This window comes from Acrocarpospora macrocephala (assembly GCF_009687865.1).
Taxonomy (GTDB): Bacteria; Actinomycetota; Actinomycetes; order Streptosporangiales; family Streptosporangiaceae; genus Acrocarpospora; species Acrocarpospora macrocephala.
Genome location: NZ_BLAE01000087.1, coordinates 1 through 48,030 on the forward strand (window position 1 = coordinate 1; position 48,030 = coordinate 48,030).

General features: G+C 68.2%; 45 protein-coding genes. 32 read left to right on the top strand and 13 right to left on the bottom strand.

Annotated features, from left to right (window positions below):
• Window positions 1-90 precede the first annotated feature (90 nt).
• From Amac_RS54585 to Amac_RS47310, 3 genes are all read left to right on the top strand, one after another.
• Window positions 91-3,357 carry a hypothetical protein gene (locus tag Amac_RS54585; protein ID WP_174900314.1) on the top strand — a complete coding sequence of 1,089 codons (3,267 nt, stop codon included), beginning with the start codon at window positions 91-93 and terminating at the stop codon, window positions 3,355-3,357.
• A 92-nt stretch (window positions 3,358-3,449) separates the two neighbouring features.
• Window positions 3,450-4,058, top strand: a complete 609-nt coding sequence (locus Amac_RS47305; RefSeq protein WP_155361004.1) for a hypothetical protein — start codon at window positions 3,450-3,452, stop codon at window positions 4,056-4,058.
• Window positions 4,055-4,981 carry a hypothetical protein gene (locus Amac_RS47310; protein ID WP_246269155.1) on the top strand — a complete coding sequence of 309 codons (927 nt, stop codon included), beginning with the start codon at window positions 4,055-4,057 and terminating at the stop codon, window positions 4,979-4,981. Before Amac_RS47305 ends, Amac_RS47310 begins: the two co-directional genes overlap by 4 nt.
• Here Amac_RS47310 and Amac_RS47315 read toward each other — a convergent pair.
• From Amac_RS47315 to Amac_RS47335, 5 genes are all read right to left on the bottom strand, one after another.
• Window positions 4,971-5,474, bottom strand: coding sequence for a methylated-DNA--[protein]-cysteine S-methyltransferase (locus Amac_RS47315; RefSeq protein WP_155361006.1), 504 nt, complete (start codon window positions 5,472-5,474; stop codon window positions 4,971-4,973). The two genes, Amac_RS47310 and Amac_RS47315, sit on opposite strands and share 11 nt — an antisense overlap.
• 10 nt (window positions 5,475-5,484) lie before the next feature.
• Window positions 5,485-6,870 (bottom strand): AlkA N-terminal domain-containing protein, encoded by a 1,386-nt coding sequence (locus Amac_RS47320; RefSeq protein WP_155361007.1) that lies wholly within the window; start codon window positions 6,868-6,870, stop codon window positions 5,485-5,487.
• A gap of 69 nt (window positions 6,871-6,939) precedes the next feature.
• Window positions 6,940-7,887 carry an NYN domain-containing protein gene (locus tag Amac_RS47325; RefSeq protein WP_155361008.1) on the bottom strand — a complete coding sequence of 316 codons (948 nt, stop codon included), beginning with the start codon at window positions 7,885-7,887 and terminating at the stop codon, window positions 6,940-6,942.
• A gap of 111 nt (window positions 7,888-7,998) precedes the next feature.
• Window positions 7,999-8,211 (bottom strand): acyl-CoA carboxylase subunit epsilon, encoded by a 213-nt coding sequence (locus tag Amac_RS47330; RefSeq protein WP_155361009.1) that lies wholly within the window; start codon window positions 8,209-8,211, stop codon window positions 7,999-8,001.
• Window positions 8,208-9,794 carry an acyl-CoA carboxylase subunit beta gene (locus Amac_RS47335; RefSeq protein ID WP_155361010.1) on the bottom strand — a complete coding sequence of 529 codons (1,587 nt, stop codon included), beginning with the start codon at window positions 9,792-9,794 and terminating at the stop codon, window positions 8,208-8,210. The genes Amac_RS47330 and Amac_RS47335 overlap by 4 nt, the downstream gene beginning before the upstream one ends.
• A 437-nt stretch (window positions 9,795-10,231) precedes the next feature.
• Between Amac_RS47335 and Amac_RS47340 the strand changes: the two genes are divergently transcribed.
• The 4 genes from Amac_RS47340 (at window position 10,232) to Amac_RS47355 (ending at window position 16,889) form a co-directional block, all read left to right on the top strand.
• Window positions 10,232-11,566, top strand: coding sequence for an APC family permease (locus Amac_RS47340; protein WP_155361011.1), 1,335 nt, complete (start codon window positions 10,232-10,234; stop codon window positions 11,564-11,566).
• A gap of 125 nt (window positions 11,567-11,691) precedes the next feature.
• Complete coding sequence (locus Amac_RS47345) at window positions 11,692-12,453, top strand: ABC transporter ATP-binding protein (RefSeq protein WP_155361012.1); 762 nt, start codon at window positions 11,692-11,694, stop codon at window positions 12,451-12,453.
• 257 nt (window positions 12,454-12,710) lie between these two features.
• Complete coding sequence (locus Amac_RS47350) at window positions 12,711-14,159, top strand: hypothetical protein (protein ID WP_246269156.1); 1,449 nt, start codon at window positions 12,711-12,713, stop codon at window positions 14,157-14,159.
• A 90-nt stretch (window positions 14,160-14,249) separates the two neighbouring features.
• Window positions 14,250-16,889, top strand: a complete 2,640-nt coding sequence (locus tag Amac_RS47355; protein ID WP_155361014.1) for a phosphoenolpyruvate carboxylase — start codon at window positions 14,250-14,252, stop codon at window positions 16,887-16,889.
• A gap of 26 nt (window positions 16,890-16,915) precedes the next feature.
• Here Amac_RS47355 and fdhD read toward each other — a convergent pair whose 3' ends face one another.
• Entirely contained in the window at window positions 16,916-17,743 is an 828-nt protein-coding gene (fdhD, locus tag Amac_RS47360) for a formate dehydrogenase accessory sulfurtransferase FdhD (RefSeq protein ID WP_155361015.1), read from the bottom strand.
• Window positions 17,740-19,929 (bottom strand): FdhF/YdeP family oxidoreductase, encoded by a 2,190-nt coding sequence (locus Amac_RS47365; protein ID WP_155361016.1) that lies wholly within the window; start codon window positions 19,927-19,929, stop codon window positions 17,740-17,742. Before Amac_RS47365 ends, fdhD begins: the two co-directional genes overlap by 4 nt.
• A gap of 180 nt (window positions 19,930-20,109) precedes the next feature.
• Between Amac_RS47365 and Amac_RS47370 the strand changes: the two genes are divergently transcribed.
• From Amac_RS47370 to Amac_RS47410, 9 genes are all read left to right on the top strand, one after another.
• Window positions 20,110-20,895: a biotin--[acetyl-CoA-carboxylase] ligase gene (locus tag Amac_RS47370; protein WP_246269157.1), complete on the top strand. Its 786-nt coding sequence runs from the start codon at window positions 20,110-20,112 to the stop codon at window positions 20,893-20,895.
• 58 nt (window positions 20,896-20,953) lie between these two features.
• On the top strand, window positions 20,954-21,466 hold the full coding sequence (locus Amac_RS47375) for a PH domain-containing protein (protein ID WP_155361018.1): 513 nt from the start codon (window positions 20,954-20,956) through the stop codon (window positions 21,464-21,466).
• Entirely contained in the window at window positions 21,463-22,446 is a 984-nt protein-coding gene (locus Amac_RS47380; protein WP_174900315.1) for an adenylate/guanylate cyclase domain-containing protein, read from the top strand. The genes Amac_RS47375 and Amac_RS47380 overlap by 4 nt, the downstream gene beginning before the upstream one ends.
• Before the next feature lie 48 nt (window positions 22,447-22,494).
• Window positions 22,495-23,580, top strand: a complete 1,086-nt coding sequence (locus Amac_RS47385; protein ID WP_155361019.1) for an S-(hydroxymethyl)mycothiol dehydrogenase — start codon at window positions 22,495-22,497, stop codon at window positions 23,578-23,580.
• Window positions 23,581-23,582: 2 nt separating this feature from the next.
• On the top strand, window positions 23,583-24,200 hold the full coding sequence (locus Amac_RS47390) for an MBL fold metallo-hydrolase (RefSeq protein WP_155361039.1): 618 nt from the start codon (window positions 23,583-23,585) through the stop codon (window positions 24,198-24,200).
• 87 nt (window positions 24,201-24,287) lie between these two features.
• Complete coding sequence (locus tag Amac_RS47395; protein ID WP_155361020.1) at window positions 24,288-24,467, top strand: (2Fe-2S)-binding protein; 180 nt, start codon at window positions 24,288-24,290, stop codon at window positions 24,465-24,467.
• Window positions 24,468-24,483: 16 nt separating this feature from the next.
• Entirely contained in the window at window positions 24,484-24,966 is a 483-nt protein-coding gene (gene bfr, locus Amac_RS47400) for a bacterioferritin (protein WP_155361021.1), read from the top strand.
• Between the two features lie 186 nt (window positions 24,967-25,152).
• Window positions 25,153-25,821 (top strand): response regulator transcription factor, encoded by a 669-nt coding sequence (locus Amac_RS47405; RefSeq protein ID WP_030451323.1) that lies wholly within the window; start codon window positions 25,153-25,155, stop codon window positions 25,819-25,821.
• 6 nt (window positions 25,822-25,827) lie between these two features.
• On the top strand, window positions 25,828-27,099 hold the full coding sequence (locus Amac_RS47410; protein ID WP_155361022.1) for an ATP-binding protein: 1,272 nt from the start codon (window positions 25,828-25,830) through the stop codon (window positions 27,097-27,099).
• On the opposite strand, the gene Amac_RS47415 is transcribed toward Amac_RS47410, so the two are convergent.
• Window positions 27,072-27,554 (bottom strand): GtrA family protein, encoded by a 483-nt coding sequence (locus Amac_RS47415; protein WP_155361023.1) that lies wholly within the window; start codon window positions 27,552-27,554, stop codon window positions 27,072-27,074. The genes Amac_RS47410 and Amac_RS47415 overlap by 28 nt on opposite strands.
• Before the next feature lie 209 nt (window positions 27,555-27,763).
• Here Amac_RS47415 and Amac_RS47420 point away from each other — a divergent pair, with 209 nt between their 5' ends.
• The 3 genes from Amac_RS47420 to purE all read left to right on the top strand — a co-directional run bounded on the left by Amac_RS47420 (window position 27,764) and on the right by purE (window position 30,484).
• On the top strand, window positions 27,764-28,690 hold the full coding sequence (locus Amac_RS47420) for a hypothetical protein (protein WP_155361024.1): 927 nt from the start codon (window positions 27,764-27,766) through the stop codon (window positions 28,688-28,690).
• A gap of 11 nt (window positions 28,691-28,701) precedes the next feature.
• Window positions 28,702-29,841, top strand: coding sequence for a 5-(carboxyamino)imidazole ribonucleotide synthase (locus tag Amac_RS47425; RefSeq protein WP_155361025.1), 1,140 nt, complete (start codon window positions 28,702-28,704; stop codon window positions 29,839-29,841).
• Between the two features lie 115 nt (window positions 29,842-29,956).
• Window positions 29,957-30,484 (top strand): 5-(carboxyamino)imidazole ribonucleotide mutase, encoded by a 528-nt coding sequence (gene purE / locus Amac_RS47430; protein WP_155361026.1) that lies wholly within the window; start codon window positions 29,957-29,959, stop codon window positions 30,482-30,484.
• Between the two features lie 233 nt (window positions 30,485-30,717).
• On the opposite strand, the gene Amac_RS47435 is transcribed toward purE, so the two are convergent.
• Complete coding sequence (locus tag Amac_RS47435; protein WP_155361040.1) at window positions 30,718-32,025, bottom strand: UDP-glucose dehydrogenase family protein; 1,308 nt, start codon at window positions 32,023-32,025, stop codon at window positions 30,718-30,720.
• 225 nt (window positions 32,026-32,250) lie between these two features.
• Here Amac_RS47435 and Amac_RS47440 point away from each other — a divergent pair, with 225 nt between their 5' ends.
• From Amac_RS47440 to Amac_RS47450, 3 genes are all read left to right on the top strand, one after another.
• Window positions 32,251-33,414: an acyl-CoA dehydrogenase family protein gene (locus Amac_RS47440; RefSeq protein ID WP_155361027.1), complete on the top strand. Its 1,164-nt coding sequence runs from the start codon at window positions 32,251-32,253 to the stop codon at window positions 33,412-33,414.
• Between the two features lie 331 nt (window positions 33,415-33,745).
• Window positions 33,746-33,952, top strand: coding sequence for a CopG family transcriptional regulator (locus Amac_RS47445; protein ID WP_246269158.1), 207 nt, complete (start codon window positions 33,746-33,748; stop codon window positions 33,950-33,952).
• Window positions 33,937-34,386 carry a type II toxin-antitoxin system VapC family toxin gene (locus Amac_RS47450; protein ID WP_155361029.1) on the top strand — a complete coding sequence of 150 codons (450 nt, stop codon included), beginning with the start codon at window positions 33,937-33,939 and terminating at the stop codon, window positions 34,384-34,386. The genes Amac_RS47445 and Amac_RS47450 overlap by 16 nt, the downstream gene beginning before the upstream one ends.
• 485 nt (window positions 34,387-34,871) lie before the next feature.
• Here the strand turns inward: Amac_RS47450 and Amac_RS47455 are convergent, their stop codons facing one another.
• Window positions 34,872-36,023: a sensor histidine kinase gene (locus Amac_RS47455; protein ID WP_155361030.1), complete on the bottom strand. Its 1,152-nt coding sequence runs from the start codon at window positions 36,021-36,023 to the stop codon at window positions 34,872-34,874.
• Window positions 36,020-36,676, bottom strand: coding sequence for a response regulator transcription factor (locus Amac_RS47460; RefSeq protein ID WP_155361031.1), 657 nt, complete (start codon window positions 36,674-36,676; stop codon window positions 36,020-36,022). The genes Amac_RS47455 and Amac_RS47460 overlap by 4 nt, the downstream gene beginning before the upstream one ends.
• 86 nt (window positions 36,677-36,762) lie before the next feature.
• Between Amac_RS47460 and Amac_RS47465 the strand changes: the two genes are divergently transcribed.
• From Amac_RS47465 to Amac_RS47495, 7 genes are all read left to right on the top strand, one after another.
• A complete protein-coding gene (locus Amac_RS47465; protein ID WP_246269159.1) occupies window positions 36,763-38,247 on the top strand; it encodes an MBOAT family O-acyltransferase in 1,485 nt (494 codons plus the stop codon).
• 13 nt (window positions 38,248-38,260) lie between these two features.
• Window positions 38,261-39,385 carry an alginate O-acetyltransferase AlgX-related protein gene (locus Amac_RS47470; protein ID WP_155361032.1) on the top strand — a complete coding sequence of 375 codons (1,125 nt, stop codon included), beginning with the start codon at window positions 38,261-38,263 and terminating at the stop codon, window positions 39,383-39,385.
• A gap of 74 nt (window positions 39,386-39,459) precedes the next feature.
• The gene (locus Amac_RS47475; protein ID WP_155361033.1) at window positions 39,460-40,383 is read left to right on the top strand and encodes an STM4015 family protein; all 924 of its coding nucleotides are present in this window, start codon (window positions 39,460-39,462) and stop codon (window positions 40,381-40,383) included.
• Entirely contained in the window at window positions 40,380-41,504 is a 1,125-nt protein-coding gene (locus Amac_RS47480) for an STM4014 family protein (protein WP_155361034.1), read from the top strand. Before Amac_RS47475 ends, Amac_RS47480 begins: the two co-directional genes overlap by 4 nt.
• Window positions 41,501-42,307 (top strand): STM4013/SEN3800 family hydrolase, encoded by an 807-nt coding sequence (locus Amac_RS47485; RefSeq protein WP_425544330.1) that lies wholly within the window; start codon window positions 41,501-41,503, stop codon window positions 42,305-42,307. The genes Amac_RS47480 and Amac_RS47485 overlap by 4 nt, the downstream gene beginning before the upstream one ends.
• Window positions 42,304-43,590, top strand: coding sequence for an STM4012 family radical SAM protein (locus Amac_RS47490; RefSeq protein ID WP_246269160.1), 1,287 nt, complete (start codon window positions 42,304-42,306; stop codon window positions 43,588-43,590). Before Amac_RS47485 ends, Amac_RS47490 begins: the two co-directional genes overlap by 4 nt.
• The gene (locus Amac_RS47495) at window positions 43,577-44,536 is read left to right on the top strand and encodes an STM4011 family radical SAM protein (RefSeq protein ID WP_170323019.1); all 960 of its coding nucleotides are present in this window, start codon (window positions 43,577-43,579) and stop codon (window positions 44,534-44,536) included. The genes Amac_RS47490 and Amac_RS47495 overlap by 14 nt, the downstream gene beginning before the upstream one ends.
• Here the strand turns inward: Amac_RS47495 and Amac_RS47500 are convergent, their stop codons facing one another.
• Both Amac_RS47500 and Amac_RS47505 read right to left on the bottom strand, forming a co-directional pair.
• Window positions 44,537-45,745: a DUF6745 domain-containing protein gene (locus tag Amac_RS47500; protein WP_246269161.1), complete on the bottom strand. Its 1,209-nt coding sequence runs from the start codon at window positions 45,743-45,745 to the stop codon at window positions 44,537-44,539.
• 45 nt (window positions 45,746-45,790) lie between these two features.
• Window positions 45,791-46,111: a DUF8820 family protein gene (locus Amac_RS47505; RefSeq protein ID WP_155361036.1), complete on the bottom strand. Its 321-nt coding sequence runs from the start codon at window positions 46,109-46,111 to the stop codon at window positions 45,791-45,793.
• A 285-nt stretch (window positions 46,112-46,396) separates the two neighbouring features.
• Between Amac_RS47505 and Amac_RS54190 the strand changes: the two genes are divergently transcribed.
• The 3 genes from Amac_RS54190 to Amac_RS47515 all read left to right on the top strand — a co-directional run.
• Window positions 46,397-46,582 (top strand): hypothetical protein, encoded by a 186-nt coding sequence (locus Amac_RS54190; protein ID WP_170323018.1) that lies wholly within the window; start codon window positions 46,397-46,399, stop codon window positions 46,580-46,582.
• A gap of 121 nt (window positions 46,583-46,703) precedes the next feature.
• Window positions 46,704-46,895: a hypothetical protein gene (locus Amac_RS58240; protein WP_373869947.1), complete on the top strand. Its 192-nt coding sequence runs from the start codon at window positions 46,704-46,706 to the stop codon at window positions 46,893-46,895.
• Between the two features lie 95 nt (window positions 46,896-46,990).
• On the top strand, window positions 46,991-48,030 hold a 1,040-nt coding region (locus Amac_RS47515), incomplete at its 3' end, for a CHAP domain-containing protein (RefSeq protein ID WP_155361037.1).

A 48,030-nucleotide genomic window follows, 5' to 3' on the forward strand; every position in this document is an offset into this window, starting at 1 on the left:
GTTCGGGGGGAGCGGGCGGTGGGGGCGCAGCGGCTTGCTGTGCAAGGGGGGACTGGGCAAGGGGGGACTGTGCGACGGCGAGGGGAGCCGGTGCGGATTTCGCGGCGGCGGACGGTGGGGGATGTGTTCGCGGGGCTGGCCGCGATGGTGGCTCTGGCGGGGTTGGTCGGTGGGGTGCCTTTCGCGTTGATCCGGCTGGCTGGGCCGCCGGTGCCGGAAGGGCTCTTCGATCTGGATGTGTTCACCAGCCAGGTCGGTCCGGAAACGATCATCGCGGTGCTGGTGCTGCTGGTCTGGCTGGCGTGGCTGCAACTGGTCGTTTGCGTAATCGTCGAGGTGTATGCCGGGATCCGGCGGATTGGCATGCCCGCCAGGGTGCCGCTCGCCGGTGGCACTCAAGTGCTGGCCAATCGCCTGGTGGGCGCGGTTTTGGTGCTGTTCACCGCGACTGCGGTGGCGGTTCCGTTCGCCAGGGTCGCGGCGCCGCCGCCGATTCCGTCGCACCTCACCGCGCAGACCACACCGGTGCTCGCCCCGACCGCTGAAGATCGGCCCGCCCTGCAGCCGCGCGAGGTCAAAAAGGTGTACGTGGTGCAGCCCCCCCACGGGCGCCATCACGAAAGCTTGTGGGAGATAGCCGAGAAATGCCTCGGCGACGGCCGCAGATACCCGGAGATCTACCAACTCAACCAGCACAAGGAACAACCAGACGGCAGCCGCCTCCACATGGCCGACCTGATCCGCCCCGGCTGGGTCCTCGACATGCCGGACGATGCCAGGAACGTGCACATCGTCTCCGCCGACGACTCCCGCCGCGAAGTCCTCAACGATCACCCAGGCCCGCCCGCCGAACTGGACGGCCAGACCCACTACGCCACCCCAGGCGTGGACGACACCCGTATCCCCAAGCCAGACGCGGGCAGGTCGGAAATCAGGCCGGGCGAAACCGGCAAGTCCGGTTCGGGCACCGAAGGAAGCGGTCGCTCTTCAAGCATTCCGGACGCAGGCAATCCAGACACTGGCAGGCCGGACACGGGCAAGTCGGAGATCCGGCCAGGTGAGAGCGGTAAGTCTGATGTGAATCGTTCGGGCACCGATGGAAGCGGACGGTCTGCGGAACCGGAGCAGGACATCACCCGGCCGGACACAGGGGACGTGGGGAGCGGGCAAACCGGAGACGGACGCGCGGACCTGGACGATTCCCCGACCAGGCCCCGAATCGTTCTACCGAAACCCGCCTGGCCCGACCAGACGACCCAGCCGCAACAGCCCGGCACCTCCTCCGTGGAGGAATCCGGCGACCGTCCGGGCTCTTCCAGCGGCTCCGGCGATCGTTCGGGTGCTTCCGGAGACCGTTCGGGTGCATCCAGCGATTCCAGCGAGCGCCCGGGTCCGTCCGGCGAGCGTCCTGGTGAGCTAGCGGAACCAGACAATTCCCCGACCCGGCCCGGCGGAGTCGACAGCCTGCCAGGAGTTCAGCAACCGGGAGCCGTACAGAACGATGGCTCGCAGACCGGGCCGACAGACATCGCCATTGCCGAGCCAGAGGAAGCGGCGGCCGGGCTGGATCTGGTGGACTACCTGGCGGGAGCCTCGCTGCTGGCAGCCGGATTGCTCGCGTTGCTCGGGCGCAGACGGCGGGAGCAGCTGTGGCGGCGCGCGTTCGGCTACCGGGTAGTCCGGCCCCGAGGCGACGCGGCCAGCGCCGAGGTGGCCATTCGTCTCGGATCCGACGCACCAGGCAGCAGGATGCTGGACTCGGGCTTGCGCCTGCTGGGCCGCCTGCTGGCCGAAGCCGACCGCCGCCCACCGGCGATCTACGGAGTCCACCTGTCCAGCCGAAGCATGGACCTCTGGATTCACCCACCGGACCGCAACCCCCCCGAACCCTGGGAGGTCGCCGACGACGGCCAGGTCTGGCGACTCGCGGCCCACGAAGGCCGCCGAATCGACGAGAACGCGATGAACGACGTCCCAGCGCCATACCCGGGCTTGGTCTCCCTCGGAACAGCAGGAGGCGGCCGCGTACTCGTGGACCTGGAAGCCGCGCACGGCGTCATCTCGATGACCGGACCCAACACGGTCGCGGCGCTCTCCGCGCTCGCCGTGGAACTGGCCACCAACCGATGGTCCGACCAGATGCGAATCACTCTCGTCGGCTTCGGCGAGGAACTCGCGCTAATCGCCCCCGATCGCGTACGCGTGGCGGGCAGCCTCGCCGAAGTCCTCCCCGACCTGGAGGAACACGCCCACGACCAGCCCGGCGACGTGCTCACCGGCCGGATCCACGGCCGCGCCCACGATCCGGCCTGGCCGCCCCACTACCTGCTGTCGGCGATCCAGCCCACCCCGGAGGAAGCACGCAGGCTGGCTCTGCTGAGCAAGGGCACGCGGACGGCTCTGGGATTCGTCGTCGCGGGAGCCGTACCACACGCGACCTGGACGTGGGAGATCACCGCGGACGGCCGGGCGGTGGTGGAGACGCTCGGGTTCGACGTGGACGCGCAGTTGCTGCCCCGGCGGCACTACCAGGCGGTCGTGGACCTGTTCCGCACCGCGGGCCGGACTGAAGGCGAACCGTTGCCCGAGCCGGACGCGCGAAGGGTCGACCTGCCGCCCGCGATCGAGGTGCGCATTCTCGGGCCGATCGAGATCAGCCCGGTGAACACGCTGGAGGACGGGCGGGCGGCGCTCGCCCAGGAACTGGTGGTGTATCTGGCCACGCACCCCGGTGGCGTACACCCGGTGGTGCTGGGCGGCGTGTTGTGGCCGCGCGGCGTGCAGCCGATGGTCAGGGACGCCACGATCGCGCGGGTCGCCCAGTGGCTGGGCGAGGATTCCCGGGGACGCGCCCACCTGTATGTCGATGATTCCGGCCGATTGCGGCTCAGCTCCGAGGTGCGCACCGACTGGGACCTGTTCCGCGAGCTCGTACGCCGAGGAGATCTGGAACCCGCACTCGGCCTCGTACGCGGCCCACTCCTGAACGCCCGCCCAGGCAACAGATACGCCTGGCTCGCAGCGGATTCGCTGGAATACGACGTCACCGCCGCCGTGGCCGACGCCGCGCACCGCCTGTGCGAGGCCCGGCTGGATCGCGGCGAACCAGACGCGGCGGTCGCGGCAGCCAGGGCGGGCCTGCTGCTCGCGGCCGACGACGAGGCCCTCTGGCGCGACCTGCTGAGAGCCGCGCACGCCACCGGCGACCACGCCAGACTCCGCGCCGTCGTCGACGCCCTGCACCGGCGCGCGGCCTCACACCCGTACGGCGGCGGCATGGCCCCCCAGACCGAATCGCTCATCGACGAACTGCTCCCGGCCTGGCGCCGGACTCTCCGCACCTCGCGGCTGGCCTGAGGAGGACCGAAATGCGCCATGCCGAAACCCGCATAACGATGGATCCACCCAGGCGTCCCTCACTACCGTCCGATCGACGCAGAGGAGGACATGTGGCCATAACGCTGATGATCCTGGCGTTATCGGCCTGCGCCACCCCCGCCGGACCGGAATTCGCCCCAGGAGGAGGCGGAACCACCACAAAAGCACTCCCCACCACGTCATCCGCCCCGGGCATCGAAACGATCACAGCCGCACCAGGCCTTGAGATCGCGATCGACTGGCCATCCGACCGCAACAAGATGATCAAAGCCTTCACCGACAACTACGTGGACCAATGGCGCGCGGTCGGCACGGCCGGCGTCGACGACACCTACCTGGACAGCGTCGAGGAACCCGCCAACCGCGACGCGTACCGCTGGGTCTGGAGCTTCCTGAAAGGAAAGCAGTCCGCCCAAGGCACCGCCAAGCTGTACGCGCTCCGGGTCGCCTCGGTGACCGGCCGGGGCGCGGAGATCAACGCCTGCGTGGACACGTCCGGCATCCAGGTCACCGATGCCACCGGCGAGCCGATCGACGATCAGCCCGCCTGGACGACATCCCCGCAGTCCACCTACTTCCAGGTCGCCGCCGTGCGGAGAGGGGACGACGGCACCTGGAGGGTCAAGCTGTTCCGCCACGCGAGCTACCCCGATGAACGCGCGAAGGAGTGCCTGCGATGAGAGTCTTGCTCGCCCTGGCTCTCGCCCTCGCCCCGGCGGCCGCCCCCGACCCGGGCGGACCCTCCGGCGAGGGCTTCCAGCACGGCCGTACGGTCGGCGTGCAACTGGAGAATTCCACCATAGTCATCAGCGGGAACGGCCTGGGCGCCAAATCCGACGGCTACCGGATCAAACGCCCCTGCTGGTACGAGCCCGGCCGCAGCGCCGAGGACATGCTGAAGATTCAGGAGGACCTGCGGGCGTTCTGGTTCCGCACCAACCCCGGCAGCACCGAGGAGGACTTCCAGAAGTTCCTGAAGCAGTTCAAGGACAAGGTCGGTCAGCCGGGGCGCTGGTGGTCACCCGCCTACAACGCCGCCGATCCCGAGGGGATGTCCTGCTGGACCGCCCTGGAAGGCGCGATCTTCGTGGGTCCGGGCAACACGCCCCCCGCCGGGATCACCATGACCGAACTCCTGGACATCGCCCGCGCCGCGCTGACCGTCCCCGAGCCGCAGGTCCAGCTCAACCCCGACGCCAAGAGCTACGTGAACCTGCCCACCTGGGTGTGGCTGGACGGCCAGGGCCAGACCACCCGCTCGGTCACCGCGACCCTGCCAGGCCTGCTCAGCGCCACAGTGACCGCCACCCTGGGCAATATCGAGATCGACGCGGGCACGACGGCCGACCGGGCCGAAGTCAAGGAGAACTGCGGCCCGAGCGGCCGGCCGTACGTCAAGGGCGGCACGTTCACCTGCGGCGTGCGCTACCTGCGCGCCTCGGCGGACCAGCCCCGCAAGGTCTACACCCTGACCGTCACCACGGTCTGGCCGGTCACCACCAACGCCGACCAGTCCGTGGTCCCCTTCGTCTTCGACCCGGTTGAGGGCACTGTCACCCGGGACATCCCCGTGGGCGAGGTCCAAAGCAACGTCAGACGCTGATCAACCGGGCCTCGTGGTTGAGCAGCCACTGTTTGACCGGAGGGCCGTAGTAGTAGCCGCCGTAGCCGCCTGCCGCCGGGAGCACCCGGTGGCAGGGGACGAACGGGGCGATGAGGTTCTGGGCGCAGGCGGAACCGGCCGCCCGGGCCGCCGTCGGGGGCAGTCCCGCGTTGCGGGCCAGCTCGGCGTAGCGGACGGTGGTGCCCGCGGGAACCGCGCGAAGTGCCTCGTAGAGGCGCTGGCGGGTGGGCGTGCCGGGCTGCGACACCGGGATCGTGTCCAGGGCCTCCAGCTTGCCGTCCAGGTAGTCGGCCACGGCTTGGGCGGCTTCGGGAAGCTCGCCCATCCGCATGCCCTCGGCCTGGAGTTGGGGCGAGAGGCGTACGAACATGTCGGACGGGTCGGCGGTGAAACCGGCGGCGACCAGGACGCCGTCGCGGGCGAGCAGGGCGAGCGGGCCGACGGGTGTCGGAACGGTACGGGTCACGATCACGATGGTCTCCTTACGCATTCCACAGATGGAGGGCGGCGTAGGCGCGCCAGGGGCGCCACCGCTCGATTTCGGATTCCTCGATGGCCAGCTGGGCCATCTTCTTGCGGAGCACGAGATCTCCGCCGGGCCAGGCGTCGGGATCGCGGAGGGCGCGCAACGCGATGTAGCTGACCGTCCACGGTCCGATGCCGGGAATTTCCAGCAATTGCGCCGAGGTCTCCGCGGGGTCGCCGCCGTCCAGGTCGATCTGGCCGTCGGCGACGGCGCGGGCGACCGCGCCCAGCGTGGCGATGCGGCGCCCGGTCAGGCCGAGGCCGGTCAGGTCCTTCTCCGCGAGCTCCGCCGCGGTCGGGAAGGTGTCGCCGCCCGCGATCCGGCCGAGCAGGGTACGGGCGCCGGCGACCGAGATCTGCTGGCCGACGATCGCGCGGACCACCAGCTCGAAGGCGTCGAAAGCCCCAGGGACCCGCAGGCCCGGTCGTTTCATCACCAAGGGTCCCAGTGCCGTGGGCTCCAGGACGGCGGCGATGGCGTCGGGGTCGGCGTCCAGGTCGAGCATGCGGCGGCAACGCGCCACGATCCTGGCCAGCTGGCGCGTGTCATCCGTGCTCACGGTCAGCCGGATGTGATCGCTGGCGGGCGTCAGCGTGATCGCCCCACCCGGAATCACCCGCTGATAGCTGGTCACCAGGTTGTCCTGAAATATCGTGCTTTCGATGCCGGGGATTGCGCGGGAAGCCAGGAAACGCAGCAGCGCCTGGGCGTCGTAGGGCGGCCGGTACGCGAGCCGCAGCGTCACCCCTTCCGGCCCGCCCACCGCGCGCAACGGTCCCACCTTCTTGCGGAGATCGCCGGGCGCGAATCCGTACGACTCCTTCATGGCCGCGTTGAACTGCCGTACGCTCCCGAACCCGGCCGCGAAGGCGACATCGGTGATCGGCAACGACGTCTCGGTGAGCAGCTGCTTGGCCAGCAGCAACCGCCGCGTCCGGGCCACCGCCAGCGGCCCCGTGCCCAGCTCGGCCACGAACAGCCGGTGCAGATGCCGCTCGGTCACGTGCAGCCGCCGCGCCAGCCCCGCCACCCCGACCTCGTCCGCGATACCGTCGTCGATCAGCCGCAACCCCCGCCCGACCAGGTCGGCCCTGGCGTCCCAGCCCGGCGACCCCGGGCTCAGCTCCGGCCGGCAACGCCGGCACGGCCGGAACCCAGCCGCTTCGGCGGACGCCGCGTGGGTATAGAACCGCACATTCTTCCGCGCGGGGGTCCGCGCCGGGCAGATCGGCCGACAGTAGATCCCGGTCGACGTCACCGCCGTGTAGAACCGTCCGTCGAAGCGGGCGTCGCGGGCGCATATCGCCAGGTAACACCGCTCGAAGTCCAGACTCGTGCTCATAAAGAACACGTTATGCGCTGCTCAGCCGACCCTGCTGGCGGAAATCGGACCTCAGCGTGGCAGGCCTCGCTACTTGCTGGAGATCCCCACCCCCAGGTCGAACTCCCGGTACACCCGGGCCCAGAAACCGTCCCGCAGCCACACCCGGGCCTCCGGGTAGGGCCGCAGCGAGTGGCCGAGCTCCTTCTCCGCCTCGATGAGCAGCTCGGTGTCGATGACGGTGGGCAGGATCGGTCCAGGCAGCAGGTCCCTGATGTTGTCCCGGCCGCGGGTGAGGATCCACTTCTGCGCCACGTGCTCGCCGACCTCCTCCACCCGGGGACGGCTCGGGCCCAGCTTGGGACTGCTGGGCGCGCCGTGCACCTGCTTCGGCGGCGCCGCCGGTTTCGCGGCCCGGGCGGCGAACACCTGCGCGGGCGACGGCGGCGGCGTGACCGGCACCGGGATGGGGGCCCGGTTGAAGTACGGCCGGAGGAAATCGGCGCTGAGGATCTCCACCGTGTCGGACTCCCACACCAGCCGTTCCGCCTGGTTCGTTCCGAACGGGGGTTCCACGCCCCACAAGTGCACTCGCACCCCATAAGCCTGAGCGGCTTCAACGGCGGGCACCATGTCTTCGTCGCCGGCGATCAGCACGGTGTCGCTGACCGCGTGGTGCCGGGCCAGCGCCTCCAGGTCGCTGCGGATCTGCGCGTCCACGCCTTTCTGCTGGCCGCGCGCGTTCAGGTTGCCGAGTCGTACCTTGACCCAGGGAAGCTGGGCGATGACGCGCTGGTCCACGGTCGGTACGCGGTCGCGGGCCGCGTCGTACCAGTAGACGCGCAGTAGCTCGCCGGGGATGCGTTCCAGGGCGTGCTTCTGCAACGACTGGATCAACTCGTCAGCCGCGACCCGATACTCCTTACGCTCCTTGGCCGAGAGGAGAACCTCTCCTGCCGCCGCGTAGAGGTATCCGACATCGACGAGTACCGCGTATTTGGCTGCCATGCTGTGCGCTGCGAGGTCCGGGATGGCCATCTTGTCCTCCAGGCCTCGTCTCCATGTGTTTGGCTGAGGGTAATTGCCCTTTTGTAGATACTCCCAACTCTTGGGCCACTTGACACCCGGTTCGGCGGATCTAATCCATCGCTAATCCCGCCGTGCGCTCGCCCGCCAGGCGCCCGGACCGGCCCGCCAGGAGCGACCTTGCCGCATGCTCCTGACCGGGTCTCGCCAGGCCTCTCCGGCCCGTACGGCTTCCGCGTGTGATGGCGTGGCTGCGGTGAGTGCCACGATCAGGGCCGCGATCTCTTCGGGGGAGGCGTCTCCCCGGACGATCTTCAGATGGTTCAATTGGCTCACAGCGGGATGTTCCCATGCTTCTTGGGGGGCAGCGAAGCCCGTTTGTTGCGCAGTGCGCGCAGCGCGCGCACCACTTGCGGGCGGGTGTCCGACGGCCGGATGACCGCGTCCACGTAGCCGCGTTCGGCGGCCAGGTAGGGGTTGGCGAGCGTGTCCTCGTATTCGGTGATGTATCCGGCGCGGGCCGCGTCCGGGTTGTCGGCCGCGGCCAGCTCCCTGCGGTAGAGGATGTTGACCGCGCCCTGCGCGCCCATCACCGCGATCTGCGCCGTCGGCCAGGCCAGGTTAACGTCGGCTCCGAGGTGTTTTGACCCCATAACGTCGTACGCCCCGCCGTACGCTTTTCGGGTGATTACCGTGACGAGCGGTACGGTGGCCTCCGCGTATGCGTAGAGGAGTTTCGCCCCCCGCCGGATGATGCCGTTCCATTCCTGATCGGTCCCCGGAAGGAATCCCGGGACATCAACAAATGTCAGTACAGGGATATTGAAAGCGTCACAAGTCCGGACGAATCGCGCTGCTTTTTCCGAGGCGGCGATGTCCAGCGTGCCCGCGAAACTCAGCGGCTGGTTGGCGACCACCCCGACGGAACGCCCCTCCACCCGCCCGAATCCGACCAGGATGTTCGGCGCGAACGCCGCGTGCACCTCCAGGAACTCCCCGTCGTCGAGCACGTGCCCCAGCACGGTGTGCATGTCGTACGGCTGGTTGGCCGAGTCGGGGATCAACGTGTCGAGTTCCGGCACCGGGTCGAGCGTCGCGTCCGCGGGGAAAACCGGGGGTTCGTCCAAGTTATTCGACGGCAGGTACGACAACAGCGCCCGCGCGAACGCCAGGCAGTCCTCCTCGTCGCTGGCCTCATAATGCGCCACACCGGACTTGGAGTTGTGCGTGTGGGCGCCTCCGAGCTCCTCGAAGGTCACCTCTTCCCCGGTCACCGTCCTGATCACGTCCGGCCCGGTAATGAACATGTGCGATTTTTCCTGAACCATTAGGACAAAGTCGGTCAAAGCGGGCGAATAGACGGCGCCGCCCGCGCATGGGCCCATGATCAGCGAGATCTGCGGGATCACCCCGGAGGCGTGCACATTCCGCTTGAAGATCTCCGCGTACAGCCCGAGGCTGACCACGCCCTCCTGGATCCGCGCCCCGCCGGAGTCGTTGATCCCCACCACCGGGCAGCCGGTCTTGAGCGCGTGGTCCATGACCTTCACGATCTTCTCCCCGAAGACCTCCCCGAGCGATCCCCCGAACACGGTGAAGTCCTGCGCGAACACGGCCACCGGCCGCCCGTCCACGGTCCCGTGCCCGGTCACCACGCCATCCCCGTACGGCCGCTCACGGTCGAGGCCGAAACTCGTGGAACGATGCCGGGCCAGCTCGTCGAACTCCACGAACGACCCCTCGTCCAGGAACGCGGCGACCCGTTCCCTGGCCGTCATCTTGCCCTTGGCATGCTGCTTCTCGACCGCCCGCGCCGATCCGGCGTGCTCGGCCTCATGCAGCCTGCGCTCAAGCTCAGCGATCTTGCCGGCGGTCGTGTGGATGTCGATCTCGGAAGCCCGAATTCCCTCAGCCGTCATGCCCACAGGGTAACCATGCGCTCACGGCTGTTGTCGCGCGGGCTGGGGCCTTTGTGCGAAGTGCCCGGTCGGCGGTGATCAGGTAGCCATGTGCTCGCGGCTGTCGTCGCGCGGGCTGGGGTTTGGGCGCGGAGTGTCCCGTCGGCGGTGATCAGGCAACCGAGTGCTCACAGCCCTCGCCACGCGGGCTGGGGCCTTTGTGCGGAGTGCCCGGTCGGTGGTGATCGGGTAGCCGTGTGCTCGCGGCTGTTGTCGCGCGGGCTGGGGTTTGGGCGCGGAGTGTCCCGTCGGCGGTGATCAGGCAACCGAGTGCTCACAGCCCTCGCCGCGGCGGGCTGGCTCATGCTCCGCGATGGCGAAATCGTCGGCTGGGACTCATGGCCGTCGGCGCGCGGGCTGGCTGAGTATTGTCGGTCACGCTGGGTAGTCTTCCGGTCATGGAATCGCAAACATCGCTCCGGCGGGTCATCGGGCGCAGGGTGCTGCTGCTGTTCGTGCTCGGTGACATCTTGGGTGCCGGCATCTACGCCCTGGCCGGGAAGGTCGCGGGGCAGGTCGGCGGTGCGCTGTGGGTTCCGTTCCTGGTCGCCTTTGTGCTGGCGGCCCTGACCGCGACGGCGTATGCGGAGCTGGTCGGCAAATATCCGCAGGCGGCCGGAGCCGCCCTTTACGCGAACAAGGCGTTCGGCATCCCCTTCGTCACGTTCATCGTCGCGTTCGCCGTGATGATGAGCGGCATCACCTCGGCCAGTGCCGCCGCTCGTGCCTTCGGCGGGCAGTATCTGGCCGAGTTCGTCAGCCTGCCCACCCTGGCCGGGGCGCTGATCTTCCTGGGTCTGGTCACCCTGGTCAACTTCGTCGGCATCTCGGAGTCGATCAAGGTCAATGTGGTCCTCACCCTGATCGAGGCGTTCGGCCTACTGGTCATCATCGCCATCGGGGTTTACGCGCTGGTCGCGGGCGATGGAAACCCCGGCAGGGCGCTGGAGTTCCACCCCGTCAACGGCGCGTTCCTGGGTGTTCTCGGCGGCACCGCGCTGGCCTTCTACGCCCTGCTCGGCTTCGAGGACTCGGTCAACCTGGCCGAGGAGGCCAAGGATCCGCAGCGCGACTTCCCGCGCGCCCTGTTCGGCGGCCTGGCCGCGGCCGCCCTCATCTACCTCGCGGTCGCCTTCACCGCCACCATGCTGGTCGACACCGAGACCTTGCGCACCTCCAGCGGGCCGCTGCTCGAAGTGGTCAAGGTGGCCGGGCTTACCTTCCCGCCCAAACTGTTCGCGCTGATCGCCCTGCTCGCGGTGGGCAACACCGCGCTCATCAACATGCTGATGGCCTCGCGCCTGGTCTACGGCATGGGCCGCGAGAAGATCGTGCCCGCCGTCTTCGCCACCGTGCACCCGTCCCGGCACACCCCTTGGGTGTCGATCCTGTTCACCGTCGGCATCGCGGTCGTCTTGGTCAGCACCGGCGAGGTGGGCGGCCTCGCCGACACCACCGTACTCCTGCTACTCTGCGTGTTCGCGCTGGTCAACGTCTCCGTCCTGGTGTTGCGCCGGGATCCGGTGGAACACTGGCACTACCAGGCCCCCACCTGGGCGCCCGCGATCGGCGCGGTCGTCTGCCTCGTCCTGGCGCTCCCGATCACCGGCCGCGACGGCTCGGTTTACCTGCGCGCCGCCGTCCTGATCGCCCTCGGTGTCCTGCTCTGGTTCGTGAACCGGCTCTTCGTCGGCCGGGTGACCGACCTCGATCCGGCGAAGATCAGCTCGTGAGCGCACCGAACCGCTGATCGCGCGTTCGTCATCAGTGGTAGCGGTAAGTAGTTTGCAACTTAGGTCTGGTTATGTTCGTTGTCACAGAGGACGGGGGCGCCGTCACGTAGAGAAGAGTTGAGCGTATGGATGAGGCGGTTCGCACACGGGGGCTGTTCAAGCGGTTCGGGCAGCAGGTCGCGGTGGCCGGGGTCGAGCTGATGGTGCCGAAAGGCAGCTTCGCCGGTCTTGTCGGCCCGAACGGCGCGGGGAAGACGACCACGCTGTCCATGATCACCGGTCTGCTCCGTCCGGACTTCGGGACGATCACCGTCGACGGCTTCGACGTGTGGGCCGACCCCCTGAACGTGAAGTCCCGGATCGGCGTGCTGCCCGAGGGCCTGCGCCTGTTCGAGCGCCTCTCCGGCCGGGAACTCCTCCTCTACAACGGCCAGCTGCGCGGCATCCCCCGCGCCCAGGTCCAGCAGCGCGCCGAGGAACTGCTCCGCGTCATGGACCTGGTGGAGTCACAGGACAAACTGGTCGTGGACTACTCCACCGGCATGCGCAAGAAGATCGGCCTAGCCGCCGCGCTCCTGCACAACCCGGACGTCCTCTTCCTGGACGAGCCATTCGAAGGCGTCGACCCAGTAAGCGCGAACACCCTGGTCGAAGTCCTCCAGCGCTACACCGCCTCCGGCTCCACGGTCATCTTCTCCAGCCACGTCATGGACCTGGTAGAACGCCTCTGCGACTGGGTCTCGGTAATGAGCCGCGGCCAGATCGTCGCCCAGGGCCCAGTCCAGGACGTCCGCCAGGGCCGCACCCTCAACGAGGCATTCCTCGACCTGGTCGGCGCCCGCGGCCACGGCGACGGCGAGGGCCTGTCCTGGCTAGGCGCCCGATGACCGCCTCAACGCCCAGCTCAACGCCTGACCCCACACCTGGCTCGACGTCTGGCCCTACGCCTGACCCCACGCTTGGCTCGACGGTTGGCTCTACGGCCGACGCTATAGCTGGCTCGACTGCTGTCTCGGTGTCTGGTTCGGCAGGTGGCGCGATGGTCGGCACGTTTGTGCGGCTCAAGCTTCGGTTGATCGCGGGTAGTTTGCGTGGGGATCTGATTCGGCAGCTTGGGTTTGGGTTTTCGATCTTTGCGGCTGTGGTGTGTGCGTTGTTTGGGTTCCTGCTGTTCAGCCTGACTCGGCTGGGGTCGGCGGAGCTGGCGCTGCAGATCGGTTCCTCGGTGTTCACGCTGGCTGTGCTCAGCTGGATGATTGTGCCGTTGCTCGCGTTCGGGTTGGACGAGACGCTCGATCCGTCCCGGTTGGCCCTGTTCCCGCTCACCACCCGGCAGTTGGCGACCGGTATGTTCGCCGCCTCCGCCACGGGCGCCTGGCCGATCGCCTCGCTGGTCGCCCTGTTCGGTGGCGTGGTCGGCTTGGCCAGGGGGATCGGGGGCGTGCTGCTCGGCCTGGTCGCGGTGCCGCTGGTGTTCGCGCTCTGCCTGGTCGCCTCTCGGCTGGTCACCACCGCTCTGTCCGGCGCGCTGCGCAGCCGCCGCGGGCGGGACATGCTCGCGGTCGCCGTGGTGTTCGTGGTGCTGCTCACCCAGCTGCCGAACCTGATCATCAACCAGGGCCTGCCGAGCGACTCGCTGGCTGTGTTCCGCTCCACCGGTGACGCGCTGCGCTGGACCCCGCCGGGCCTGGCCGCGCACGCGATCGCCGACGGCGGCCTGGTCGGCGTGCTGGACCTGCTGATCCTGGCCGCTGTCGTGGTGCTGCTCGGCTGGCTCTGGATCGTCGCGCTGCGGGCCGCGCTGGTCCGCCCGGACGCCTCCAACCAGGGCGGCTCGGTCCGGCGCTCACGCCGCGGCGGCCTGATCCCGGACGGCAAGCTGGGCGCGATCCTCGCCAAGGAGCTCAAGTACGCCCGCCGGGAACCGCGCGGCAGGGTCGCCTGGTTCTCGGCCGTGGCGGTCAGCGGCGTCATGCTGTTCTCGCTGCGCGGCTCGGAGGGCATGAGCGGCTTCGGCCTCGTGGTCGGGCCCGCCGTGATCGCCGCGATCGTGATCGGCGTGCAGTCGTCCAACACGTTCGGCATCGACGGCAGGTCGCTGTGGATGAACGCGGTGGCCTTCGGCACCGAGCGTGACCTGCGTACCGACTTCGCCGGGCGGCAGCTGGCCAACTTCGTCATCTCCGGGCCGCTGCTCGCCGTGGTCTCGGTGGCCGCGGCGGTGCTGGCCGGGAACGCGGGCTGGGCGGTGCCGGCCACGCTGCTGGCCTGGTGCGTGCTCGGGCTCGCCATGGGAACCGGCTCGGTGCTGAGCGTGATCTCGCCGTACACCTATCCGGAGCGGATGAACGCGTTCAGCGGCGCCGCGCCCGGCCAGGGTGGTCAGGCGTTCGTCGCCGGGTTCGGGGCACTGTTGGGGGCCGGGCTGCTGGCGCTGCCGGTGGTGATCCCCACGCTGTTCTTCGGGCCCTGGGTGAGCGGGATCGCCGTGCTGTACGGCGCGGCGGTGGCCTGGGGCGGGCGGCGGATCGCGTCCAGGATCGGTTTCCGGCGGATGCCGGAGCTGCTCGCGGCGGTCTCCCGGCCCACCTGACCGGCCCACCTGACCGGCCGCCTCACTGGTCTAGTCCAATGGGTGAGACCGGTATCGGGGAGGTCAGGGTCACTCGCTAGTCTTCGAAACATGGCCTCGACCGAACGCCACAGCGCTGTCACTGAGATGCCCGACGAACTCCGCGCCGACGTCCGCTTGCTGGGCGAACTGCTGGGTCAGGTGATCGCCGAGCAGGGCGGGCCCGACCTGCTGGCGGATGTGGAACGGCTGCGCAAAGCGGTGATCGCCGCGCGCCGCCGGGAGACCACCGTGGACGAGGTGGCCGCCCTGGTGAACACCTGGCCGGTGGAACGCGCGGTGGAGATCGCCCGCGCGTTCACCTGCTACTTCCACCTGGCCAACCTGGCCGAGGAGCACTACCGGATCCGCATCCTGCGCCGCCGCGACAGCGACAACATGCCGGTGCCGGAGTCGCTGGCCCAGGCCGTCAGGGACCTCAAGGACGATCTCGGCCAGGACGAGCTCAACCGGCTCATCGCCGGGCTGGAGTTCCGGCCGGTGCTGACCGCGCATCCGACCGAGGCCAGGCGGCGGGCCGTGGTCACCGCCATCCAGCGGGTCAGCGCCCAGCTCGACGCGTACAACACGCCGGGGCGGGGGGCGGCTGAGCGGGAGGAGGCGCACCGGCGGATGCTGGAGGAGATCGACCTGCTCTGGCGTACCTCCCAGCTCAGGAGCACCAAGCTGGACCCGCTCGACGAGGTGCGCACCGCGATGGCCGCCTTCGACGAGACCCTCTTCCGGGCCGTCCCGCACATCTACCGGTCGCTGGACGCCGCGCTCGAACCCGGCACCAGCACCCGCGCGCCCCGCTCCCGGGCCTACATCCGCTACGGCAGCTGGATCGGCGGCGACCGGGACGGCAACCCGAACGTCACCGCCAAGGTCACCAGGGAGGCCGTGCTCATCCACGCCGAGCACGTGCTGACCGCGCTGGAGACCGCCGCCACCCGCATCGCCCGGACGCTGACCGCGGCCTCCGCCTACACCCCGCCGTCCGAGCAGCTGCAGGCCGCGCTCGCCCAGGCCGAGGGCGATTTCCCCGATCTGGTCTCGGAGATGGCCACCCGCTCGCCGCAGGAGCCGCACCGGCAGTGGCTGCTGTTCACCGCCGCCAGGATCGCCGCGACCCGCCGCCGCGACCTCGACCTGGCCTATCTCTCGCCGGTCGACCTGCTCTCCGACCTGCGCCTGGCCCAGGATTCGCTGCGCGACGCGGGCGCGTTCCGGCAGGCCTACGGAGAGCTGCAGAACCTGATCTGGCAGGTGGAGACGTTCGGGTTCCACCTGGCCGAGCTGGAGGTGCGGCAGCACTCGCAGGTGCACGCCGAGGCGCTGGCCGAGCTCAACTCGGGGGGCCGCCGCTCGGAGCGTACCGAGGAGGTGCTGGCCACCATCCGGACCATCGCCTGGATCCAGGAACGGTTCGGGGTCAAGGCCTGCTCCCGGTATGTGGTCTCCTTCACCCGTTCCGCCGATGACGTCGTGGCCGTGTATGAGCTGGCCAAACACGCGCTCGGCGAGCGGGCGCCGGTGCTGGACGTGGTGCCGCTGTTCGAGTCGGGCGCCGACCTCGACAATTCGGTGGCGGTGCTCACCGGGATGATGGAGGCCGAACCGGTCCGGCGCAGGCTGGCCGCGAACGGGCGCCGGATCGAGGTCATGCTGGGCTATTCCGACTCGGCCAAGGAACTCGGCCCGGCCGCCGCCACCATGCGCCTCTACGACGCGCAGGCCGCGCTCACCGCCTGGGCGACCGCCAACGGCGTGCGGCTCACGCTCTTCCACGGCCGCGGCGGCGCGCTCGGCCGGGGCGGCGGCCCGGCCAACCGGGCGGTGCTGGCCCAGGCCCCCGGCTCGGTGGCCGGCCGCTTCAAGGTCACGGAACAGGGCGAGGTGATCTTCGCCAGGTACGGCCACCAGGCCATCGCCCGCCGCCACATCGAGCAGGTCACCAACGCCGTCCTGCTCGCCTCCACCTCAAGCGTGGAATCCCGCACCGCCGAGGCCGCCGCCAAGTTCCGCGCACTGGCCGGTCAGGTGGCTACGGCCTCCGAACAGGCCTACCGGGCACTGACCGAGGCCCCCGGCTTCCCCGAGTGGTTCGCGCTGGTCAGCCCCCTGGAGGAGATCGGCTCCCTGCGCCTCGGCTCCCGCCCCGCGCGCCGCGGCCTGGGCGCGCCCAAGTCGCTGGACGATCTGCGAGCCATCCCCTGGGTGTTCGCCTGGGCCCAAACCCGGGTCAACCTCCCCGGCTGGTACGGCCTGGGCAGCGGCTTGTCCGCCGTCCTCGACGCGGGCGGCCGGGCCGAACTCCAGTCCGCCTACAAGGAATGGCCGCTGTTCGCCTCCCTACTGGACAACGTCGAGATGTCCCTGGCCAAGACCGACAAGGCCATCGCCTCCCGCTATCTGGCCCTGGGCGGGCGAGACGACTTCGCCAAGCAGGTCCTGGAGGAGTACGACCTGACCCGCAAGCTGGTATTGGAGATCACCGGGCACACCCGTCTCCTGGAGAGCCGCCGCGTACTGTCGCGCGCGGTCCAGCTGCGTGATCCGTATGTGGACGCGCTCTCGCATCTGCAGCTGCGGGCGCTGTCGGCGCTGCGCTCGGAGGAGCCACTGACCGAGCACGAGCGGGATCGTCTGTCAACGCTGCTACTGCTCAGCGTCAACGGCGTCGCGGCCGGACTCCAGAACACGGGCTGACCTCAGCGGACGGGGTCAGACGTCGGTTATTCGATGCGTTCGGCGCCCGCGTAGACGTTGAAGCGTTCGTCGCGCAGGAAGCCGATCAAGGTCATGCCGAACTCTCTGGCTAGGTCGACGGCCAGGGAGGAGGGGGCGGAGACTGCGCAGAGTAGTTCGATTCCGGCGGCTAGGGCTTTTTGTCCGATCTCGTAGCTGGCTCGGCCGCTGACCAGGAGTAGGTGGCCGGTCAGGGGGAGGCGGTCGTGCAGGAGGGCCCAGCCGACGAGTTTGTCCACCGCGTTGTGGCGGCCGACGTCCTCGCGGGTCTGCACCAGCGTGCCGTCGGGGGTGAAGAGTCCGGCCGCGTGCAGGCCGCCGGTGCGGGCGAACACGCCTTGGGCGTCGTGGAGGGTGGCGGGCAGGCCGTACAGGATTTCGGGGGTGACGCGCAGGGCGGTGGTGGTGAGCGGGACGCAGCGGTCTTTCAGGGCGTCGAGGCTGGCGCTTCCGCAGACGCCGCAAGCGCTCGATGTCATGAAATGTCGTTCTAGGTGGGGGATGTCGGGGAGTTGGGGGAGGCGGACGGAGACCGTGTTGTAGCGGGCTTCGGGGAGTACGTCGTCGTCGGTGCAGTAGCCGATTGCCTGGATGTCGCCGGGTTTGACCAGGCCCTCGCCGTGCAGGAAACCCGCCGCGAGCTCGAAATCGGCTCCCGGCGTGCGCATGGTGATCGCGACGGTACGGCTGACGCCTCCGGCCAGCACCCGGATCTCCAACGGCTCCTCGGTAGCGAGATCATCACGCCGATCTTTGGCGATATTTCCGGATACCTGCCGGACGCGGTACCGGGTCACCGGGCCTGGGCGGATCATGACGGGTCGAGCGTCGCGTAGGCGTTGTAGTCGGGGATACGCGCGTCAGGGGAGCGGCGGGCCTTGTCCAGCAGGACGTTGCCCTCCGGCCAGTGGATCTGCACGTTGCCCGGCATCAGCGGAGCCCGCAGCACGTTCCCGGTGAAACTTCCGGTCGAGCTGGTCAACGTGACCTCGGCGCCGTCGGCCAGGCCAAGCCGGTCCGCGTCGTACGAGGAGATCAGCACGGCCTGCCGGGTCGCCCCGTTGAACCCGTCCCGGCGCTCGTGAACCATGCTGTTGAACTGCTTGCCACGCCGGGTCGCGACCAGGAACGAGCCGTCGGGCCGCTGGAGTTCGGGCAGGCCCACAGGGCTGAAACGGCCACGGTGATCCGGAGTGGGGAACAGGCCATCGGGGCAGAGATGCCTGCCGCCGTATTGCACGTTGTCCCCGAACGCAGACAGACCGGAAATACCCTCATAAAAGGGCACAGAGCGCTCGATGTCCTCACGGATGGCCGCAGTTCCACCGGGGTAGCGGATCAGGTCCGCCAAATCGGGCCGAGCCCGGGCGGCCAGCTCAGTGAAGATCTTCCACTCCGGCCAGGCTTCCCCGATTCGAGGGCCTTCGACCTCGGGGGAGTAGATGATCCGGCGTTCCGTGGACGTCTCCGTGACACCACCCGCCATCTCGTAGCGAGTCTGAGCGGGCAGCAGCAGCACATCGCCCGCCCCCGGAACGAGCATCTGGGAGGAAAGCACGATGTCGATGTGCACGCGCAGCCCAGGCCGGGACAGCGCCTCGCGGCAGTAACCCGGATCCGGCAGGACCTCCAGGAAGTTTCCGCCCGAGGAGATCAGCACATCCAACTCACCCGCGTGCGCCGCGTCGATCATGTCCGTGGCTGTCAACCCCGGCGTTGTGGGAATCTCAAATCCCCACAACTCCGCGAACTTGGCCGCGTTCTCCGGAGTGACCGGCAGCCCGCCAGGCAGACCGGTGGCATATGCCCCCATCTCCGCCCCACCCTGCACACCACTGTGCCCCCGGATCGGCATCAGACCGCAGTTATCCCGGCCGACAAAGCCCCGAGCCAGCGCCAGGTTGACGATCGCCCGAACGTTCTCCTCGCCATACGCGTGCTGGGTGATACCCATCGACCACACCAGCACGGCCGACTTGGCCTCACCAAGCAGCTTGGCCAGCGCGAACATATCCTCCCGAGTGGCCCCCGACAGGGCTTCCAGCGATTCCCACGTCTGCGCGGCGACCGATTCCCGTACGGCGTCGAACCCCGACGTATGCGTATCGATGAACGCCTTATCCAGCCAGTCGTTCTCGACCAGATGCTTGAGCACACCGTTCAGGAACCCGATGTCCCCACCGATGTTCACCCCGAAGAAATGATCGGTGATCTTCGTCCCGAACAGCGCGGACTCGGCGTTGGACGGTACCCAGTACCGCTCCATCCCCGGCTCACGATAGGTGTTGACCATCGCAATCTGAGTGCCCGCCTTCTTCGCGTGATACAGGTATTTCATCGCGACCGGCTGGTTGTTCGAGGGATTCGACCCGATGAACACGATCAGATCCGACCCGATCCAGTCCTGGTACGAGCACGTCGTCGCAGCCGCCCCGATCGCCTGCTTCAACGCCACCGTGGACGGCGAGTGACAGATCCGCGCGGCATTGTCGATCGAGTTCACCCCGATCGCCCGAACCGCCTTCTGCGCCGCGAAGTAGTTCTCATTGGGCACTCCCCGGCTGGTGAGATAAACCCCCACCTTCCCGCCAAGCCTCGCCGCCGCGAGATCGAGCGCCTCCTCCCACCCGATCCTGGCGAACCCCGCCTCTCCCTGCCGCCGGATCATCGGGTACGGCAACCGCCCAAGCCCCCGCAACTCCCCACTCCGCGCCGGCAACGCGGACACATCTTTCAGCAGGCCCACATCCAACGCGGGCATCGTGTTCAGCTGAAGCAGCCGCAACCGGATGTTGCACAGATGGATCTCGTCCATCGTCCAGTCGCGCATCCCCTTGGTCCCCAGCGCGCACCCGTCACACGTCCCCCGCGTGAGGATCCGCCACGCATACCGCCGGTTCCCCTTGACCGACCGGAAGGCCTTCCACAGCTCCAGGTAGTTGTTGGGCTTCCGCTCGCCGATCCCGAAGGGTTTCCAGCTCGCCCAGTTCTTCCGGTCCATTTCCGCTCCTCAAACGTACTTTCCCAACCTTATGCCGAACCTTGACCACTTGTTGTAGTGGTTCAACTACACAACGTAGTTATTCCAGGTCATTGCGGCAATCCGGTCACAGAGTGCCGCTCGGGAGGGGAAAATGGTCGGGTGCCAGAATCACGGTCTTTCGATCTTGAACGTACCCCGTTGTCGCAGGCAGCGCTGCAGAGCGCGCTCGTCCGCCCCGGCTCGCTGTGGTCGGCCGTCAAGGTCGTCGAGCGCACCGGTTCCACCAATGCCGATCTTGCTCAATCGGCCAGGGAGGGCATCCGGGAAGGAGCCGTCCTGGTCGCCGAGTCGCAGTTCGCCGGGCGTGGGCGGCTCGGCAGGATCTGGACCGCTCCGCCCAGATCCGGGCTGACATTCTCGGTGCTGCTGCGGCCGGACGTCCCGCTGCCCAAGCAGGCCTGGCTGTCGCTGCTGTTCGGCCTGGCCGCCGCGACCGCCGTACGGGCCGAGACCGGGGTCGACGTGCGGCTCAAATGGCCCAACGACCTGCTGGTGGGGGAGCGCAAGCTGGCGGGGGTGCTGGCCGAGCGGGTGGATCGGGCGGTCGTGGTCGGGATGGGGCTCAACGTGACGTTGCGCCAGGAGGAACTGCCGGTCGAGCGGGCCACCTCGCTGCTGCTGTCCGGCGCGAGGACGGTGGATCGGGGCGTGTTGCTGCTGGCCGTGCTGCGGGAGCTGGAGGCGCGGTATCGGGAGTGGGTGGCGGCCGATGGGGACGTGGAGTCGTGCGGGTTGCGCACGGCGTACCTGGCGGGGAGCGCGACGGTGGGGCAGGAGGTGCGGGTGGAGCTGCCGGGGGAGCGGGTACTGATCGGGTTGGCGACCGGGATCGACCGGTCGGGATACCTGATGGTGCGGTCCGAGGGGACCGATCACCTGCTGAGCGTGGGAGATGTGGTGCATGTCCGGCCAGCCAATCCGTGACAACCAAGTGCCGGACAAAACACGACACGAAACTGATCGTCGTGCCACGATTCGGTCCATGGGTTTGCCCGATCATCACCTCACCGAGGGGGAGCGAGTCGTGCACTCGTTCCACCCGCACTGGAAGCGGCTCGTCGTGCCCTTCCTCGCGCTCCTTCTGGTCGTCGCCGCCTCCAGCGCCGCGATCTACTTCATCCCCGGCGATTTCGAGTGGGCCTGGCTGGCCAGGATCACCGTCGCCGTGGTCGCGGTCGTCGCGCTCACGCTGTTCTCCTTCGTGCCGTACCTGCGCTGGAAGACCACGTCGTACACGCTGACCACGCACCGGTTCAACATCAGCACCGGCATCCTGAACAAGTCCGACGACGACATCCCGCTCACCAAGGTCAACTCGGTCAGCTCCGACCAGACCCTGATGGAGCGCCTGTTCGGCTGCGGCACGCTGAAGGTCGAGTCGGCCTCCGATCGCGGCGAGATCCTCTACCGCGACATCCCCAAGATCCAGACCGTCCGCACCGAGCTGTTCCGGCTGGTGGAGGACGCCTCCGACGGGAACATCGACGGCAAGTGACGCCCGACGGCAGGACCCCGGACCGACGACCGACTTCGGACGACATCCAGCGGCTTTTTCTGGGCCTGCCGCCGCGCTACACCCGCCGTGAGATCGCCTCGGCCGCCGGGATCCCGCAGGAGCTGGCCGAGCGGATCTGGCGCGCGCTCGGCTTCGCCAGCCTGGCCGACGACGCGGTCGCCTTCACCGACGCCGACCTCCAGGCGCTACAAAGGATCCGGATGATCCTGGACGCCGGATTGCTGGACGAGGTCACCCTGATCCGGATGACCCGGGCGCTCGGCCGGACCACCGCGCGGCTGGCCCAGTGGCAGACCGAGATCATGATCGGCGCCCTGCGGGACCAAGCGCCCACCGACGCCGACCTGGCCCGGGTCCTGCGCGCTGCGGAGCTGCTGCTGCCCGACTTCGAGCTCACCCTGGTGCACGTCTGGCGGGCCCAGCTGGCCGCCTCGGCCGGCCGCCAGCTGGCCCTCACCGAGAACGGCGACCGTACGACGCTGGCCGTCGGCTTCGCCGATCTGGTCTCCTTCACCCGGGTCTCCCGCGAGCTGGACGAGCTGGCCCTGGCCGACCTGGTCGAAGGCTTCGAGGCCCGCGCCTCCGACGTGGTCGCCCAGCACGGCGGGCGCCTGGTCAAAACCCTCGGCGACGAGGTCCTCTTCACGGCCACCGAAGCCGAGACCGCCGCCCGGATGACCCTCGACCTGGTCGACGCGCTCGGGCAGGGCGATCCCGGGGTGCGGATCGGTCTCGCCTACGGCCCCGTGCTGCCGGTGATGGGCGACGTCTTCGGCACCACCGTCAACCTGGCAGCCAGGCTGACCGCCATCGCCCGGCCGGGCAGCGTGGTCGCGGACAGCGCGCTGGCCGAGAGCGTCACCGGCCTGGCGGGCATCGAGGTCGTCAAGATCCGCCGCCGCCCGGCCCGCGGGCTCGGGCTGGTCCAGCCCTATCTGCTGCGGCGAGGGTCAGCTTGACGGCGAGGCCGCTCATGGAAATCCTGATCAAACACACGGAGGTGCGGAATGTCGTATGAAGTCCAGGGCGTGATCGCTAAAGGTAAGGGTGCGCCGGTCACCTTGGAGACCGTGCTGGTCCCGGACCCGGGCCCCGGCGAAGCGGTTGTCACGATCCAGGCCTGCGGGGTCTGCCACACCGACCTGCACTACCGCGAGGGCGGCATCAACGACGACTTCCCGTTCCTGCTCGGCCACGAAGCCGCCGGCGTGGTCGAGGCCGTCGGCGCGGGCGTGACCGGCCTGGAACCCGGCGACTACGTGATCCTCAACTGGCGGGCGGTCTGCGGCAACTGCCGGGCCTGCCTGCGCGGCCGCCCTTGGTACTGCTTCGCCACCCACAACGCCACCCAGAAGATGACCCTGACCGACGGAACCGTGCTCAGCCCCGCGCTCGGCATCGGCGCCTTCATCGAGAAGACGCTGGTCGCGGCCGGTCAGTGCACCAAGGTCGACCCGCGGGCGAAGCCGGCCGTGGCCGGTCTGCTCGGGTGTGGCGTGATGGCCGGGCTCGGCGCCGCCATCAACACCGGCGGGGTGAGCCGGGGCGACTCGGTGGCCGTGATCGGCTGCGGCGGCGTGGGCAACGCGGCCATCCTCGGCTCCCAGCTGGCCGGAGCCGGGACGATCATCGCCGTGGACGTGGACCCGCGCAAGCTCGAGTGGGCTCGCGACTTCGGCGCCACGCACACCGTGAACTCCCGCGAGAGCGACCCCGTCGAGGCCATCCGCGAGCTCACCGGTGGTCATGGCGCCGACGTGGTGATCGAGGCGGTCGGGCGGCCGGAGACGTACGAGCAGGCCTTCTACGCCCGTGACCTGGCCGGGACCGTGGTGCTGGTCGGCGTGCCCACCCCCGACATGCGCCTGGACCTGCCGCTCCTGGACGTCTTCGGCCGCGGCGGCGCGCTCAAATCCTCCTGGTACGGCGACTGCCTGCCCAGCCGCGACTTCCCCATGCTGATCGACCTCTACCTGCAGGGCCGCCTCAACCTGGACGGCTTCGTCTCCGAGACCATCGGCCTGGGCGACGTCGAGGAGGCCTTCGCCAAGATGCACCGCGGCGAGGTCCTGCGCTCGGCGGTGGTGCTGTGAGCATCGACCGCCTGATCACCTCGGGCAGCTTCTCGCTGGACGGCGGGACCTGGGAGGTCGACAACAACGTCTGGCTGGTCGGCTCCGGCGACGAGGTCGTGATCATCGATGCGGCGCACGACGCGGCCGCGATCCTGGCGGCGGTGGCCGATCGGCGGGTCACCGCCATCGTCTGCACGCACGGCCACAACGATCACATCGACGCGGCGGCCGAGGTGTCCGCGGCGACCGGGGCGCCCATCCTGCTGCATCCGGCCGATCAGGTGTTGTGGGAGATGCACTACGGGAGCGATGTGCCGTACGTGCCGTTGAAGGACGGGCAGGTGATCGACGCGGGGGAGGTGGCGCTCACCGTACTGCACACGCCCGGGCACTCGCCGGGGGCCGTCTGCCTGCACGCGCGGGAGCTCGGGGTGGTGTTCAGCGGGGATACCCTGTTCCAGGGCGGGCCCGGGGCGACCGGGCGGTCGTACTCCTCGTTCGAGACGATTATCGAGTCGATCGAAGATCGGCTGCTTACGCTGCCGGCGGAGACGATCGTGCACACCGGGCACGGTGATTCCACCACCATCGGCGCGGAGGCCCCGCATCTGGCGGAGTGGCTGCACAGGGGACATTGACGTGTGGTGAGCCTCACATAGGCAAGCCTTACCAAAGTAGGCTACCTTAGGTGTGCCTAACCTACTTCTGAGAGGCTTTCTCCCGTCATGTATGTCTGCATTTGCCACGCCGTGACCGATACGGAGGTTCACGCCTGTATCGCGGCAGGCGCGAAGAGCGCCCGGCAAGTGCGCGACACCACCGGCGCGGGAGGCGACTGCGGCTCATGTGTCCGGAAGATCTGTGCAATCCTGAAACGGTCCGAAGACCTGATCACCACCGCATAGATCCAAGGGGCCCGTCATGCAGGGCGACAGAGAGATCATCGCGCTGCTCAACGAGCAGCTGACCTCCGAACTCACCGCCATCAACCAGTACTTTCTGCATGCCAAGATGCAGGAGAACTGGGGTTTCACGAAGCTGGCGAGCTACACCAGGGCCGAGTCCTTCGACGAGATGAAGCACGCGGAGAAGCTCACCGACCGCATCCTCTTCCTCGAAGGCCTGCCCAACTACCAGAAGCTGTTCACCCTGCACATCGGCCAGACCGTGCGCGAGCAGATTCAGGCCGACCTCGACCTGGAGCTGGGCGTGGTGCAGCGGTTGCGGCCCGGGATCGCGCTCATGCGCGAGCGTGGGGACATCGTTTCGGCCCTGCTCTTCGAGGAGATCCTCGAAGACGAGGAGCACCACATCGACTACTTGGAGACCGAACTCGAGTTGATGGACACCCTGGGCGATCAGCTGTATCTCCAGCGATACGCGGAACCACCATCGGCCTCGTGATCGGCCGCCCGTCGGGTCCACCCGGCGGGCTTCTTTTTTCCCGTGCCCCTACCCCCTTCGGGCGGATGAACTACCGCGATAAACCGACCTTTAGGAGTGTTTGCCCAGGTCAATTGATAAGTCAACGACGAGTCAAACCGCGCGCTGCTGCCGGGAAACGATCGCTTAAGGTCCTACGATCGCTTCATGACCTGCGTACTTCTCGCCGAGGATGACACCTCGATCTCCGAGCCGCTTGCGCGCGCACTGCGCCGGGAGGGCTATCAGGTAGAGGTGAGTCCGGACGGCCCGCAGGCCCTGGAAAGGGCTCTTTCGGGGGGCGTCGACCTCATCGTTCTCGACCTTGGCCTGCCCGAGATGGACGGGCTGGAGGTCGCCCGTCGCATCAGGGCCGAAGGCCACGGGACGCCCGTGCTCATTCTCACCGCCCGTGTCGACGAGGTCGACACGGTGGTCGGCCTCGACGCCGGGGCCGACGACTACGTCACCAAACCGTTCCGACTCGCCGAACTACTCGCCCGGGTCCGGGCTCTACTCCGGCGCGGCACCTCGGAGACGCCCGTGGTCCAGGGCGTCAGGATCGACGCCGACTCGCGCCGCGCCTGGATGGGCGACAAGGAACTGCATCTGACCACCAAGGAATTCGACCTGCTCCGGGTCCTCGTCCGGGACGCCGGAAAGGTCGTCACGCGCGAACAGATCATGCGTGAGGTGTGGGACACCAACTGGTGGGGTTCCACCAAGACCCTGGATATGCACATTTCGTGGCTGCGCCGCAAACTCGGCGACGATGCCGCCAAGCCTCGGTACATCACTACCGTGCGAGGGGTCGGCTTCCGCTTCGAACGCGAGTAAGGGGCCATGCGGAGGCGTTTGCTCTCCTCGATGCTGCTGGTGGCGGTCATCGCGGTTCTGCTGCTCGGTGTGCCCCTGGGCGTGGTCGTCGTACGGCTCATCAACGACGAGGCCGCCCAGGAGCTCAACGCCGAAGCGACCCGCGTGCTGATCAGCGTGGAGTACGCGATCAGCCAGGAGCAGCCGGTCGACCCCAAGCAGCTGGCGAGCAACTACCCCAACCGGTATATCCAGGTCGCGTTCCGCGGCATCGCCCCGATCGCCGTGGGCACGCAACCCCCGGCGAACCGCTCGCTCACCGAGGACGCGCGCTCCGAGAACGGCGTGGTGCGGGTCAGCAGGGACACCGCCCAGATCGACCACGAGATACGGGCCCGGCTGCTGCTCACCATCGCCCTGGCGGTCGCCGCGCTCGGCGTGGCCATCGGCCTCGCCGTGGTGACCTCGCGCCGGCTCTCCCTGCCGCTCCTGGACCTGGCGAAGATCGCGGAGCGGCTGGGATCCGGCGACGCCCGGCCCAGCAGGCACCGCTACGGCATCCCCGAACTCGACCGGGTCGCCGAGGTGCTGGACCGCAGCGCCATCCGCATCTCCGAGCTGCTCGGCCGCGAGCGCGAGTTCGCCACCGACGCCTCACACCAGCTCAGAACCCCCCTGACCGGTCTCACCATGCGCCTGGAGGAGATCGTCGCCGCGGCCGCGGAGCCCGCCATCGTGCGGGAGGAGGGCGAGGCCGCCATCCTGCAGGCCGAGCGCCTCACCGCCGTCATCGACGAACTGCTGGCCGCCGCCCGGCGGCAGCGGCACTCCCAGGCCGAGCCGATCGACATCGACGAGGTCCTGATCCAGCAGATCGGCGAGTGGGAGCCCGCGTTCCGGCGGTCCCACCGGGTCATCGAGCTGCTGGGCACCCGGGGCCTGCTCGCGCTGGCCACCACCGGCGGGCTGAGCCAGGTGGTGGCGACCCTGCTGGACAACTCGCTCCAGCACGGCGGAGGCCCGGTGCGGATCACCACCACCAGCTCGGAGAAGTCGATCGTCATCGAGGTGTCCGACCAGGGGCCAGGCGTGCCGGAGAAGATAAGGAACCGGGTGTTCGAGCGGAACGTGACCGGGGGACGCGGGACCGGGCTAGGGCTGACGCTCGCGCGCTCCCTGGTGGTGGCCGACGGGGGGCGGCTGGAACTGATCAAGCCGCGCCCGGCGACCTTCGCCATATTTCTCCGCCAGGTGGGGGAGGGCGGCCGCCGTCACCGGGTGGTGAGCGGGCCCGCCTGATCGACCGCCTCCGGCTGGAGCTCCGGAGCCAGGAAGACCCATCGCTTGTACGACCAGAAACGGAACAAGGTGCCGAGTCCTGTGCCGATCAGGGTGGCGATGTTGTTGGCGATCAGGCTGTCCAGGCCCAGGGTGTAGCGGCTGAAGCCCAGGCAGAGCAGCTCGATCAGCAGGCCGACCCCGTTTAAGATGAAGAACAGCACGTATTCCCTGGCCAGGCCGCTCTGCTCACGATGGCGGAAGGTCCAGTAGCGGTTCCCGAAGTAGGCGAAGGTCGCGGCGATCACCGTCGCGATGACCTTCGCGGTCAGGGTGCCCTCCGACCCCCACAGGGCCCACAGGATGTTGACGACGCCAAAGTTGATCACGAAGGCCATGGCACCCACGGTGCCGAACTTCAACACTTCGTGGACGAGTGCGGCGAACCGCTCGTATGCGCGACGGATGAGCTGCACGAGCCGTACGGTCCTTCCTGCTTGGGGGTTCGTCTCAGGCTACCGGCCCGTGCTCCGCACCGGAGTCCCGTTCCACCCTGACACAGGTTCTTCCCAGCTCACCCAAGAACATTTCAGTAAATTTCCGGCTATTGGGGCAAAAGGCGGTGTTACGCTCGCGCGGACATTGGGCGTTTCGCTGGTGAGGAGACTCCGGGATCATGGGCCTCATGGGGGGGCGCGTTCGTCGTGGGGTTTGTGTCTTCGGCCTGGTGGGGGTCGTGGCGTGTGGGGGGCAGCCGGTCGCGGCGCCGGTTTCCAGCGAGCCTTCGCCGCTGGCCTTGACGCTGGACGCGGCCGAGCGTGCGCTGGAGATTCTGCCGGAGTTGCGGGATGCCTGGCGGGGGGTGGACTGCGGCAAGGTGGATTCCTTGACGGCCTGGGCGGAGGGCGAGCTCGGGGCGACCGTGTGTGCGGCCGTGCAGAATGGGCTGCCGGGGGTTGATATTCCGAATTATTCGGAAATTGAGGTGTTTCTGCCGGGGGATCAGGAGGAAGGGGCCTGGTTCGCGGCGCTCGCGCGGCAACCTGATCCGGCGTATTTCGTCTTCGCTTTCGAGGATGGGGTGTGGCAGCTGGCGTACGGGCCGATTCCGTTGCTCGGGAAGGCGCCCGCGGAGGACGCGGTGCCGACGGGGGCGACGGACATGATCGTCAAGGCTCGGCTGGTGCCGCAGCAGTATCTGACGTATCTCACCGATCCGGCCGGGGTGAGCGGGGTCACCTTCCCGGCGGGGGATCCGGTGCGGACACTGCTGGAGGAGCTGCTCCGTACCCCGCGGAAGGCCAGGCCTGATCGGGTTTCGGTGGATGTGCGGCTGGCCACGGATGCGTCCCGGGCCTTGCTGCTCGCCGATGGGGGCGCCCTGGTCTTCCATGCGATCACGCTGGTCTTCACGCAGAAGCCCGGGGCCGGCCGTGGTGCTCTTCGCCACGCTCGGTACGGCTCTGCCACGGTGAAAGCGTTTACCGGGAAGGCCAAGGCGGGGAAGCTCACCGGGAGTGAGGTCCTCTTTCTGACCACGCGGGTCAGCAAAGCGGGCAAGATGACCACGATCGGGGTCCGGCGGGAACTCGCGCATATCACCGCGGGCTAAGCTAGCCCTTTGTGAACAGCCCTAACGTTGCGCCTGTCGTCGGCATGGTCGGTGCTGGGCAGCTTGCCCGGATGACTCAGCAGGCGGCCATCGCGCTTGGCGTGGAGTTGCGGGTGCTGGCGAACGCGCCTGACGAGAGCGCGTCGCGGGTGATCACTCAGACGGTGCTTGGGGATTATCGGAATCTGGATGATCTGCGGGCGTTCGCGGATGGGTGTGACGCGGTCACGTTCGATCATGAGCATGTGCCGGGTGGGCATATTCGGGTGCTGGCGGAGGCGGGGGTCGCGGTGCGGCCCGGGGCTGACGCGCTCATCCATGCTCAGGACAAGGCGGTCATGCGTGAGCGGCTTGGGGCTATTGGTGCGCCTTGTCCGGCTTGGGCGCGTGTGGATTCGGTGTCGGCTGTTGAGGAGTTCGCGGGGGAGAACGGCTGGCCGGTCGTCTTGAAGGCGGTTCGCGGGGGTTATGACGGACGAGGGGTCTGGGTGGTCGAATCCGCTGGCGAAGCCGCACAGGTCCTGAAAAATGGTGTTGAGCTGATTGCTGAGGCTTTCGTCCCTTTCGAGAGGGAGCTTGCCGTGCTTGTCGCGCGGTCCCCGCACGGGCAGGGGGTCAGCTATCCGGTCGTGGAAACCGTTCAGGAGGACGGCATCTGCGTGGAAGTGATCGCCCCCGCTCCTGACCTGGACGCCGAAGACGCCGCCCAAGCCCAGCGGATCGCGCTCACCATCGCCGCCGAACTCGGCGTCACCGGCCTGCTCGCCGTCGAGATGTTCCAGACCAAAACCGGCCTGGTCGTCAACGAGTTGGCCATGCGCCCACACAACAGCGGCCACTGGACCATCGAAGGCGCCCGAACCTCCCAATTCGAACAACACCTCCGCGCTGTTCTCGACCTTCCGCTCGGCTCTCCCGCCATGACCGCCCCCGTCGTCGTCATGGCCAACCTCCTCGGCGGCCCCGACCCGGACATCTTCTCCCGATACGAGCACGTCCTCGCCCACGACCCAGGCATCAAGCTGCACTTCTACGGGAAGGAAGTCCGTCCAGGCCGAAAAATCGGACACGTCACCGCACTCGGCACCGACCTGGACGATGTACGCGCCCGCGCCCGTCATGCCGTGACCTGCCTGAGGGGACCGGTCTGACGTTGGCCATAGGCGATGACCGGCCTGGGGCGACGACCGGCGTGGTCTTCATGATGTTCCGGGCGGAGTTCACACGCGGGCTCGGTACTACTTCTTCGTTTGAAGGGATCCTGACATGACGCAAACCCAGCCAGAGGCCACCCCGCAGGTCGGCATCGTCATGGGCAGCGATTCCGACTGGCCGGTCATGAAAGCCGCCGCCGAAGCCCTGGCGGAATTCGGTGTGCCATTCGAGGCCGACGTCGTCTCCGCCCACCGCATGCCCACCGAAATGATCGACTACGGCAAACACGCCGACTCCCGCGGCCTGAAAGTCATCATCGCCGGCGCGGGCGGCGCGGCACATCTGCCCGGCATGCTCGCCTCGGTAACCCCACTCCCCGTGATCGGCGTACCCGTTCCGCTCAAATACCTCGACGGAATGGACTCACTCCTGTCCATCGTCCAGATGCCCGCAGGCGTCCCCGTCGCCACGGTAGCCATCGGCGGCGCCCGAAACGCAGGCCTCCTGGCCGTACGCATCCTCGCCGCCCATGACCCCGCCCTCCAGGGCCGCATGGTCACCTTCCAAACAACCCTCCGCGACCAGGCCCACGCCAAAGGCAAAAACCTCCGCACCGAAGCAGCCACCATCCACCCGTAGGCATCGGGAACCAGCCGATGCGCTGGCACCCTTTTGGCGCTGGTGCGGTGAGACGTGGGACGGAGGTAAAGGGCGCCGGATAACGGCGAAGAACTCCACACTGAAGCCCCGCTTCACCCGTGGGCATCGGGAACCAGCTGACGCGCTGGCACCCTTTTGGCGCCGGTGCGGCGAGACGTGGGACGGAGGTAAGCGGCGCCGGATAACGGCGCGGAGCCTGGAACGCGCTCGTTCTATGGGCGGCCGAGGGCGCGGTAGTTCCAGTGCGCCGCGCGCCAGACTTCGGAGTCCAGGGCGTTGCGGCCGTCGACGATGTTGCGGGTGTTGACGACCGTGCCGATGGCTTCGGGGTCGAGGTCGACGAATTCCTGCCATTCGGTGAGGAGAAGTACCACGTCCGCGTTCCGGACCGCGGTCAGGGCAGAGTCGGCGGTGCCCAAGGTGGGGTGGACCTTGCGGACGTTGTTCAGGGCGACCGGGTCGTACACAGTCACGGCGCCGCCTTCCTGGCGGATTGTGAGGGCGACGTCGAGGGCGGGAGAGTCGCGGATGTCGTCGGAGTTCGGTTTGAAGGCCGCGCCGAGCACACCCACCGTCCGAGTATGGAAGGAACCGCCGACCAAGTCGCGCGCGAGATCGACCATACGAGCCCGCCGTCGCATGTTGATCGCGTCCACCTCGCGCAGGAAGGAAAGCGCCTGATCCGCGCCCAGTTCCCCGGCCCGCGCCATGAACGCCCGAATATCCTTGGGCAGGCACCCACCCCCGAAACCCAGCCCCGGGTTGAGGAACCGCCCGCCGATACGCTCATCGAAAGAGAGCGCCAGCGACAACTGCTTCACATCCGCATGCGCCGCCTCACAGACCTCGGCCATCGCGTTGATGAAGGAAATCTTGGTCGCCAGAAACGCGTTCGCCGCGGACTTGACCAGCTCGGCCGTCGGGAAATCGGTGACCACGGTCGGCACATCACCCAGCGGCGTGTACACATCACGAAGAATTTTCTCGGCCCGCTCTGACGCGACCCCGAACACGAGCCGATCCGGCTTCAGCGTGTCCCGCACCGCGAACCCCTCACGCAGGAACTCCGGATTCCACGCCAGCTCAACATGCGGCCCCGCCAAGAGCGCGAGTTTGTCGGCCAGACGCTGTGCCGTACCGACCGGAACCGTCGACTTCCCCACCACCAGGCACTCCCGCCTCAAATGCGGGGCCAGCGACTCCACGACGGCGTCGAGATAGGACACGTCCGCCGCATACTCCCCCTTCTTCTGCGGCGTCCCCACGCACACGAAGTGCACGTCCCCGAACTCCGCCGCCTCCTCATAGGACGTGGTGAACCGCAACCGCCCAGTCGCCAGATTCCGCCGCAGCATCTCCTCAAGCCCCGGCTCATGAATGGGCAACTCCCCCCGCTGCAAGCTCGCGATCTTCTCCGGATCGACATCCAGCCCCAGAACCTCGAACCCCAGCTCCGCCATACACGCCGCGTGCGTGGCCCCCAAGTACCCAGTCCCCAACACGGTCAGACGGTACGCCACAGCCACGCTCCCCTCATTTGCCCAGCTTTTTGCGTCCCGGAATGTTATCCCAGGCTAGACACCCACTCCGGGCCTCCCGACAGCGCACCCCACCGCCGGCGACCTGCCATCTCAGAGCGAGCCAACCTCGGATGTCGCCCGAGTCGCGGGGCCAACCGCCGACCCATCCGGGCGTGGGTACCCACCCCGCGTCCGACCAATACTTGGACGTCCTACAATCCTGTTATGAGTGTGCCTCTCTACTCGCCCAGCGAAGAGCACGAGATGCTGCGCGAAGCCGTCCGCGCTCTCGCTGACGAAAAGATCGCCCCCCGTGCCGCGGCCGCCGACGAGAACGAGGAGTTCCCCGCCGACGTCTACAAAGACCTGGTCGCGGCCGACTTCCACGCTGTCCACATCCCCGAGGAATACGGCGGCGCCGGTGCCGACGCCCTGGCCACCGTCATCGTCATCGAAGAGATCGCCCGCGCCTGCGCCTCCTCCTCGCTGATCCCCGCCGTCAACAAACTCGGCACCGTCCCTCTCCTGCTCTCGGCATCCGAGGAACTCAAAACCCAATACCTCACCCCGGTCGCCCGCGGCGACGGCATGTTCTCCTACGCCCTCTCCGAAGCCGACGCTGGCTCCGACGCCGCCGCCATGAAAACCCGCGCGGTCCCCGACGGCGACCACTACATCCTCAACGGCACCAAGTCCTGGATCACCAACGCCGGAATCTCCGAGTACTACACGGTCATGGCCGTAACCGACCCGACCGCCGGCCCTCGCGGCATCTCCGCCTTCGTCGTCGAGAAATCCGATGAGGGCGTCTCCTTCGGCCCCAAGGAAAAGAAGCTCGGCATCAAGGCTTCCCCCACCCGCCAGGTCATCCTGAACAACGTCCGCATCCCCGCCACCCGCATGATCGGCGCCCCCGGCACCGGCTTCAAAACCGCCCTCGCCACCTTGGACCACACCCGAATCACGATCGCCGCCCAGGCTCTCGGCATCGCCCAGGGCGCCCTCGACTACGCGATCGGCTACGTCAAACAACGCAAACAATTCGGCCGCCCCATCGCCGACTTCCAGGGCCTCCAATTCATGATCGCCGACATGGCCATGAAACTGGAATCCGCCCGCCAACTCACCTACGCCGCCGCCGCCAAATCCGACCTGGCCATGCACGGCACCCCCGTCAAAGACCTCACCTTCTTCTCCAGTGCCGCCAAATGCGCCGCCAGCGACGCCGCCATGGACATCACCACCGACGCCGTCCAACTCCTCGGCGGCTACGGCTACACCCGCGACTACCCAGTAGAACGCATGATGCGCGACGCCAAAATCACCCAAATCTACGAGGGCACCAACCAGATCCAACGCATGGTGATGGCGAGGCAGCTCTTGAAGTAGCCCCTGACATGCAGAAACCCCGCCACACGGGGTTCGATGGCGGGGTTCCTTATGTCCGATTCAACATCTTAAACGATCACTGTTCGTCCCTGTTCCGTGAGAGATCGGCCGCGGCCTGAACAGGCCGTCGTCGATTGCCTGCGGGCGCGATCGTGGGAGCCCGGCATCATGTGGGCGTAGAGCCTGAAGCCGGATCGGCATGCTTGGCCGGTTCAGAGCCAGGAGACGTCGCGGATGATGTCACCGGTGGTCATGAGCGCCGGATGTCTGAGCATGCCAATCCTCCCCTTGGTAGGATTGGAGTATGGGTGAACCGTTGAGGAGCGACAAGATGAGCATCACCGTGCCTTCAGATGTTGCCGCCGAATTGCGGGCCCGGGCAGGGCAGGGCAACGTCTCGGCGTATATCACCCATGCGCTGGTCCGGCAACTGGAGCACGATCGGTTGGGAGACCTGGTAGCGGAGCTCCGGGAGTTTCATGGCCCGGTCACCGAAGAGGAGTTGGCGGCGGCGCGGGCTGAGTGGCCGAGGTCGTGAAGCGCCGACAGCGGGTACGTCCGCGCGAGCTTGGTGCGCTCATCCTCGACAACGAAGGCCTGTCGCGTGCGGCGACGGACAGGGCGATGTACGTCCGATTGCACGCGGCACACCTGGATGGTCGGCGTGTCCTCACGTCAGCCGCCATTCTGGCTGAGGCGCTGCGTGGTACACCACGTGACGCCGGGATACATCGTGTCCTCGGGGGTGTGGTGGTCGAACCGGTCAGTAAAGCACTGGGGGAGCGGGCCGGGAAATTGATCGGCGCGGCGGGACTGGCCACGGACCAGGCCGTTGACGCCATGGTGGCGGCCACGGCATTGGCCCAAGAAGGCCCTGTCGTGATCGTCACGTCCGACGTGCCGCACCTCACCGCTTTGACGGCGGGCCATGAGCGCGTACAGACCGTCCATGTTGACAAGATCGGCCGGTAGCTACCGGCCACCGGTAGCTATCTGCGGCCGCGTAGGGGTCTCCGGTCGGCGATGGGGGATAGCTCCCGCTACAGGCGGAAGGCCTCGACGGTGCCTCCTACCGGGGGACGTTTCGGCAGCGACGTACTTGAGGACTTCCCATCCGATTCATGCGGAAGGCGGCCTTGATCGGGCGAAACGTCCTTCACCTGTAGTTTCTCGGCGCTGTGTGATGAGGCAATGATCACCATCTCTGAACAGCAAGAATGCCCCGAGCGACTCATCGCCCGGAGAGCACCAACCAGATCCAGCGGATGGTGATGGCCCGTCAACTCCTGAAGTAGCCCCTGACATGCAGAAACCCCGTCACGCGGGGTTCGAGGGGGGCGGCGAAGTCGTTCGAGCGGGTGGCGGATCGGTGACCAGGTGGCCGAGTCGAATGCCTGGGCGCTTCGCTGATGTTGGCCGGGCGGCTTGATCCCGCGCACGAGGTCGTAGCCGAGCCATCACTCCTCGTACGGCAGCCGCACAGTAACGGCAAGGCCGCCCTCGTCGCGTGGCCGGGCGGTAACCGTGCCGTCGTGCGCGCTGGCGATGGCCCGGACGATCGACAGGCCGAGGCCGCTGCCGCGCTCGGAGTTCAGCCGGTCGCCGCGCAGCCGCCGGAACGGCTGGAAGATCGCCTCGATCTCGTAGGCCGGTACAGCAGGCCCGGTGTTCTCGACCACCAACTCCACCATGTCGCCGCGCCGTCGGCTGGTCACCCATGCCGCGCCGTCCCGCAGGTTGTGCCGGATCGCGTTCTCCACGAGGTTCTGCACCAGCCGTTCGACCAGCGCCGGGTCACCTGCGGTCGGCGCGGATCCCGGCGCGCTGTGCATGGTGATCCCGCGTTCCGCGGCCTCGGCTGCCGCCTGGTCCACCACATGTTCCACCACGTCGGACAGGTCGAAGCGGGTCCGGTCGAGGACGGCCTGGTCGCCCTCGGCCAGGGCGAGCAGGCCGTCGATCAGCCGCTCGTGCCTGGCGTTGACCACCAGCAGTGACTCGCCGAGTTGCCTGACCTCCGCGGTCGCTCCCGGTCCGCGGACCGCCACGTCTACCAGGGTGCGGTTGACGGTGAGCGGGGTGCGCAGTTCGTGCGAGGCGTTGGCGATGAACCGCCGCTGCCCGTCCAGGACGCGGGCCAGCCGTCCGAGCATGCCGTCGAAGATGTCGGCCAGTTCCTTGATCTCGTCGTTTGGGCCGTGATAGTCGATGCGCTCGGCCAGGTCGTGGCTGAGTGCCACGCGCCGGGCGGCGGCGGTCATCTTCCGGGCCGGGCGGAGCACCAAGCCGGCCGCCCACCAGCCGGTGGCCGCGGCGATCGCCGTGGTTCCGAGCAGGGCGAGGGCTCCCAGGTTGCGTACGTTGTCCAGGGTGTTGCGGAGGTAGACCCGCTGGACCGCCCGCTCGTAGGCCGCCTGGGCCCGGGGCGTCTCGTCCATCGGCTCCCACCTGCCGTCGCCGGTGCGAAGCAACAGGATGTCCTCCTCCTGCGGGAGGGGCCCGAGGTTCTGCTGGACGATGAGGAAGACCGCGGCCAGCAGCAGGCCGCCGATCAGGAGGGACATGGCGCCGAACAGCAGGGCGAACCGCATCCGGATGGTCGTTCTCATGGAATCCGGTATCCGACTCCCGGCACGGTCTCGATGACCTGGGGCTCGCCCAGTTTGCGGCGCAGCTTCATCATCGTGGTCCGCACCGTGTTGGTGAAGGAATCGATGTGCTCGTCCCACACCTTCTCCAGCAGTTCTTCGGTGGAGACCACGGCGCCGTGGGCCCGCAGCAGTTCGGCGAGCAGGCCGAACTCCTTTCGGGCCAGCGGGACGTAGCGCCCGGCGCGGAAGACCTGCCGGTGCGCCCGGTCGAGGCTGATGTCGGCGCGTCGCAGGACAGGCGGATCGGCGGGTCTGGTACGGCGGCCCAGCGCGTGTACCCGGGCGACCAGTTCCTCGAAAGCGAACGGCTTGGGCAGGTAGTCGTCGGCGCCGAGGAACAGGCCTGCCACGCGGTCCCGGACGCCGCCTGCGGCAGTGAGCATGAGGACCCGGACGAGGCCTCCCGCCTCGGCCACGTTCCGGCAGACCTCGTCGCCGTGGACGAGTGGCAGGTCCCGGTCCAGGATGAGCACGTCGTAGTCGTGGACGGCGAGCCGCTCCAGGGCCGCCTCGCCGTCGTAGGCGATGTCCACGGCCAGCGCCTCGTCGCGCAGGCCCGCCGCGATCGAGTCGGCGAGCATTTGTTCGTCCTCGGCGATCAGGACCCGCATCGTCTCTCCCCCTGCTACCCGGGTGCGCGGGTCAAGGGTGTCAGAGGCGAAATAACGCGAGCGTAACCAAATCCGGTTACGCCCGCGTGATCGGGTACTTGCTGGAATTCCGGGCGTTGGCCTCCGCTATCCCCGGGACACCGATGTCGTTCGCCTCCCCTCTGTTCCTGTGGTTCTTCATGCCGGTCACGCTGCTGGCCTGCTGGCTGCTGCCGCCGCGCCACCGCAACGGGGTCGTCGCCGCGGCCAGCCTGTTCTTCTACACCTGGGGCGCAGGGCCGTACACCGTGCTGCTGCTGTCGGCCATCGCCGTCAACTACGGGGCGGGGCTCGCGCTTGACTCGGTACGGCTGCGGGACAGGCCGTGCGCACGCAGGGCAGTCCTGGTGGCGACCGTCGGGTGGGATGTGGCGATTCTTGCGGTCTGGAAGTACGCCGGTTTCGCCAGCCGGCAGATCGACGCGCTGTCGGGCCTGCTGGGACTGGGCGACACCCCGATCGTGGCTCTCGCCCTGCCGATCGGAATATCGTTCTTCACCTTCCACCACCTTTCCTATGTGGTGGACGTTTACCGGGGTAGCACGCCCGCCCAGCGAAGCCCCGTCCGGTTCATCACGTACATCACGATGTTCCCCCAGCTCGTCGCCGGGCCGATCGTTCGCTACCACGAGATCGCCGCACAGCTGGACGACACCCGCCGCGACCGCTTCGGTGGCCTCGCCGTCGGGTTTCCCCGCTTTGCCCTGGGGCTGGCCAAGAAAGTGATCGTCGCCGACTCGCTCGCCCCCGTGGTGGACGCCGCGTTCGCGCACGAAGGCGGTCAACTCACGACCGCGACGGCGTGGCTGGGAGCCTTGGCGTACACCCTGCAGATCTACTTCGATTTCTCCGGCTACTCGGACATGGCCATCGGCCTGGGCATGATGGTCGGATTCCGGCTTCCGGAGAACTTCAACCGGCCGTACTCGGCGTACTCCATCACCGACTTCTGGCGGCGCTGGCACATGTCGCTGTCCCGCTGGTTCCGCGACTACGTCTATATCCCGCTTGGCGGCAACCGCGGTGGCGCCCCGCGGACCTACCGCAATCTACTGATCATCTTTGTGCTCTGCGGCTTCTGGCATGGAGCCGAATGGACCTTCCTGGTGTGGGGCCTGTACCACGGCGGCCTGCTGGTGGCCGAACGGCTGCTCGGCTGGGACCGCCCGCCCCGCGCTGTCTGGGCCCTGGCGCTCCGGCGCGGCACGACCCTCCTGCTGGTCGTGGTCGGCTGGGTGCTCTTCCGGTCGCAGAGCATGGCCGAGGCAGCGGACATGCTGCAGGCGATGTTCACCTGGAGGCCGGGTGGTCTGGAGGAGTTCGCCGTGAACCGCCAGCGGATGCTCACCTTCGCGCTGGCGCTGGTCGTCGTGGCATTGCCGGCCTCGCGCGCGCTCGGCCCACTGATCGAATCGGAACGGGGACCGGCGGCGTGGGTGGCGCGTTCCGCGCTGACGTGGGTGGCCGCCCCGTACGCGGCGATGCTGGTCGCCGCCGGCACCTTCAGCCCTTTCCTCTACTACCAGTTCTGAGTGAGGGACACCGATGACCGTAGCGCGAGGGCCGTTGCTGGCGGCGGCGCTGTTCTTCTTCGGTCCCGCCCTGGCCTTCGCCGCGGGCGATCGTGCGGCGGAGATCGAGAACCGGAGGCTGCCGCAGCCTCCGGCGTTGTCGCGCGGCTGGGATGTCATCCCGGACACGGAGGCCTGGGCGACCGCTCACCTGCCACTGCGACAGCACGCGGTACGCGGCAACGCCACCCTGTCGGACTTCCTGTTCGGGCACGCCCCGTCGTACGGCACGGGTTACCCGCGGGTGATCGAGGGGCGCGACGGCTGGCTCTACTTCGGTGACGATGTCACCGAAGCCTGCCGACCGCGCTGGTCCATCGCCGAAACCCTCGATCGCCTGCGTCGTCTGGCCGAGATCGTACGAAAGTCCGGCAGGCGATTCCTGTTCACAGTCGCCCCCGACAAGACCACGATCTCCCCGAACCGGCTGCCGGAGAGCTTCCCCGGCCAGGACTGCCTGCGGAAACGCAAGCAGGAGTTCTGGGCCGCGCTGCGGGCGGCACATCTGCCCGGTTACGTGGATCTTCGGGGTCCGCTGGAGCGGGCGCAGCTGGAGTCCGGCACGCCGGCGTACTGGCGGACCGACAGCCACTGGACCGAACACTCCGCCGGACTGTACGGAATCGAGCTGGCCCGTACCCTCCACCCTGGCCTGTCCCGGCACACCCGGCTGGTGAAGGTCGGGCAGATGGCGCGAAAGGGAGACCTAGGCGGGCTGCTGGGCGCGCCCCGCGAGGAGATCATCGACCGGTGGCGCCTGGTCCGGGACGGCGTACAGCAGCTCAGGAAGGACGACCGCGAGCTGCCCGCGTCGTTCAGCATCGCGAACGCCTCGGACCGCGCGCCGCTGTTCCAGCCCAGGTCCCTGCTCATCGGCGACTCGTTCACCCGCAACTCGCTGCCGTGGGTGCTCCCCTACTTCGCCGACCTCACCTACCTGCGCAGCGATGCGCCCGCCACGGCGGGGCCGGACCACGTCGCACACAAGATGGCCCAGAGCGAAACGGTGGTGTTGGAGATCGTGGAGCGCTATCTCGTCGGCGGCCACGCCGAGATGCTGGACGACGCCATGCTCGCCGCCCTCGACCGAACGCTCTGAGCGTTGTACGGCGGGCGTCTTTGTCGGCGGTGACTGCTAGAAATTGACTTCCCCGCCTTCGCTGAGGAGTCCCAGTGATCCACGCGCATCTCACCGAATTCCACGGCCTGCCCGTTCGCTACGTCCACCAGGAAGCCGGTGCGACGGCCTCGCAGGTCGCCTGGCGCGTCCAAGGGGATTCGTACGAGGAACATGAGGAGACCTTCGCCGACATCTTTGAGCTACTGCTCGACTGGGACGACTGCGATGACGTGCGGGCGCTCGTCGTGGGCACGTGGGGGTCGGCCCACAACAACGACCGAGCCGATGTGCCGGTCCGGTTGCTCGTCGAGGCCGCGCCCCGGCTCCCCGCGTTGGAGGCGATCTTTCTCGGCGACTATGTCAGCGAGGAGTCCGAGATCTCCTGGATCGGGCAGACCGACGTGACGCCCCTCCTGACCGCCTACCCCCGGTTGAAGCGACTCGACGTTCGCGGCAGCGACGGGCTCGGATTCCGGCCCGTCGTCCACACCGCGCTCGAGACGCTCCGTTTCGAGTCCGGCGGCTTGCCCGCCGCCGTGGTCCGCGCGATCGGCGCGTCCTCGCTGCCCGCGCTCCGCCATCTGGAACTGTGGCTCGGTGACGAGCAGTACCAGGGGGATTCCGGGCCGGACGACTGGGCGGCGATCCTCGCGGGCGGCGGCCTGCCCGCGCTGACCCATCTGGGCCTCCAGGACAGCGTCCGGCAGGACGAAGTGGCCGCTGCCGTGGCCACCGCGCCGATCGTGGCCCGGCTGGAGTCGCTCGATCTGTCCATGGGCGTCCTGACCGACGCGGGTGCCGAGGCGCTGCTGTCCGGCCAGCCGCTCACCCACCTCAAGCGGCTCAATCTCCGTCATCACTACCTGAGCGAGGAGATGGCCGCGAATATCGCGGACGGGCTCAGTGGCGTCGAGGTCGACCTGTCTGACCGGCAGGATCCTGAGGAGGACTGGCGCTACATCGAGGTGTCCGAGTGACCGTGGCCGGTGCCACCGGGGAAACACCGGCGTTCGCGGTCGTCGGCACGCCGGGGGACCGGCGGGTGGACATGTTCACGTCTGCGCTGCGCGCCCACGGACTGCCCGAACCGTCCGTAATTGCCTGGCGTGACGTGCTCGCCGGGGCGGAGGTGCGCATTCCGGAGCGGGCACTCGTCCGCGTCGACTCGCCCGGAGAGGACGCCGAGGCCGACGCGTTGCTGCGGGGCCCCGGCTCGCCCACCCGGGTCGGAGGCGGGGCGTCCTGGCATGCCGCGTTCGTGCGCGGTCTCGAACGGGTGCGGCGGGCCGTGGCGCGGACGCCGGGCGCGCGGCTGCTGGGGGACGTCGAGGAGATCGCCGTGATGTTCGACAAGCGGCGGTGCCACGCCCGCCTGCTGGCCGCGGGTGTGCCCGTCCCGCCTGCTCTCGCCGCGCCGATCGACGGCTACTCCCACCTGCGCGAGCTCATGACACGAGCGGGCTGGAGCAGGGTGTTCGTCAAGCCGGCCCACGGCTCGTCCGCTTCGGGAGTCGTGGCGCTCCAGGTCCGGGGTACTCAGGTCAACGCGGTTAGTTCCGTCGAGCTCATTCGCCCCTGGTCGGGACACGCCGAGCTGCACAACTCGCTTCGCGTACGCACCTATACCGACGAGGCGGAGCTGGCCGTGATCATCGATGCGCTCGCCCCCGACGGGCTGCATGTGGAGCGCTGGTTCCCCAAGGCCTCGTGGAACGGACAGGTGTTCGACCTCCGCGTCGTCGTGATCGGCGGGCGGCCCACGCATGTCGTTGTCCGCGCTGGCCGTACCCCCATGAGCAATCTGCACCTGGGCGGCGCTCGTGGTGATCTGGAGCAGGTCCGGGCCCGGCTGGGGGAGGCGGGATGGGAGCGAGCCATGCGTATCTGCTCGCGCGCGGCCGCCTGTTTTCCCGGTTCGCTCATGGTCGGCGTCGACCTGATGGTGGGCATTACCTGGCGCCGCTTCGCCGTGGCGGAGGTGAACGCCTTCGGGGACCTGCTGCCCCGGCTCACCGGACTTCCCGAGAGTGGTGTTCGCGATCTGGACAGCTATGGCGCGCAGGTGGCATGCGTCCTTTCGCCCTGGAGGGCGGCATGAGGAACATGCGCGCGATCATCGGCACGCACGACCTGCTGCTGATCACCCTCGACACTCTGCGCTATGACGTCGCGGCTGAGCTGCTGGACCAGGGCAGGCTCCCCACGCTGGCGCGCGTGCTGCCGGGCGGCGGGTGGGAGCGGCGGCACTCGCCGGGCAGCTTCACCTATGCCGCGCACGCGGCGATCCTGGCCGGCTTCCTGCCCACCCCTGCCGACCCGGGTCCGCACCCCAGGCTGTTCGCCGCCTCCTTCCCCGGCAGTGAGACCACCGCCGCGGGCACCTGGGTATTCGACGCGGGCGATCTGCCGGGCGGGCTGGCCGGTGTGGGCTATCACACGGTGTGCGTCGGCGGCGTCGGCTTCTTCAACAAGCTGACGCCGCTCGGTGCGGCATTGCCGTCGATGTTCGCCGAGTCGCACTGGCAGCCGTCGTTCGGGGTCACTTCGCCGACCTCCTTCGAGGAGCAGATCACCTGCGCCGAGCGGGTGGTGCACGACCGCGCGGAACCGGTGTTCCTGCTCGTCAACGTGTCGGCACTGCACCAGCCGAACTACTTCTACCTGCCCGGCGCGACCGACGACTCGCGCGCCACGCACGCCGCCGCGCTTGAGTACGTCGACCGGCACATCGGCCGCCTCTTCGCCTTGATGACCGCGCGCCGGCCATGCCTGGCCATCATTTGCTCGGATCATGGAACCGCCTACGGCGAAGACGGATATGTCGGTCACCGCATCGGCCACGAGGTGGTCTGGACGGTCCCCTACGGCGAATTCGTGCTTCAACCAGGAGAGTGGCCTTGAGGCCTTATGAAGGGTACGTCTACGCCTATCCACACAAAACGGCGTACCGCCCGCTTGACCCGCGCCCGCCGCTCAAGGAGGTCTGGGCGGACGAGCGTACTGACGCGCTCTTCCTCTACCTGCATGTCCCCTTTTGTGAGATGCGGTGCGGCTTCTGCAACCTGTTCACCAGGACCGGCGCCCCGGCGGACCTCGTCACTTCCTACCTCGACGCGCTCCAGCGCCAGGCGGAAGTCGTGCGCCAGGCCCTGCCACCCACCACCCGCTTCGCCACCGCGGCCATCGGTGGCGGCACGCCCACCTACCTGGAGGCCGCGGAACTGTCCCGTCTTCTCGACCTGGCCAAGCAGACCATGGGCGCCGACTTCTCCACCACCCCGCTCGCGATCGAGACCTCCCCGGCCACCGCCACCCCCGATCGCCTGGCTGTCCTCGCCGAACATGGCACCAGGCGCATCTCGATCGGCGTACAGAGCTTCATCGACGCCGAGGCCAGAGCCGCACTGCGCCCACAGCGCCGCGCCGAGGTCGAAACCGCCCTGGCCGCCATCCGCACGGCCGCGTTTCCCACGCTCAACATTGATCTGATCTACGGCATCGACGGCCAAACATCCGCGACCTGGCGCCAATCCCTCGACGCGGCCCTTGCCTGGCACCCGGAAGAGATCTACCTCTACCCGCTCTACGTCCGACCGCTCACCGGCTTGGGACGACACGGCCGCGACTGGGACGACCAGCGCCTCACGCTCTACCGCCAGGGCCGCGACCACCTGCTGACCTCCGGCTACGAACAGGTCTCCATGCGGATGTTCCGGCTGCCCGGCACGGACTCCGGCACCGGCTACTGCTGCCAGCGCGACGGCATGGTCGGTCTCGGCTGCGGTGCCCGTTCGTATACGTCGCGCCTGCATTACTCCTTCGAGTACGCCGTGGGCGTACGTCACGTACGCGCGATCATCGACGAGTTCGTCCAGCTGCCGCGCCCCGCGTTCGCCTTCGCCAACATCGGCTTCGCCCTCGACGACGGCGAACGTCGCCGCCGTCATCTCATCCAGTCTCTGCTCCAGGCGGAAGGCCTCGACCGTGCTGCCTACCGGGGACGTTTCGGCAGCGACGCGCTTGAGGACTTCCCGCTCGAGGCTTTGGCGGAACGCGGCTGGGTGGAGGACGACTCCGCTCGCGTAGGGCTGACCCCCGAGGGCCTGGCCTATTCCGACGCCATCGGCCCCGCCCTCTTCTCAGACCGGGTCCGCGACCTGATGGATTCCTATGGCCTCCGCTGACGGTGCCGGGGAATCGGCCGGGCGGGTGCCGCTGTCGATCTGGGACATCACGCCCCGGCACGTGGACGCGCCGCCGGTTGGTGCCGTTTCCAGGCCCCGGGAGCTGACCATTCTCTACCGGGGTCCATTGGCCAGCTGTGACTATGACTGCGCGTACTGCCCCTTCGCGAAGCGTCGCGACAGCCCCGCCCGGTTACGCGCCGACCGGGAGGCGCTGGCCCGCTTCACCGGATGGGTCGCGGCGCAGGACTTCCCGATCTCGGTGCTGTTCACGCCGTGGGGTGAGGCGCTCGTCAGATCGTGGTACCGCACGGCGATGATGGAATTGAGCCACCTGGCCCACGTCCCCAGGGTGGCCATCCAGACCAACCTGAGCAGCCGGCTGACCTGGCTCGCCGGAGCCGACCTGGACACGCTCGCCCTCTGGGTCACCTACCATCCCAGCCAGGTGACGCACGACCGGTTCCTGGCCAGATGCCGGGAGTTGCTCACCCGCGGAGTGCGTTTCAGCGTGGGCGTGGTCGGCATGCCCGACCAGGTCGAGCAGGCCAGGCGGCTGCGGGCGGAACTGCCTGCCGAGGTCTATCTATGGATCAATGCCGCCGAAGGCCATGCCTACTCCGATCAGGAGGCGGCGATCTGGACGGCCATCGACCCATTGTTCGACTACAGCAGGCAGCCACACCGCAGCTTCGGGCTGCCCTGCCGCACCGGCCAGACCGTGGTGTCCGTCGACGGCGAGGGCACAGTGCGGCGATGCCACTTCGTCATGCAGACGATCGGCAACCTCTACGACGGGTCAGCCCTGCGTGCACTCCGACCCCGCCCGTGCCCGCTTCCCGTGTGCGACTGCCACATCGGATATGTCCATCTCGAACCGCTTGACCTCTACCGGACGTTCGCCGGTGGCCTGCTCGAACGCGTGCCCGCCGGCTGGCCATGTTGATCAGGTCTGCTGCACCGGGGCGTACTGTTCCTCGGATAGGCCGAAGGTCCATGCGACGCCTTGGCGTGCGCTGGTGACCCACGGCGGCACCCGCAGGAAGTAGGTTCGGCGGGTGCCATCGGGCTCCGGAGTGGAGTTGATCACCTCGACCATGACGAGGGGCTCGTCGTCGGCGAGTTCAGCCCTCCAGAGCACCCCGGTGTTGTCCTTGTGAATAGCGGCGGCTCCGGACTCCTTCAGGTAGCGATCGAGTCCGTAGTGTTCGAGCATCACCCGGCGCAACTCGGCGTTGGACTCCAGCCTGATGCTCGTCGCGGACAGATCGGCCATGGTGGCACCGAACTCTGGAGGGACGGGCATGCCGTGCCAGGCGTGCAGCGCGAACCCGTCCGAAAAGGCGAGCGCAGGGCCCACAGCTCGGTGCAGGCGCCCCAGGTCGTCACGGTGCAGTTCGACCGGGCGCTCACAAATCAGGACGACCCGCTCGAACGGCCACCACCATCCGGCTTCCCGTGCCACGCGCATCAGGCCGCTGATCGGGGTGAGATCGATCTCGAAGGTCTGCTCTAGGCCCGCGAAGAACGCGAGCCAGGGAGCGTCGTGCTGCCCGAGAACCGCGCCGAGGGTCGCCCGGCGAAGTAGGGCCTCGACCTGACCGTCCATTTCTCCCTGGCCGCGCGGTTCTGGCCGACGGGCCGCTGGCACGGTCGGTTCCGCAGGCGCGGTGGTTTGCGCGGGTGCGGCAGCCAGGTGACCGATGCCCCGCCGTATCTCACCCACAAGCCGGTTGACCCCCGGCCACAAGTTCGCGTTGATGAACTCCCACGCCGCAGCCCAGGCGACGGGCGTGAGCAGGGAGACGGCCTGGGCTCTGACCCGTTCCCACTGCTGGGTTCTGACGACGTCGCGGACGAGTGACCCGGGAACGAGCCCGTGGAGCGCCGGGGGGAGGACCTTCGATTCCCGGAGGGTGCTGCGGGCTGCTGTGTCACCGGCGAGGACCACGGCGGCTACGGCGGCTTGCGCGGGCGAGGCGAACCAGATGATCTGCTCCGGTTCGGGCAGTCCGGCGTCGCGGTATGCGGCGCGGACGCCTTCCTCGGCCGCGGCACGGTTCGCCGGCCCGGTGGCGTGGGCGGCGAGGTCCCACTGGTCGACGGCGTCGGCGAGACACGCGGCCAGTTCGGGCGGGAGGGCAAGGGTGGTCATGGTTTTCCTGGTTGTCGAGGGGCGGGCAGCGGACCGGCCGTGTCTCTAGTCGGCGACGTATCGGCGGTAGGTGCCGGGCACGTATTCCCACTGCCGCACCACCCGGAACCACCCTTTCGGCAGCGAGATAACGGCATGCTCCTCGTGCACCAGCCGCCCGCCCTCCGGTAGATGAAGGAACTCGGGAACTCCGGAATCCCGGCCTAAAAGCAACGTGCCGGGACCCGGAATGGCATGCGCATGTCCAGTCGCCTCACCAAGTGCCAAAACCAGCCGGCCGCGCGCGTCCCGGGACGCGGCTTGCAGATGCTCGGGCACTGATTCGCCGTCGACCGGCATGATCAGAATGTCTCCCTGACGGAACACGGAACCTCCTCGTCGTTGCTTGAGAAGGTAGAGGCCGGCACCGACAATTCCGCTCCGTCGAGGCGCGCGCAGGGGTTTCTTGGTCGTGTGCGGCTGGGGGTCGGCGAAGTCGTTCGAGCGGGTGGCGGACCGGTGACCAGGTGGCCGAGTCGAATGCCCGGCGCTTCGCCGGTGTTGGCCGGACGGCTTGATCCCACGCACGAGGTCGCAGCCGCCCGCCTGCCCATCACTCTCGACCAGACGCTCTGATCGTTGTACGGCGGGGGCGCTCCCGGTGATTGCGGCGTGCTCACGCTCGCGGGGCGCGCCGACAGAGAGGACCTCGGCTACCAGGCACTCCTTGGGGTGATCAACATCGGAGTTGGCTCCCGCTTCCATGATCGTGCGTTGGAGGCGCTGCGCGTCGCCGCCACGCGGGCGACGGGTCGCGTGGGCGATACCGCTCGCGACTACCTTGAGACGTTGCCCTGATGGCCTGAGGCGCCGCGACGGGTAACGAACCGGGCTCAGCACGGATACAGCGGTCGCGCCAGTCCTTGATCCGGTTGATGCAGCGTTCGGCCGTGTTGCGTTCCTTGTACAGATCCCGGTCATGGCGGATTGGGCGGCCACCCCGCGATCCGCGGTTCTTACGGTTGGGCGCCTGGTCGGCTTTCTCGGGAATCACCGCCCGGATACGGTGCCGGCGCTCCGGGCGCGGGCGGTGAAGGTCTTCCACGACCACGGCGCCCGCGAATACGACGAGTTCACCGGCGGTCCGGCCGCCGAGGCCGCCGCGCGCTGAAAGCCGCCCGCCGCGGATTTTCAACGAAGTTTCAGCAGGCCCTTCGAATCTTCCGGTGTCAGCACGAAGCGCCACCCTCCACCGGAAGGATCCCCATGAACCTCACCCGCATAGGAGCACAGAGCGGCCTGCGATTCGCCCGCCGCCTCAGCGCCGGGCTGGCCACCACGGCTGTCCTGGGATCGGGATTGATCGCCATCACCACGACGCCGGCCGCTGCCGTGTCCCGCGACTCCATCGTCTCGGTCGCGCAAAGCCAGCTGAACAACGCATCGCGCAACCACGAGCAGCCGCTGGGGAGCGGGTGCAACTACTACACCGGCTACTTCCGAACCTGGAAGCCCGCAGCCGGTTGCCCCGCCACCGACGGAGTTCAGTGGCGTGACAGCGACTGGTGCGCCGACTTCTCCAAGTACGTATGGAAGAACGCCGGCGTGCCGTACGCCGATGTGCCCGAGACCAGCGGAGGCGTGCTCACCGGCTGGGCCAGCTCGTTCAAGGACTACGGCACGACGCACGGCACCTGGCACACCCGCGCCAGCGGCTACACACCGCAGCCGGGCGACGCCCTTGTCTTCGACTGGGACCAGAACGGCGTCATCGATCACGTCGGGATCGTCAAGTCGGCGAGCGGCAGCACGGTCTACACCATCGAAGGCAACAGCGGCGATCGCATCAAGGAGAACAGTTACTCCCGCACCAACATCGACATCGTCGGCTACTCCAGCCCCGTGGGTGCGGGTGATATCGACGACCCTCTTCCTGTTCCTGGCACTCCCTCTGGCGGTCCGGCGGTGGTGCACGAGGGCTTCGTCAGCATGTTCACGCGGAACGCCGCCGATGGTCATATCCAGGAGACGTACCTGCCGGGGATCGGCTCTCCCTGGTACAGCCAGGACATCAGCGCCGACGCCGGCACTCCGGCTTCCGCGACCAAGCCGGTCGCGGTGGTGCATGAGGGTTACACCAGTATCTTCACCGTCAACGCCTCGAACGGGCATCTCCAGGAGACCTATCTGCCCAGGGTTGGCGCGGCCTGGGTGACCCAGGACCTCAGCGTTGGTGCGGGCACTCCGGCGGCGGCCAATGTGACGCCTGCCGTGGTGGTGCATGAGGGTTACACCAGCGTCTTCAC

What these genes read in the sequence shown, in the direction of transcription:
- Amac_RS47395 (WP_155361020.1), top strand. Translation starts at nt 24,288, where the DNA reads ATGTATGTCTGCATTTGCCACGCCGTGACCGATACGGAGGTTCACGCC.
- Amac_RS47375 (WP_155361018.1), top strand. Translation starts at nt 20,954, where the DNA reads ATGGGTTTGCCCGATCATCACCTCACCGAGGGGGAGCGAGTCGTGCAC.
- Amac_RS47385 (WP_155361019.1), top strand. Translation starts at nt 22,495, where the DNA reads ATGTCGTATGAAGTCCAGGGCGTGATCGCTAAAGGTAAGGGTGCGCCG.
- Amac_RS47460 (WP_155361031.1), bottom strand. Translation starts at nt 36,676, where the DNA reads ATGCGGGTCCTGATCGCCGAGGACGAACAAATGCTCGCCGACTCGATC.
- Amac_RS47310 (WP_246269155.1), top strand. Translation starts at nt 4,055, where the DNA reads ATGAGAGTCTTGCTCGCCCTGGCTCTCGCCCTCGCCCCGGCGGCCGCC.
- Amac_RS47345 (WP_155361012.1), top strand. Translation starts at nt 11,692, where the DNA reads ATGGATGAGGCGGTTCGCACACGGGGGCTGTTCAAGCGGTTCGGGCAG.
- Amac_RS47325 (WP_155361008.1), bottom strand. Translation starts at nt 7,887, where the DNA reads ATGGCCATCCCGGACCTCGCAGCGCACAGCATGGCAGCCAAATACGCG.
- Amac_RS47500 (WP_246269161.1), bottom strand. Translation starts at nt 45,745, where the DNA reads ATGACCACCCTTGCCCTCCCGCCCGAACTGGCCGCGTGTCTCGCCGAC.
- Amac_RS47355 (WP_155361014.1), top strand. Translation starts at nt 14,250, where the DNA reads ATGGCCTCGACCGAACGCCACAGCGCTGTCACTGAGATGCCCGACGAA.
- Amac_RS47495 (WP_170323019.1), top strand. Translation starts at nt 43,577, where the DNA reads ATGGCCTCCGCTGACGGTGCCGGGGAATCGGCCGGGCGGGTGCCGCTG.
- Amac_RS47365 (WP_155361016.1), bottom strand. Translation starts at nt 19,929, where the DNA reads ATGGACCGGAAGAACTGGGCGAGCTGGAAACCCTTCGGGATCGGCGAG.
- bfr (WP_155361021.1), top strand. Translation starts at nt 24,484, where the DNA reads ATGCAGGGCGACAGAGAGATCATCGCGCTGCTCAACGAGCAGCTGACC.
- Amac_RS47340 (WP_155361011.1), top strand. Translation starts at nt 10,232, where the DNA reads ATGGAATCGCAAACATCGCTCCGGCGGGTCATCGGGCGCAGGGTGCTG.
- Amac_RS47410 (WP_155361022.1), top strand. Translation starts at nt 25,828, where the DNA reads ATGCGGAGGCGTTTGCTCTCCTCGATGCTGCTGGTGGCGGTCATCGCG.
- Amac_RS47420 (WP_155361024.1), top strand. Translation starts at nt 27,764, where the DNA reads ATGGGGGGGCGCGTTCGTCGTGGGGTTTGTGTCTTCGGCCTGGTGGGG.
- Amac_RS47320 (WP_155361007.1), bottom strand. Translation starts at nt 6,870, where the DNA reads ATGAGCACGAGTCTGGACTTCGAGCGGTGTTACCTGGCGATATGCGCC.
- Amac_RS47455 (WP_155361030.1), bottom strand. Translation starts at nt 36,023, where the DNA reads ATGAGAACGACCATCCGGATGCGGTTCGCCCTGCTGTTCGGCGCCATG.
- Amac_RS47470 (WP_155361032.1), top strand. Translation starts at nt 38,261, where the DNA reads ATGACCGTAGCGCGAGGGCCGTTGCTGGCGGCGGCGCTGTTCTTCTTC.
- Amac_RS47445 (WP_246269158.1), top strand. Translation starts at nt 33,746, where the DNA reads ATGAGCATCACCGTGCCTTCAGATGTTGCCGCCGAATTGCGGGCCCGG.
- fdhD (WP_155361015.1), bottom strand. Translation starts at nt 17,743, where the DNA reads ATGATCCGCCCAGGCCCGGTGACCCGGTACCGCGTCCGGCAGGTATCC.
- purE (WP_155361026.1), top strand. Translation starts at nt 29,957, where the DNA reads ATGACGCAAACCCAGCCAGAGGCCACCCCGCAGGTCGGCATCGTCATG.
- Amac_RS47485 (WP_425544330.1), top strand. Translation starts at nt 41,501, where the DNA reads ATGAGGAACATGCGCGCGATCATCGGCACGCACGACCTGCTGCTGATC.
- Amac_RS47335 (WP_155361010.1), bottom strand. Translation starts at nt 9,794, where the DNA reads ATGACGGCTGAGGGAATTCGGGCTTCCGAGATCGACATCCACACGACC.
- Amac_RS58240 (WP_373869947.1), top strand. Translation starts at nt 46,704, where the DNA reads ATGGCGGATTGGGCGGCCACCCCGCGATCCGCGGTTCTTACGGTTGGG.
- Amac_RS47405 (WP_030451323.1), top strand. Translation starts at nt 25,153, where the DNA reads ATGACCTGCGTACTTCTCGCCGAGGATGACACCTCGATCTCCGAGCCG.
- Amac_RS47440 (WP_155361027.1), top strand. Translation starts at nt 32,251, where the DNA reads ATGAGTGTGCCTCTCTACTCGCCCAGCGAAGAGCACGAGATGCTGCGC.